Raw genomic sequence first — 57,671 nt, 5'->3', positions numbered from 1 at the left:
ACGGGATGTCGGAAGGCGGGCTCTGACCCCTCGGTGCCCGGCCGGTCAGTCCACCGGCCGGGCCACGACGAGGCCCTGTTCGCCGGCCGGCTCCGTGCCGTCGTGGAGCGAGGTGTCCAGGCCGCAGACCGTGAGGCCCGCCGCCCCCGCTCACCCGTCGCTCACCCCTTCCTGATCCCTCCCCGATCCTCCCTGCTCGCGCGCCCCGTCCTCACCCGCCCGGCCCCGCGCCGCAGGACAGCCCGGGGTGGTCATGGTCGGGTGGAGGCGTGTCGCTCCTGCCCGATCCCGTTCGCCGGTTCGCCGCCTGGTGTGCCGTGCTGCTGCTCGCCGCCGGAGTGGGCTGGGTCGGCGTCCAGCTGTGCGGGGAGCTGCGTACGGCCGTCATCCCGGTGCTGCTCGCCCTGCTCGGGACCGCGCTGCTCGGCCCGCTGTACCGCAGGCTGGTGGGGGCCGGGATGCAGCGGTCGCTGGCCGCCGGGCTCACCTGCATCGCCGTGGTCGCCGTCGTCGGTGGTGCCGTCTACATCATCGTGGCCGCCCTCATCGACACCGGCGACCAGATCGTCGTCTCGCTGCGGGAGGCCGCCAAGGCGGTCTCCCGGCACTTCGGGTCCGCCGGGACCGGACTCGACGACCTCGCCGCCAACTCCCGTGAGCTGCTGCGCAGATTCGGCGGGACGGCCGCCTCCAACGTGATCAGCGGGGTCAGCGTCGTCGCCGAGAGCATCGCGATGGCCGTGCTCGCGCTGCTGCTCGTCTTCTTCTTCCTGCGCGACTCTCACCGGGCCGTCGACGCCCTGCGCTCCCTCGCGCCCGGCGGCACCGCCGACACACTGGAGGCCGTCTGCCGGCGCGCCTTCGCGGCGGTGGAAGGGTTCATGCGCGGTACGACCTTCATCGCGCTCATCGACGCCCTGTGCATCACCGTCGGCCTGCTGATCCTGCGGGTGCCGGGCGCGGTCGGGCTCGGCGCGCTCGTCTTCGTCGGCGCCTACATTCCCTACCTCGGGGCCTTCATCTCAGGCGCGGTGGCCGTCCTGGTCGCCCTCGCCGACCGGGGCTTCGTCATCGCGCTGTGGGCGCTCGGGGTGGTGCTGGCCGTGCAGGTGCTGGAGGGGCATGTGCTGCAGCCGGCGATCCAGAGCCGGACCGTGCAGATGCATCCGGCCGTGGTGATGGTGACGATCACCGGGGGCGCCTCCGTCGCCGGCGTCCTCGGCATGCTCCTCGCGGTACCGCTGACCGCGGCGGCCTTCGGGGTCGGGGAGGAGCTGAGGGGCCGTTACGCCACTTCCTCCTCGTCCTCCGGCGAACCAGGGACTTCCGGCGAACGGGGGTCCTCCGGCGGACCGGGGTCCTCCGGCGGACCGGGGACCTCCGATGAACCAGGGACCTCCGATGCGCCCGGCTCCGACCCCGGCTCACCGGACTCGTAGAGCTCGAACCAGATGCTCTTGCCCTCGCCCCGCGGTTCCACCCCCCACGTGTCCGCGAGGAGTTCGATCAGCATCAGCCCGCGGCCGGAGGAGGCCAGTTCGCCGGGCCGGCGCCGGTGCGGCAGGTCGTCACCGGTGTCGAAGACCTCCACCCGCAGCCGCCGGCCGCCGCCCTCGCCCATGACCTCGGCGAGCAGCAGCGCGTCGGTGTCGGTGTGCACGAGCACGTTGGTGACCATCTCCGAGACCAGCAGCACCGCCGAGTCCAGCTGGTCGGCCGACGCCCAGTCGTGCAGCAGTTCCCGCAGGTGCTGGCGGGCCTCGGCGATCCGGTCCGGCTCGTCCTGCGCCACCGACAGCAGGGTGCGCCGCACCGTGGGCCGCACGTTCAGGGTGGCGCCGCAGCCGCAGCCCTGTCCGGGCCGGCACAGCAGAAGCAGTGCGAGGTCGTCCTCGCGGCGGTCCGCCAGCGGGCCGCGGGTATGGTGCGAGGACGGGCCGTGCACGCCCTGGACCAGTGCGTCGGCGAGCGTCTCCAGGTCGTCCCGGTGGTCCTCGAGGATCGCGCGCAGCCGCTGCCGGCCGCTCTCCATGTCGTGGCCGCCGGTCTCGATCAGGCCGTCGGTGCACAGCATCAGTGTCTCGCCGGGTTCGAGGGCGAACCGGGTCGTCGGGTAGTCGGCGTCCGGGTCGAGGCCCAGCGGCAGGCCGCCCGCGGTCGGCCGCGTCATCACCGTGCCGTCGGCCATCCGGATCATCGGGTGCGGGTGCCCGGCGCGGGCGATCTCCAGCATTCCCGAGGCCGGGTCGGTCTCGGCGTACAGGCAGGTCGCGAAGCGCAGGTCCGTCGTGTCCTCGTCGTACGACATGCCGTGCAGGAAGCGGGAGGCGCGGGAGAGGACGGCGTCCGGGCGGTGTCCCTCGGAGGCGTAGGCACGCAGCGCGATCCGCAGCTGGCCCATGAGGCCGGCCGCGCGCACGTCATGGCCCTGGACGTCGCCGATGACGAGCGCGAAGCGGCCGGAGGGCAGCGGGATCATGTCGTACCAGTCGCCGCCGACCTGGAGGCCGCCGCCGGTCGGGATGTACCGGGCGGCGATCTGCATGCCGGGGATCTCGGGGCCCAGCGACGGCAGCATGGAGCGCTGCAGGCCGTCGGTCAGCTCCCGCTGGGTCTCGGCGGCGCCGGCCCGGGACAGTGCCTGGGCGAGCATCCGGGCGACCGTGGTGAGCACCGCCCGCTCGTCCGGCGTGAACGCGACCGGGTAGGTGAAGGCCGCCATCCAGGCGCCCATCGTGCGTCCGGCCACGGTCAGCGGCAGGAACGCCCACGAGCGGCGCCCGAAGACCCGGGCGAGCGGCCAGGTGACCGGGTAGCGCTCCTTGTACTCCTCGGGGGAGGAGAGGTAGACGGCCCGGCCGGTGCGGACGACTTCGGCGGCGGGGTAGTCGGTGTCCACCGGCATGTGGGAGAAGGGGTTCATGGAGCCGGGCTGGTGCCCGTGCTGGCCGGTGATCGTCAGCCGGTCGCCCTTCACCCCGAACACCACGAGCCCGTCCGGCGAGAACCCCGGCATGGACAGGGCGCCCGCCACCCGCAGCACCTCGGCCGTGGACCGTGCCTCCGCCAGCGCCCGGCCCGCGTCCAGCAGGAACGCCTCCCGGGAGCGCCGCCAGTCCCCGGTGACCGCGCTGCGGCCGGCCGCCGTGCCCGGCGTCGGCTCGGTCACCTCCTGGAGGGTGCCGATCAGCTCGTACGCCTGCCGCCCGGGGTCGTAGGAGGGCTTGGAGCGGCTGCGGACGACGCGCAGGATCTGCCCGTCGCCGTCCATGATCCGGATGCGCACCTCGGCGAGGGTGCCCTCGGCGACCGCCAGCCGGACCACGCCGGTGATCTCGATCCAGTCGACCGGATGCAGCCGGGCCCGGGCCTGGGCCTCCGTGAGGGTGGCCGGCTGCGCGGGCAGCCCGAGCAGCCGTGCGGCCTCCGCGTCCACGGTGACCAGCCCGGCGGCGGTGTCCCAGTGCCACAGCCCGGTTGCGAGGGCGCCGAGGACGTCCCCTACGGACGGCAGCGGCTCACCTGTGCGCATTGCCCCACTTTAAGAAGATCTTATAGATAAGTGCCACTGTAAGAAGGTCTGACGGTGAAGGGCCGCGGTTGTAGCTGCCGCCGAGTGCGGGGCGCCGGTGCCGGGCCCGCGGGGGGGAAATGGTGGGGAGGCGATCTTGGCGTGCCCGGTACCCTTGATGGGTCCGGGCCCCGTGCCCGTTCCCGCCGGTCCGCAGAGCCGGCAGGAGAAACCCCACCACGAAGGACGATGAACGACGATGCATCGGTACAGGTCCCACACCTGCGGCCAGCTCCGCGCCTCTGACGTCGGCACCGACGTCCGGCTGAGTGGCTGGCTGCACAATCGGCGCGACCTGGGCGGCATCCTCTTCATCGATCTGCGCGACCACTACGGCATCACGCAGCTGGTCGCGCGCCCCGGCACCCCCGCGTACGAGGCGCTGGACAAGATCTCCAAGGAGTCCACGGTCCGCGTCGACGGCCGCGTCGTTTCACGTGGAACCGAGAACGTGAACCTTGACCTGCCCACGGGCGAGATCGAGGTCGAGGTCTCCGACGTCGAGCTGCTCGGCTCGGCCCAGCCGCTGCCCTTCACCATCAACGCCGAGGACGGCGTCAACGAGGAGCGGCGCCTGGAGTACCGCTTCCTGGACCTGCGCCGCGAGCGCATGCACCGCAACATCATGCTGCGTACGGCGGTCATCTCGGCGATCCGCCACAAGATGACGGCGCTGGGCTTCAACGAGATGGCGACGCCCATCCTGTCCGCCACCTCCCCCGAGGGCGCCCGCGACTTCGTCGTGCCGTCCCGCCTGAACCCCGGCAAGTTCTACGCGCTGCCGCAGGCCCCGCAGCAGTTCAAGCAGCTGCTGATGATCTCCGGCTTCGACCGCTACTTCCAGATCGCGCCCTGCTTCCGCGACGAGGACGCCCGCGCCGACCGCTCGCCCGGCGAGTTCTACCAGCTCGACGTCGAGATGAGCTTCGTCGAGCAGGAGGACGTCTTCCAGCCGATCGAGCAGCTGATGACCGAGCTGTTCGAGGAGTTCGGCAACGGCCGGCACGTCACCTCCCCGTTCCCGCGGATCCCGTTCCGCGAGGCGATGCTCAAGTACGGCTCCGACAAGCCGGACCTGCGCGCCAAGCTGGAACTGGTGGACATCACCGACGTCTTCGAGGGCTCGGAGTTCAAGGCGTTCGCAGGCAAGCACGTGCGTGCCCTGGCGGTCCCGGCCGTTCAGGACCAGCCGCGCAAGTTCTTCGACCAGCTGGGTGAGTTCGCGATCTCGCTGGGCGCGAAGGGCCTGGCCTGGGTCCGCGTCGGCGAGGACGGCGCGCTGTCCGGCCCGATCGCCAAGTTCCTCACCGAGGAGAACGTCGCCGAGCTGACCAAGCGGCTCTCGCTGGCCCCCGGACACGCCGTGTTCTTCGGCGCGGGCGAGTTCGACGAGGTCTCGAAGATCATGGGCGCCGTGCGCGTCGAGGCGGCCAAGCGCGCCGGCCAGTTCGAGGAGAACGTCTTCCGCTTCTGCTGGATCGTCGACTTCCCGATGTACGAGAAGGACGAGGAGACCGGCGCGATCGACTTCTCGCACAACCCCTTCTCGATGCCGCAGGGCGGCCTGGAGGCCCTGGAGACCCAGGACCCGCTGGACATCCTGGGCTGGCAGTACGACATCGTCTGCAACGGCGTCGAGCTGTCCTCGGGCGCGATCCGGAACCACGAGCCGGACATCATGCTCAAGGCCTTCGAGATCGCGGGCTACGACCGTGAGACCGTCGAGGAGAAGTTCGCCGGCATGCTCCGCGCGTTCCGCTTCGGTGCCCCGCCGCACGGCGGCATCGCCCCGGGTGTGGACCGCATCGTCATGCTCCTCGCGGACGAGCCCAACATCCGCGAGACGATCGCCTTCCCGCTCAACGGCAACGCCCAGGACCTGATGATGGGCGCCCCGACCGAGCTGGACGAGTCCCGCCTGCGCGAGCTGCACCTGAGTGTCAGGAAGCCGCAGCCGAAGTAGCAAGCCCCGCCGTGCGCGCCGATCTGTCCTGACTCGCTCTTGACGGCCGGCGCGCACAGCCGTTTCCGGGCCCGGTGACAGTGTGTGTCCCCACGGTCCCGTCGACGGCACCTGGACGGCCGACGGGCGACGGGCGGCGGGCAAGCGGGCGGGCTCAGTCCGCGGCGCCGGGATCGGGCTCCTCGTCCGGGGACGCGCCGTCCTCCAGCAGCCGCTCGGCGATGTCGTCGGACCAGTGCTGGGCCCAGGCGCGCAGGGCGGCCACCCCGCCCTCGTCCAGGCCGTACCGGAGGAAGTCACGGTCGGAGTAGAAGTCCGTGCCGGTCAGCCGGGACTGGAGGGTGGGCAGGTCGAAGAGGTCATGGGCGTGCCGGCGGCCCAGCTCCTCCAGGGCGGGCAGGGCGAACCGGGCCGCGCAGGCCTGCGCGTCGATCAGGTCGACGGCGGCGCCCCGGTCGTACAGCGCGCGGATCTTCGTGCCGACGGCGTCCTCCAGGGACAGCGCCGGGCCGTACTCGGTGAGGTCCGGGGACTGCCAGAACGCCTCCCTGTGCAGGGTGAGCGCGCACGGATCACCGGTCGGCGGGTCCGTGACCGTCAGCTGTGCGGTCCGCGCGGTCACGGCACCCGCCCGCACCTGCCGCCCCCGCGCCTCCAGGGCCGCCCCGACGGCAGCCGCGATGTCCGCCATGGCGGCGGGACTCTCCGTGGCGAGGTCGAGGTCGGCGTGCGGGCGCCGGAGCAGTCCGTGGGCCTGCAGGGCGTAGCCGCCGGCCAGGACCAGACGGTGCGGGCCGCCCGCCGGGACGACGTCCGCCAGCAGCCGGCGGTGGGGTTCGGGGATGTCCACGGGAAGATTTTTCCGGCTTCCTGTCACACATGCGCGACGACGGGGTTCACAGAGGTGTCCGAAGACCTCAGACCACTCGCCGGGAGCCTCTCATGCGTACCGCCCAGATCGTCGTCACCCTGCTCGCCGCGCTCATGGCCGGTTTCTCCGGCGCCGTGCTGCTGCTGCGGGCGCAGTGGATCGTGCAGGCGCTCACCGAGTACCGGGTGCCGCGCTCGTGGTGGACCTGGCTGGGACTGGCCAAGGCCGCCGGCGCGGCCGGTCTGGTGGCCGGGCTGTTCGTGCCGGTGATCGGGGTGCTGGCCGGGACCGGGCTGGTGCTCTACTTCCTCGGCGCCGCCGTCACGGTGGCGCGGGCGCGCCAGTACACGCACATCCCGTTCCCGCTCGTCTACGCCGCACCGGTCGTCGGCGCCCTGGCCCTCGGTGCGGCGGCCTGACCGGGCCGGCCGGACGGGATCGGCCGCATCGACCTGGTCGGCCGGACCCGTACGCGCGAGGGCGCCGAGCCCGTCCGGCTCGGCGCCCTCGCGCGCGGATCAGTCCTCGGTCAGCCTTCCTCGCCGCCGAAGCGCTCCTTGTACGCAGCCAGGTCCTCGTCCGTCAGCTTGGCGAACAGGACCGGCGGGACCGTGAAGGGCGTGCCGGACGGGACGAAGACCAGGGCCTTCGCCTCCTCGGCGGTGACCCAGACGGCGGTGTCGTCCGCCAGGGCGAACGCCTCCCGCATGACCTTCGCCGTCGCCGGGATGAACGGCTCGGAGACCACCGCGTACAGGTGGATCAGGTTCATGGCCGTACGCAGCGTGAGGGCCGCGCCGTCCTTGTCGGTCTTGATCTCCAGCCAGGGGGCCTTCTCCTCCAGGTAGGAGTTGCCGGCCGACCACAGCGCGCGGAGGGCCGCCGCGGCCTTGCGGAACTGGAGGGCCTCCATGTGCTCCTCGTACTCCGCGAGCAGACGGGCGATCTCCTCGCCCAGCCTGGCCTCCGCCGCGCCGGGCTCACCGCCGGCCGGCACCTCCTCGCCGAAGCGCTTCTTGGAGAAGGACAGCACGCGGTTGACGAAGTTGCCGAGGGTGTCGGCGAGGTCCTTGTTGACGGTGGCCGTGAAGTGCTCCCAGGTGAAGGACGAGTCGTCCGACTCCGGGGCGTTGGCGATCAGGAAGTAGCGCCAGTAGTCCGCCGGGAGGATCTCCAGGGCCTGGTCGGTGAAGACGCCCCGCTTCTGCGAGGTGGAGAACTTGCCGCCGTAGTACGTCAGCCAGTTGAAGGCCTTGACGTAGTCGACCTTCTTCCACGGCTCGCGCACGCCCAGCTCGGTGGCCGGGAACATCACCGTGTGGAACGGGACGTTGTCCTTGGCCATGAACTCGGTGTAGCGGACGGTCTCGTCGGCGTCGTACCACCAGGCCTTCCAGTCCCGGTTCTCCGGGTCCTGGTCGGCCCACTCCTTCGTCGCGCCGATGTACTCGATCGGGGCGTCGAACCAGACGTAGAAGACCTTGCCCTCGGCCGCCAGCTCCGGCCAGGTGTCCGCCGGGACCGGGACGCCCCAGTCCAGGTCACGCGTGATCGCGCGGTCGTGCAGGCCCTCGTTCAGCCACTTGCGGGCGATGGAGGAGGCCAGCTGCGGCCAGTCGTCCTCGTGCCGGGCGACCCAGGCCTCCACCTCGTGCTGCAGCTTGGACTGGAGCAGGAAGAGGTGCTTGGTCTCGCGGACCTCCAGGTCCGTGGAACCGGAGATCGCCGAGCGCGGGTCGATCAGGTCGGTCGGGTCCAGCACGCGGGTGCAGTTCTCGCACTGGTCGCCGCGGGCCTTGTCGTAACCGCAGTGCGGGCAGGTGCCCTCGACGTAGCGGTCGGGCAGGAAGCGCCCGTCGGCCGGGGAGTAGACCTGGCGGATCGCCCGCTCCTCGATGAAGCCGTTCTCGTTCAGCTTGCGGGCGAAGTGCTGGGTGATGTCGCGGTTCTCCGGGGAGGAACTGCGGCCGAAGTAGTCGAACGCGAGCGCGAAGCCGTCGTAGACCGCCTTCTGGGCGTCGTGGGCCTGGGCGCAGAACTCGTCCACCGCGAGGCCCTGTTCCTTGGCGGCCAGCTCGGCGGGGGTGCCGTGCTCGTCCGTCGCGCAGATGTAGAGGACGTCGTGGCCGCGCTGGCGGAGGTACCGGGAGTACACGTCCGCCGGGAGCATGGACCCCACCATGTTGCCCAGGTGCTTGATCCCGTTGATGTACGGAAGGGCGCTGGTGATGAGGTGTCGAGCCATCGCGGGCTGCTCCCAGGTCGCTACGTGTACGAACCTTGAAATCGTAGCCGACGTGTGTATGCCGCCCGCCTCCCGTTTTACGGGGTGAGAAGCGGGCGGCACGGGTGTGGCGGAGAGTGACGGGGGATTACGGGCGCCAGTTCGCCAGAACGCCCTCGTACAGCTCGGTGTCCGTCAGCTCGCGGGGGGTGGGGCCCGCGTGGAAGAAGGACGTGTTGTCGGTCTTCAGTTTGCGGAGGTAGTCGAAGGCCTTGTTGTCGTGCTCGCCGAAGGCGACGAAGGAGAAGAACACGGAGGGGTGGTTCTTCGCGGCCTCGGTGAGGGACGCGGTGGCGGGGGTCTTCGCGTCGGGGGCGCCGTCGGTCTGGAAGATCACCAGGGCCGGGGTGCCGGGGCCGGTGCTCTTTCCTGCGTCCGTCCCGGTGTCCGTCCCGGTGGCGGTCTCGGTATTCGGCCCGGTGTGCTTCTCGTGGTGGGCGAGTACGGCTTCCACGGCGGCGTGGTAGCTGGTACGCCCCATGCGGCCGAGGGTGGCGTGGGTGTCGTCGATGTGGGTCTCGTGCCCGGGGGCGAGGGTGAGGTCGGTGGTGCCGTCGACCTCCGTCGAGAAGAAGACGACGTGGACCGTGGCCTCGGGGTCCAGGTGGGCGGCGAGGGCGAGGGTCTGGTCGGCGAGGGCCTGCGCGGAGCCGTCCTTGTAGTACGGGCGCATGCTCGCGGAGCGGTCCAGCACGAGGTAGAGCTTCGCTCGGGTGCCGGTGAGGTCGGTCTTCTTGAGGGCGGCTGTGGCGGCCTTGTAGGCGGTGGTGAGGGAGGGGGTGCGGGACTTGACCTTGGTGAGGGGGGTGGCGGGTTTGGCCGACACCGTCGGGGGGGCCGTGTGCTCGACGGCGCCGGTCTGCTGGGGGTCGGGTTCGGCCTCGGCTTCGCCTTCGGCGTTCGTGTTCCCACCGGTCTCAGTCGCCTGCGGGTCCGCCTCGGCTTCGCCTTCGGCGTCCGTGTTCCCACCCGCACCACCCGTGCGGGTCTCGTCGTCGGGTGCGGGTGCCGCCTGCGGGGCGTCCTCGCCGTCGGCGGCCTGCGGGTCGGTGGTCTGCGGTGCGGTGGCCCGCGTGTCGGCGGGCTCTGGCTCGGTGGGCTGCGTGGCCTGCACTTCGGCGGTCTGGGTGGCTGAGGGCGCGGCGGATGCGTCGTCTTGTGCCGTCCCACCCTCGGCCGCCGTCTCTGCCTCCGGCGCCGACTCGACCGTGGCCTCTGCCTTCGGTGTCGGCTCGACTGCGGCCTCTGCCGCCGGCTCGACCGTCGCCTCTGCCGCCGGCTCGGCCTCTGCCTCTGCCTCTGCCTTCGGCTCGGGTTCGACCGTCGTCTCTGCCTCTGCCGCCGGCGTCGGCTCGGCTGTCGCCTCTGCCGTCGGCGCGGCCTCTGCCTCTGCCTCTGTCTTCGGCTCGGGTTCCACCGTCGCCTCTGCCGCCGGTTCGGCCTCTGTCTCTGCCTTCGGCTTTGGTTCGGTTGCCGGCTTCGGCTCGGCCTCTGTCTCTGCCTTCGGGGTCGGCTCAGGGGTCGCTTCGGGCTGCGGCTCTTCCTGGACGTCCGCCTCGGCTTGTGGCGCCGGCTCGGGTGTCGGCTCTGTTTTCGGCTCGGGGGTCTTCGTGGGCTCCGGCTCCGGGTGTTCCGGGGTGGCCTCGGGCCGGGTGCCTTCCCCGGTGTCGGGGTCGGTCGTCTGGGCCGGGACCTTCACGTTGTCGAAGGCCGCGGAGACCAGGTCGTGTTCTGCGGAGTCCGACTGGCGGGGCTCCGGGAGTGCGGGCGCCGGCTCGGGGGTCGCGGACTGCGCCGGGAGGCGTTCCGCACCCTCCGCCTCGGTGGCTCGTGCTTTGCGTGAGCGGCCGAATGCGTTCCGCAGGAGAGTGAGAATGCCCATGTGCGCAACCCTTCGCGTGAGTTGTACCGTCAATCGCTGGCCAGGACGGACACGTAAGGTTAGCGGCCCCGTGTGGCGGGACTGCGTCGGTGCGGGGAGGCGATCGCGCGGGCCGCGGCGACCTCCTGGCGGAGGGGTTCGAGGACGCTGTCCGAGGGGCCGGTGAGGTCGGTGCGTACGGCGGTCAGGGTCTCCGCGCTGCGCACGCCGGCGGACAGCTCGCGAAGTTGCAGCGCCACCTGCGCGATCTCGGACGTGGACGGCGGCGGCGCCCCGTGGCGGACGCGGACGCGTGCCGCCGTCGTGGCGTCCACGATGCGCTCCACGGCCACCACGAGCGGCCACCACGCGGCGGCGCGCCGGCCGGTGGGCGGCGGCTCGGTCAGGGCCCGCTGGAACTCGGTGCGGATCACGGAGAGGTCCCGGTAGAGGCGGCGGCGCATGCGGGCGCGGCCCGACGGGTCGGGTGTCGGGGTGAAGGCCGCCTCCACGTAGGCCGCCGTGTCCGCCACCGCGTCGGCCAGCCGGTCGCCCACGCGGGTGTGCCAGCTCTCCGGCCAGAAGAGGTAGCCCGCGGTCAGGGCGATCGCACAGCCGAGGAGTGAGTCGTTCAGCCGGGGCAGCAGCAGTGCCGTCCCCTGGTGGTTGAGGATGTCGGAGAGGAGCAGGATCACCGGTGTGATGGCGGCCGTCTGGTAGCCGTAGCCGCGCGGGGTGAGCGCCGGGATCAACGGGGCCAGGAGGAAGAGGACGAGCACGTCCCACCGGCCCAGCGGGACCTCGGCCAGGACCACCGCCGCCAGCACCAGGCCGGCTACCGTGCCCAGGGCGCGCAGCAGGGCGCGGGAGAAGACCGAGCCGAAGTCCGGTTTGAGGACGAAGGTGATGGTCAGGGCGACCCAGTAGGAGCGGGGGACGAGGATCAGGGAGACCAGGGCCTGGGCGATGCCGATGCAGAGCGCCAGCCGTACGCCGTAGCGCCAGGAGTTGGCGGACAGCACGACGGTGCGTGCCGCGCGTGCCGTACGGATGCCGAGGGCCGCCGGCCGGCCCAGTCGGTCGTCGATGCCCCGGGGATCCACGTCGGGAGCGGTGACGACCTCGGCGGCGTGCCGCAGGGCGTGGTCCACGGCGCGGCCCGTCTCGGTGGTGGGGAGGGGCAGGTGCAGGGCTGGGAGGGGCGTGTCGTCCGATTCCACGGCCCTCGCCAGGTGGTGGACCGCCTCGGGGATCTGCGGGGGGAGCGGGCGGGCCGCCAGGTGGGCCGCGGGGGCCGCCTCGATCACGGGGGTGATCGCGTTCAGCCGGGCCAGCATCCGGGTGAGGTCGGGGCTGCGGCCGTGGTGGCGGGCGCGCCGGGCCAGGATCAGGTCGTACGACTGGTTCAGGGACTGGGTGACGGTGCGGCGGGCCTCCTCGTACTCCTCGGTGCGGTCGGTGCCGGCGGTGGCGAGGAGGGCGGCGACCGTGCGGTAGGTGGCCGCGACCGCCGCGCGTTCGGGGACGCCGGCGCGCAGCGGCCAGGCCAGTAGGGCGAGGAGGAGGACCAGCAGGCCGCCGCCCGTCATCAGGGCGGGGGCGAGCCACCAGGGGGAGGGCAGCGGGAGGCCCGCGCCGACCACGCAGTTCAGCAGGAGCAGCAGGCCGGAGACCGAGGCCACCGCGCCGATCGTGGAGATCATGCCGGAGACCAGGGCGACCCCGGTGACGGCGGCCACCGCGTACCAGCCGTGGCCGTACGCCAGGGTGCCCAGGGTCACGCCGACCGCGCCGAAGAGCTGCGGTACGGCGATGTTGAGGATGCGCATGCGGTAGGCGTCGGCGGTGTCGCCGATGACGCCGGACAGGGCGCCCATGGAGGCGAGGGCACCGTAGTCGGGGCGGCCGGCGGCGAGGCCGAGGGCCAGCGGGAGGGCCATGCCGACGCCGGCGCGGGCCATGGCGGCCCAGCTGAGTGGTGCCTGCTGGGGCTTGAGGTTCCGGACCAGCCAGTCGGGAGGGGTGAGGCCGGTCGGGAACTCTCGGGACATGCGCCCATTATGGACGGATTACGACATCGGTCCGGCGGCGGGGGCATGCCACCACCGGCCCCTGTCCTGCCACCGGCCCCTGTCCTGCCACCGGCCCCTGTCCTGCCGTCGGCTCCTGTCTTGCCACCGGCCCCTGTCCTGCCACCGGCTCCTGTCCTGCCACCGGCTCCTGTCTTTCCGCTGGCCCCTGTCCTGCCGTCGGCCTGCTGCCCGCTGCCCTGCCCCTGCTGCCCGCTGCCCTCCTCCCCGCTCGCGGCCGCTCCGCTCCCGTCGTCCTCAGCGCCGTTGGTGCAGTGTCACGTCGACCACCAGCGCGCGGTGGTCGGTGCCGCGTACGCGCAGGAAGTGGGCGTCGGCCGCGGTGAAGTCCGGGGAGAGCAGGACGTGGTCGATCTGGGCGCCGATGACGGAGGCGGTGCGGGAGGGCCAGCTGGGGGCGCGGTCGTGGCCCGCGAGGCGGGCCGCGTCGGTCAGGCCGGCGTCGAGGATGCGGCGGAAGGCAGCGTGGTCCTGGGAGGCGTTGAAGTCGCCGGCGAGGATGGTGGGGGTGCGGGTGTCGGCCGCGGCGAAGTCGCGGAGCCGGCCGAGTTCGCGGCGCCACAGTGCGAGCTGCTCCGGCAGCGGTGGCATGGGGTGGGCGAGCTGCAGGCGTACGCGGTGGCCGCGGACGTCGGCGACGGCACCGGGCATGCCCATGGTGCCGGCAACGCCCGCGGCCGGTGTGAGCGGGAAGCGGCTGAGGACGAGGGAGCCCTTGGAGCCGTCCGCCTCGACGGCCCGGCGGTGCGGGTAGACGGCGGCGAAGTCGCGTTCCAGTGTGGCCCGGCAGCCGGTTTCGCACTCCTGCACGAAGACCACGTCCGGCCGCCGGTCGCGCAGGACCGGCACCAGGGCGGGGGTGCCGCGGCCGAACTCGACGTTCGCCGTCAGGACGCGGACCGTGGCGAGGGGCGGACCGCCGGGTTCGCCGGCCTTGCCGTACGGCTCCAGGTACCAGGCGAGCAGCCCGAGGACCGCCACGCCCCACACCAGCCCCGGCCACCAGCGGGCGAGCAGCGCGCACAGCAGGGCGAAGCCGGCCGGCGCGAACAGCCAGGGCAGGAAGGCGAGCAGCTGGGGTACGGGGGTGATGCCGTCGGTGTCGGCGACCCGGCAGCCGACGACCACGCTCACCCCGGCGAGCAGCAGGCCGGCACACCAGGCGCCGAGCCTGCGTCCGGGGCGCTGGGTCACACGGGTGAGCCTACGGTCCGCTCGTCCAGCCGCGCCAGGAATTCACCGAGTGCCCGGTTGAACTCCTCGGGCCGTTCCAGGTTGGGCAGATGGGCGGCGCCTTCGACGACGTGCAGGACGGAGTCGGGGAGGGCGGCGTGCATGGCCTCGGCGTCGGCCGCGGGGGTGTAGGTGTCGTCGGCGCCCACCACGACCAGGGCGGGCACGGTCAGCCCGCTCAGCAGGTCCCGGTAGTCGGGGCGTTCGGCCCGGCCGCGCAGGGCGGCCGCGGCACCCTGCGGCGAGGTGGCGGTCATCATGCGGTGCACGTGGGCCTTGACCTCGGGGCGGGCGTACGGGGCGACCATCTTCTCCAGCACCTCGTCGGCGTAGCCCCGCATGCCCTCGGCGAGCAGCCGGTCGGCCATGGCGTTGCGGCTCTGCCGGCCCTCGGGTGTCTCCGCGGCGGGGAAGGTGTCGGCGAGGACGAGGCCCCGGATCCGGTCGCCGAAGCGGGCCGCGCACTCCATGACGATCTGGCCGCCCATGGACAGGCCGGCGAGGACGAAGGTCTCCACGCCCAGGTGGTCGAGGAGGGCGGCGATGTCCTGGGCGTGGCGGGAGAGCGGGACCGTGCCGGGGGTGACGGGGGAGGCGCCGTAGCCGCGCAGGTCGGGCGCGATCACCCGGCGGGTGGGGGCGAACTCCGTCAGCTGCGGGTGCCACATCGTGTGGTCGAAGGGGTGGCCGTGGACGAGGACGAGGGGAACCCGGGAGGCGACTCCGGGGTCTTTGTCCTCGAATGAGAGGAACGTGGGCATGCCAACGACCCTAGGGCGCCCGCTCTGCTCGGGGCAATAAAATCTTTGCCCTCGGTGCAATTCGAGGGCCGGGTCAATGGGTTGTTTCGATGGGCCGCTTCGACGGTCGCTTCGACGGCTCGATCAGACGGGCCGTTCAGACGGGCCGTTCAGGCGGGCCGTTCAGTGGGCAGGCCGGTGGTCCGCAACCGGCCCGGGGACAGGGGGACTTGTGCACGACTACCGGCGCATCGCCGACAGGATCGCGGCCGACATCACGGGCGGACGGCTGCTGCCCGGCCAACGGCTGCCACCCCAGCGGGCCTTCGCCCGGCGGCACGGCATCGCCCCGTCCACCGCGGGCCGGGTCTACGCCGAACTCGTCCGGCGCGGGCTGGTGGTGGGCGAGGTCGGGCGCGGCACGTTCGTACGGGCCGGCGCCCCGGACGGGCAGCCGGGGCACGCCCTGACCGAGGCGGCCGGGACCGCGGTCGTGAACCTGGAACTCAACTACCCGGCCGCTCCAGGCCAGTCGGAGCTGCTCGCCCCGGCCCTCGCGCCCCTGCTCCGGCCCGACGCGCTCGGCCAGGCACTGCGGCCGGCCGCCGCCGCGGGCACCCCGGCGGCCCGGCAGGCGATCGCCGCACTGCTCGGGCAGAGCGGGCTGCGGCCGGCACCGGAACGCATCCTGTTCACCGGCAACACCCGCCAGGCCATCGCCGCCACCCTCGCCTCCCTGGTCCGCCCCGGCGGCCGGGTCGGCGTGGAGCCGCTGACGTATCCGCTGGTCAAGGAGATAGCGGCCCGCCTCGGCCTGATCCTCGTACCCCTGGCCACGGACCAGGAAGGGCCGGTGCCGGGGTCCATCGACGCCGCACACCGCAGCGCACCCCTGTCCGCGCTCTACCTCCAGCCGACCCTGCACAACCCGACCTCGCGGACCACGAGCGCCGGGCGGCTGCGGGAACTGGCCGACACCGTCCACAGGCTGGGGACACCGGTCGTCGAGGACCGGACCTGGTCCTTCCTGCACCCCGGCGGCACACCCCCGCTCGCCGCACTCGCACCGGGGCTGGTCCACCTGGTCGACGGGCTGTCCAAGCGGGTGGCGCCCGGGCTCACCGTCGGCTTCGCCGTCGTCCCGGACGGGCGCGCCGAGGCGGTGGCGCGGGCCGTCCGCTCCGGCGGGTGGAGCGCGGGGTCCTTCGCGCTGGAGGCGGCCGTACGGTGGCTCGGCGACGGGACCGTGGACCGGCTGGTGACCGCCAAGCGGCAGGACGCGCGGCGGCGGCAGCGGCTGGTCGCCGAGAAGCTCGCCGGGTTTGCCGTACGGTCCGACCCGTCCGCCCTGTTCGCCTGGTGGGAGCTGCCCGCGCCGTGGCGCGCGGACACCTTCACGGCCGCCGCGCTCGCGCACGGCATCGCGGTCACCCCGGGCACGGCCTTCTCCGTCGACCCTGGCCGGACGCCGGACGCGGTCAGACTCGGGCTCGCGTCGGTGCCGGAGCCGGAGCTGGCGCGGGCGCTGGTGACCCTCGCCGGCGTGGCGCGGGACGGAGCAGCCGCAGGTACCGGGTGAGCCAGGTGACGAGGGCCACCGCCAGGCCGAGCCCGAGCAGCAGCCAGGCGACCGTGCGCAGGGTGCCGGTGAGGGCGTCGTAGACGGCGCCCGCGGCCGGGTGGGAGACACCGGCGGGCAGGTCGGCCAGGGTCAGGCTGCGGCCGACGGCCAGGGCGAGGGCGAGCAGCGCGCCGCCCAGGGCCGTGCCCAGCGCGGTCGCGGCGACGGCCCGGCGGCGGTGGACGGCGAGGGCGATGCCCGTGACGGCGAACGCGGCGGCCGCCACCGGAAGCCAGAACCCGGCGACTTCGAGCACGTGGAACCCCCTCCGGAGTCCGGTCAGTTCGCCCGCGTGGAGCACGGCGACCGCGGTGTGCTCCACCGGGATGCGCGCGGCGAGCGGCACATGGTCGTGGGTGAGCTGGCGCTTGACCTGCGCGGTGACGGGTGCCAGGTCGACGGTGACGGTGTCCTCGTCCTCCGCGCGCAGGGCGCGCAGCAGGGCGTCGTGGGTGACCCGGTTGCCGGTGTCCCAGGCCAGCCGGAACGCCCGGGTCTGGGTGAACGAGCGCACCGCGTCGTGCACGAACGGGCGGACCGAGCCGCGCACCGGGCGGACGTCCAGGTGCTGGTCCACTTCGCGCCAGATGCCGTCACCGACCGTGTTCACGACGGCCTCCCGCACGTCCGGATCGGCGGCGAGCGGGGCCATCGTGGTGACGTACCGGCCCGTGTCGGCGAGCCCGTACGCCGTCCAGGCCGCCAGCGCGCCGAACGGCACGAGCAGGCAGGACAGGACGATCAGTACGGCCGACAGGGCGCTCCTGAGGCGTGAGGGCACGCTTCCAGGCAAGGGCCCCCGAGCCGGGGGCGCGAGCGGGGGCACTGCATTCGGGCGGTGGGACGACCCCGTTGGCGGAACCGGAGTCCGCGCCCTCCGGTGGAGGGTTCACCCGAACGGGTGTTTCCTGGTGCTGGGGAGAAAGAGGTGACACCAGCGACACCTGTGCACAGCCGTCAACGGCACTCGGGCCGCCAGCGGTTCCGGCGCGTCCGGCTGATCTGGGTCGTGGAGCCGGACGGATGCCGGGAGTTCACGCTGGTGCGGAGGGGGACACAGGGGAGTGCGCCGGCCCCGGCCGTCCGGCCGGGGCCGACGCACAGGCAGTCGTCGTGCGGGGCGCCGTCCGCTCAGCGGATCCGGCGGCCGAACGCGTCCTCCCGCGTGTAGTAGCGGTAGAAGAACACGGCGAAGGTGACTGCCGACACCGCCAGGGACATCAGGACGGACCTGAGGATCGAGGCGCCGGTCTGGCTGTAGAGGAAGCCGAACGCACAGCCGACGAACCCCGTCCACAGCAGCGCGTGCACCTCCCGGGGCATGCGTGGGGCCACTGCCAGCAGTGCCATGCACACCACCGCGAACACCAGCGCGCTGACGAAGCCGAGCAGCAGGTTCCAGCCGGTGATCGGACCGCCGGAGCGGCTGTTGGCCGCCACCCAGTAGCCGTAGACCAGACCCAGTGCGACCGGGACGGCCAGCCGGGCCATGGCGTGGGTGCGCGCGTCGAAGACATCGGGCGGCCGGCTGCGTGCATCCGATGGCCGGCCCTCCACCGCCGGTGTGCGGCCTGGCCGGGACATTCCGCCGGGCGCGGGTGCCGCTTGAGCCATGAGAGCACTCCTCTCTCTCCTCGCCCCCGAGCTGCCCCCGCCTTCCAGGGCACACCGGGGTGCACGGCCTGGCAAGTCGGCCAGGAGGGTGACGAGTGCCCGGATGCGCACTGGTCTCCCCCGTGTTTCCGTGGGGAACATGGAGCGCCCGCCGTGACGGAGATCGAGTACGGCCGGCGGCGCCCGCTGCTGTGGGTCCACGGGCGGAGCATCGCGTGGCTGCCGCCGCTGCTGCTGCTCGCCGGCATCGTCCTGCTGGACCTCGCGACCAGTGAAGACTTCCGCATCGTCTCCTGGATCGTCCTGGTCCCGGGCATCGCCGCCGCGATCTGCGGGGTGTGGACCACGGCCGCCTACAGTGTGCTGGCCGTGGTGACGTACGTCGCCGTCGACAGCGCCTGGTCCGACGCGTACAGGGCCGGACTCGGCGACTTCCTCCTGGTCGCCCTCGGCGGCGCCCTGGCCACCCTGGCCGCCGCCGTGCGCGTGCGGCACGAGCGGCAGATCCTGCACATCCGGGACATCGCCGAGACCACCCGGCGCACGGTGCTGCGCCCGCTGCCGCCGTGCTGGGGCGGCCTGGAGCACGCGGGGGTGTACCTGGCCGCCGATGTCGAAGCCCGGGTCGGCGGCGACTTCTACGACATCCAGCCCGGCCCGCAGGGCACCCGGCTCCTCGTCGGTGACGTGCAGGGCAAGGGTCTCGGTGCGGTGGAGGCCGCCGCCGCGCTGCTCGGCACCTTTCGCGAGGCCGGCTACCACGAGCGGGCGCTCACCACCGTCGCCGAACGCCTGGAGACCCGGATGCTGCGGCACCGCCGCCACACCACCGCGCTCGGCCGGGACGACGGGGACCGGTTCGCCACCGCGGTGCTCATCGCCTTCCCCGCGGACGCCCCGGACGTGATGGACCTCGTCAACTTCGGCCACGAACCCCCGCTCGTCGTCGGCCCGCGCGGAGTGCGCGAGCTGCCCAGCGGCGACGGGGTGCCGCTCGGACTCGCCGACCTCGCGCACGGCCTCCCGCCCGTGCACCGGGTGCCGCTGGCCGCCGACGAGACGCTGCTGCTGGTCACCGACGGAGTGACCGAGGCCCGCGACGGGGCCGGTGACTTCTACCAGCTCGCCCGGGAGGTGGCCCGGGCGGTCGGCGCAGATCCGGGCAGCACCGAGCCCCGGAGCCTGGTACGCCGGGTCCGCGACGGTGTCCTGCGGTACAGCGGTGGCCGGCTGCAGGACGACACCACGATCTTCGCGGTGCGGCGGGCGGGGACGGTGCCGGGGCCGGAGACGGAGATGGGGCCTGGGCGGGGGCCGGGGCCGGATACGGGGCCGGGGCCGGGGTCGGAGACGGAGACGGGGGCGCGGGCTGGGGCGCACCGGGGAACGGAGCCGGGCGAAGACCCCGAACGGGGACGTTTGCGCTCCTGAAGCGCCGGTGCGCGGCGGCAGAGGTTACGGTGCTGGCTGGGAAGCGGGATCCACAGGGTGACAGGGGGAGGCACGATGCCCGGAACCGTGCTGCTGCTCGCGGCCTCGCCGCTGGGCCGGGGACGCCTGGTGGACGCGGCCGGTGTGCTGCCGGTGCTGGCCGCCGTTGCCCCCGCCGTGCTGTCCGGCACCGACACGGCGAACGTGGTCGAACTCGCCGACCCGCTGGAACCGCAGGCCGTCCTCACCCGGCTGCGCGCCGCCGCGGCCGCGCCCGGGCCGCTCACCGTGTACGTCACCGGCCAGCTGAACCTGGACCGCCGCCAGCACCGGCCGCATCTGGCCCTGGCCCGCACCACCCCGGCCACGGTCCGCTACACCGCGCTGCCCTGGCACTGGATCCGCGAGGAACTGCGGCTGCGCTCGGCCGCGGACACCGCGCTCGTCGTCGACCTGCACGCGGACGCGGAGGCCTTCCGGTACGTCACCGAGCGCGGCCTCGACTCCGGCCGCAACACCTCCGTCCACGGTCGCATCGCCCCGGCCGCGGGACGGCGGGGCCCGGCCGGTCCGGCGTACATGAAGACGGTGGCCACCCTGCTCAGGAGCGGGCAGCGTCCCCCGCTGCACGTCCTGCACCAGCAGGCAGTGGCCCGCATCCCGGAGGAGACGACGGGCAACCTGCTGCTGGCGAGCACCGGTGGCGCGCCCGCGGCCTTCCCGGGCCCGGTCGTGTCCCCGGGACCCGCCCTGTCCCCGGGATCCCCGGGACCCAACCCGCCCGCCTTCGCACCCGGAACCGTTGCCTCGGTGCCCGTACCCGTGCCCGTGTCCGTGCCCATGCCCGTACCGGCACCGCTGCCGGGGGCGGAGGTGGTACCGGGGGCGGTCGGGCCCGGCTCCGCCCCCCGTCCCGAGGACCCGCACGCCGCCATCAGCGCCGCCGTGCAGGGCGGGCGGCACGGGGAGGCCGACGGTCTGGCCGCCCGGTACGAGGAGGCGGCCGTGCGGGCGCACGGTGCGGGGTCGGAGGAGGCGCTGCACTGGAGCGAGGTGCGGGCCGATCTCGCGATGTTCGCGGGGGATCCGGCACGCAGCTGCCGGGCCTGGCTGGGGGTCGCCGGGGCGCGGCTGGCCGCGGGGCAGCCGGTGGACGCGCCCGCCGTGGAGGCGGCCGTGGACCGGGCCCACCACCAGTGGGCCCGTATCAAGGACCTGGCGCGGGCCCGAGAGCTGGGGCCCGCGCTCGCGGAGTTGCGGCTCCGGGTGCCGGGACGCCGGCGCGGCGCGCTGGAGAACGTCCAGCGGCAGCTCGGCCGGCTCCAGGCCACCCGCTAGCCCTCGCACGGTGACGGCGGAGCACTACCCCCGCCGCCCCCTCACCTGGTGTAGGTGAAGTACTTCCAGGCACCGTGCGTCGTGGAGTTCACCGTGTCACCGGAGGTGCTGTTGATGTACGACGAGCGGACCCGGAAGCGCCAGCCGACGTCCTCGCCGTGGTCACCGGTGATGCGGACCTTGGAGACGCCGTCGGAGCCCAGCTTGAAGTACGCGGGGTCACCCGGGTACCAGCGGCCCTGGTAGTAGACCTCGAACTCGAACTTCTGCGCCCGGCCCGGGAAGTACGACATCTTCGTCGTGATCATCGGGTCCTTGGTCTTGTGGAAGAAGTAGTACGTGTGGCCCCACGCCGACTTCGACTTGTAGTGGTTGGAGACCGAGGTGGACACGCTCACCAGGGCACCGACCGTGCTGGAGGCGGACGCCGACGAGTAGCGGGAGTCGCCCTTGAACTTCGCGGTGACCTTGGTGTCCCGCTTCAGGTCCAGCGTGACCGACAGGTAGCCGTCGGAGTTGACCTTCCCGGTCTTCACCAGCTTGTTCGGCTTGTCGGAGCCGAACGGGTCGGCCCAGATCTCCACCGTGCGGTTCGAGTAGGTCTTGCCGAGGCGGGCCGTGAACTTCACGTCCTTGCCGTACGAGTAGACCTTGCCGTTGTTGTTGAGGGTGAGCGCCGGCTTGGCGCGGGACACCTCGACGGAGTCGGCGCCCGTGTCCGGCGTGTGCGCGGCGTCGCCCTCGTACGTCACCGTGTACGTGACCCGGCCGCCGGACTGGGGCTTGTCCGTGAAGCTGAACTTGCCTCCGGTGCCGAGGGGCCTGGTACCGAGGGACTTCCCGTTCGGCGACTCCATGTCGGTGCGGGTCACCTTCAGCGGGGTGCCCGCGGGCAGGGCCAGACCCGAGGTGAGCTTGCCGGTGACCGTGAGGGACTTGTCGCGGGCCGCCGTCGTCGGGGCGTTGACCGTCAGGGTCGTCTCGTACTTGCGGGGCTCGTTGATCCGGTGCAGTTTCATGGACGAGCCCGGGTCCGTCTGCACGAACAGCTTCGCGCCGTCCGCGGACCAGCTGATCGCGTGGGCGCCCCACGGCATCCAGCTGTGGGAGACGTTGCGGACGCTCGGTTTGCCGGGGCCGCCCGTGAAGACGTAGGTGTCACCGATGTCGTCGGTGTCCAGGACCGTGGCCGCGACGGTGCCGTCCGGGGCGATGCCGACCGTCTCCGGCTGGTCCTTGACCGGGTACGTGCGCACCTGGGCCAGGTCCGAGAGCCGGTACTCGGTGAGGGCACGGGTGCCGGGACCGGCGACCACGACGTTCTGGCCGTCCGGTGTGAGCGCCGCGTCCTTGTAGAAGCCGCCCTTGTCCTCGGAGACGCGGATGACCGGCGTGCCGGACGAGACGTCGTACACGATGATCGGGCCCGAGCTGACGCCCGCGTCCAGCGCGAGCAGCGTGCCCGGGTTGTCCGCGTCGGCGTACAGCTTGGGCGGGCTGGCGAAGTCGTGCCCGGCGGCTAGGTCGAGGGTGACCTTCGGCGTCTCGGCGGTCAGGTCGACCACGCCCAGGCCGGACTCCCACTGGTCGCCGTACCCGAACCAGAGCTTTCCGTCCGCGTAGACGACGCTGGAGGGGATGGTGCCCGCGCCGGTCGGGTACTCGGCGGTCTGCTCGAGCGTCGCGGTGTCGATCGCGACGATCTTGTCGGCGCCGTAGAGAGCCGCGTACAGCGTGTTGCCGTCCGGGCTCAGTTCGAGGTCCCGGACCTGCGGCAGGCCGGTGATCGTGGTGCCGGTGTAGTTCCCGGCGGCGTCGGTGACGACGATCCGGTTGTTGTACCGGTCGGCGAGGAAGATGTGCTGGTGGACGCCGTCCACCACGGTGTCGCCGGCGTCCGAGAGCGGGATGGGCCGGTCGGTGTCGGCGAACGACGGCACGGCGAGCGCCGTCGAGCCGATGAGGGCCGCCAGGGTGGTGGCGGCGATGAGAGAGCGCTTGCGCACGCTGATTCGAACCCCCCGGAACGAATGAAGAAGATGGGTGGCCACCCCGGCGCGGCGAGAACGTGAGCCCCCGGCGGGCACGGCGGAATGTGTGCCCCCGGTGCATGAGCCGTGTGCCTGGTGTGGCGAGTGGCGCAAGACTAGGTCATGCCACCGACAACAACGCCAGGGCCCCCGAGACGAGGGTGCGGACACCCGGGGCAACCGTGGACAGGTCGGGCGCGAAGTGGGGGCTGTGGTTGCTCGGGACGGCCGAGAACTTCTCCGGGAGCGTGTCGCCGGGCGCCTGTTCCCACACCTCGGCGGGGGTCGTGGTGACGAACCAGTACGCGTACGGGATCGTGCCGAGCGCCAGTTCGGGGAAGTCCTCGCTGCCCATCGCCGGGCCCGGGTCGAAGACCGTGCCCGTACCGAACACCTCTGCGTGCACGGCGGCCACCGTGGCGTCGGTGCCGGCGTCGTTCACGGTCATCGGGAAGGTGTTCCCCACGGTCACCTCCGGCTCCCGCGGACAGCCGGCGGCCAGGCACTCGCCCTGCGCGATGCGCCGGATCGCGGCCAGCATCCGCTGCCGGACCGCCTCCGACTGGGTGCGCAGGTTCAGCGAGATGCGCGCCTCGGCGGGAATGATGTTGTGCCGGCTGCCGGCCTCGATCCGTCCCACGGTCAGCACCGCGGACTCGCCCGCGGCGATCTCCCGGGAGACCACCGTCTGCAGCCGGGTGACGAGGTAGGCGGCCGTCACCACCGGGTCCACGGTCGCCTCGGGGCGCGAGCCGTGCCCGCCCCGGCCGTGCACGACGACGTCCACGTCCGTCGAGGCGGACATGATCAGCCCCGGTGCGTGCGGGTACAGCCCCGCCGGGCCCGGCGCCGCGTGCTGCCCGAGCAGCACGTCCGGGCGCCCGAACCGCTCGTACAGTCCGTCGGCGACCATCCGGGCCGCGCCCTGCCCGGTCTCCTCGGCGGGCTGCCCCACCACCAGCAGCGTCCCGTTCCAGGTCTCCCGCCCGGCCGCCAGCGCCGCCGCGGCCCCGGCCAGCCAGGTGACGTGCAGATCGTGCCCGCAGGCGTGCATCACGCCGTCCCGCTCGGAGGCGTACGGCAGCCCGGTCTCCTCCGCGACCGGCAGCGCGTCCATGTCGGCCCGCAGCAGCACGGCCGGGCCGTCCCCGTTGCGCAGCACCCCGACGACTCCGGTGCCGCCGACACCCTCGGCGGTGTCGTACCCCGCCTTCCTGAGCCCCTCGGCCAGCTTCCCGGCGGTCCGGTGCTCGCGCAGCGACAGCTCGGGGTGCCGGTGCAGGTCGCGGTAGAGGTCCTCCAGGCCGGTGACCGGGAGTTCGGAGGTGAGGTCCAGGGCGGTACGGGCGGCGGCTGACGTCACGGTCGCAGGGTAGGCCGGTTTCCCGGTTTCCGGCACCCCGGAGTGTCCGATCGATTACGCTCAGCTACGACTCGATCGCAGGGGGTGCCTCACGCCATGGTCAACATCCGCGCACTCGACCCCAGCGCCTCTCCGCTGGACTACTTCGGCTCGGAACTGCGGAGGAAGAGGGAGGCGGCGGGGCTGACCCAGAAGGAACTGGGCGCGATCATCTTCTGCACGGGCTCCCTGGTCGGCCAGATCGAGACCACGCTGAAGGTGCCGACACGGGAGTTCGCCGAGCGGGCCGACGCGGCGCTGATGACGGACGGCTTCTTCTCACGGCTGGTGGGGTTGGTCCTGCGGAGCCAGTTGCCGACGTGGTTCCAGCCGTATGCGGAGTTGGAGGCGAGGGCGACGTATGTTTCCACCTATCAGGCGCAGATGGTCTACGGCCTCCTCCAGACCGAGGCGTATGCCCGTGCCGTGCTGGCGACGGGTATGCCGGACCAGCTCGACGAACTGGTGGCGGCGCGCATGGAGCGCCAACGCATCCTGACACGTGAGCAGCCACCGCTGACCTGGGTCGTCCTGGACGAGGCGGCTCTGCACAGGCCCATCGGCAGCCGCGAAATCATGCGGGCCCAACTCGCCCACCTATTGACCTTCCAGCTCAACAGATCGGTGCGCGTCCAAGTGTTGCCCTTTGAAGCAGGTGAACACGCCAGTCTCGTAGGGTCGTTCAATGCACTGCGCTTCGATGACCACCCGGAGATCGTGTACACCGAGGACCTGATCTCCGGTCACATGTCGGCCAGCCCGGACACTGCCAGGGAGGCGGCCCTTCGTTACGCTCACTTGCAGGCCTCCGCCCTCTCCGTGGAGGATTCGGCGGCACTGATCACCCGCGTGATGGAGGAACGCTATGCGCATACATCAGCCCCTGACGAACGCGCGGTGGCGTAAGTCTTCGTACAGCGGCAACACCGGTGGAGACTGCGTCGAATGCACCGCACTCGGCCCCGCCGCATGGCGTAAGTCCAGCTACAGCGGCAGCAACGGCGGCGAGTGCATCGAGGTCGCCGATCTCCCCGCCCTCGTCGCCGTCCGTGATTCCAAGAACCCCGACGCCGCTCACCTCGCCGTGGCCCCGCAGACCTGGGCCGCCTTCGTCGGTGCCCTGAAGTAGCCGTCTCTTCGCCGGGCCGGGTGCCTCCCGTCAGTGGTGAGGGGTCCGGTCCGGCGTCATGACGTGCGCGGTCGGGGTGGGGGCCGCTGCCCGGGCCGGACCGGCGTTCGCGGCGAGGACCAGCGCCGCCGCGGCGATCACGGCGGCCGTTACGGCCCTCCGTGCGGTGGAGCGTGCGTAGGGTGCGGATGTACGTCCGGACACGGCGACCTCGCAACACGACAGCGGTGTATTAAGCAGGCTTAATCCGCCGTTTAACCTAGGGGCTGCCGGAGCCGAACGGCAAGGGGTACCAGGGGAGTTGGGGGCGGTAGGGGTCATGCGGGAACGGGACGACCCGGAGGTCATCGGGCGGCGCGTGCAGCGGCTGCGCACACAACGCGGACTCACCCAGCGCCAGCTGGCGGAACCTGCGTACACGCCGGCCTACATCTCCACCCTGGAGGCCGGCCGGGCCCGGGCCTCCGACGAGGCGCTGCGGCACATCGCGGACCGGCTCGGCGTGGCCTTCGAGGAGCTGGCCGTCGGCCGCCCGGCCCACCTCGCCACCGGCCTGCGGCTGCGGCTCACCGAGGCCCAGCGCGTCCTCGCCGACGGACGGGCCGAGGAGGCCGCCACGCAGTACGCCGTGCTGCGCGCCGAGGCGGAGGCCCACGGGCTCGGCTGCGAACAGGCCGCCGCCCTGCTCGGGCTCGGCGAATGCGCCCTGGAGACCGGCCGGCTGGGCGAGGCGCGCGAGTTCTTCGAGCAGGCCGAGGAACGGCTGGCCGGCAAGACGCTGCCGGAGCGGGTGCCCGCGCTGCGCGGCCGGGCCGTCGCCCACTACCTCGCCGGGGAACTCCGCTACGCCGTCTACCTCCTGGAGTCCGCACTCGACGAGCTGAACCGCGGCGGACTGCACGACCCGGACGCCCTGCTGCTGCTCTACGCCAGCGTCATCGGTCCGTACATGGACATGGGCGCCCACGCCCGCGCCGCCCAGGCCGCCGAGTTCGCCCTCGCGCTCGCCCCGCAGGCCGGCGACCCCGCGCTCATCGCCCGCATGCACCGCTCGGTCGCCCGCACCCTGCTCGCCGAGGGCCGGGTCGCCGAGGCCGACGCCTCCCTGGCCAAGGCGGCCGAGCTGTACCGGCAGCTGCAACTGCGCACCGAGCTGGCCAACTGCCACTGGATGCGCGGCTACGTCTGCGCCCAGAACGGCGAACTCGACCGCGCCGAAGCGGAGTTGCGCCAGGCCCACAGCATGCTCTCGGAGACCCGCGCCGCCCTGTACCGCAGCCAGGCCGCGGTCGAACTGGCCGACGTGCTGCACCGCCGGGGCAAGTCGCAGGAGGCCGCCGGACTGCTGGAGGGCGTACTCGGTGACTTCTCCTCCGAGCGCGGAGCCGTCCACGCCGCCGCCGCCCACCGCCTCCTCGGCATCATCGCCGAGGACGCCCGGGACACCGAGGCCGCCGAGGAGCACTACGTCCGCGCCCTCAGCATCCTGGAACGCGCCGGTGCCGCCGGTGACCTCGCGGACCTGTGCCGCCTCCTCGGCGACCTGCTACGCCGCACGGGCCGCACCGAGGCCGCCCTGGACGCCTACCGCACCGGTCTCGGCCACCGCACCGCCCCCGGCACCACCACCCTCGGCCCCGCCCCGGCGCAGCCGCCGCTGTGACCCTCAGACCTGGGCCCGGCCCTGCTTGCGGATGTCCGCCAGCCGCAGGGCACCGATCTGGACCGCGGCCTGCGTGGCGTCATTGGGCACGTCACCCAGGCCGCCGTTGGTGAGCGCGAAGGCGTCCTCACCGACCCGGACCGCTGCCACGTCCATGCTGAGCAGGTAGTTCTGCCCGTCCGGCGTCGTGCTGGCGAAGGTGATGTGCAGTCCCTGGCGCGCGTCCCCGACCTCCGGCAGCGGGGCGTCCACCACCTGGACGTCCTCGACCAGCCCGAGTTCCGTGGTCGCCGTGAACCGCGCGCACTGCACCGGCAACGTCCGCAGCCAGGACAGCACGGCGTCGACGTCCGCCGGGCGGCGCGCCCCGATCTGGTAGCGGAGCTGGGCGTCGGTGTCGCCGTCGTCCAGGCCGACGGCGACCCGGGCCGGGGCCCCCAGAAGCTCGTCGGAGTAGAGGGCGTCCAGCAGCTGCTGGCACTCCCCGGCCTCGGTGGACGCCTTCAGCAGCCCGTCCCGCCAGGTCGCCGCGCCGTCGGTGAGGGTCCAGGGCTCGCCGAGGTCGGTCTCGGTGAGGAGGGCGGCCTCGGCCTGCTCGTCGGAGAGCGTCGATCCGTCGGGCCGCGCGGTCGCCTTCGGTGTCGTGGCCGACCGGTCGACGGTGGGCAGGGGGTGCGGCGCGGACGCCGGCTGCCGCAGACCGAGGGCCGCACATCCACCGGCGGCCAGGAGACCGCCGGTGAGGAGGGAGAGCAGGACGGCACGGGGGACGTGAAGGCGTATCGCGGGGGTCATCGGGGCCTCCTGGGCTGCGTCGGCCGGCGGGGTGCCTGTTCTCACGGCACCACCGGCCCGACCGGCTCACCAGCGCTCCGGGCCGTACGGGTGAGGGCGTGCGGGTGACGGCGCACGCCGTGCGAGGGGCGGCGGGAAAATCCGTGGAGCGGGCCGGGCCGCCCCTGTTACCGTCCCGGCATGCAGCGCGCCCAGCAGTGCCCGTCGAGCACGACGACGCCGGAGACCGTCCCGGCGCGCTGACACCTGACCAGCACCGAAGCCCCGGGGCGCACGCCCCGGGGCTTCGGCGTGCCCCGGGGTGTCCACCTCTTCGCCGAACCCACCGAGGAGACACCATGGACGACCAGACCCGGTTCCCCGACCACCGCCGCCTCGGCCGCGAACTCGGCCTCTTCGACACCGACCCGCTGATGGGCGCCGGCCTGCCGTACTGGCTGCCCGACGGAGCGGTCGTCCGGCACACCCTGGAGGAGTACGTCCGCGACGCCGAACGCCGGGCCGGCTACCGGCACGTGTACTCACCCGCGCTCGGCAAGCGGGAGCTGTACGAGATCTCCGGGCACTGGGACCACTACAGCGACGACATGTACCCGCCGATGAAGCTCGGCGCCGAGGAGGTCGTGCTGCGGCCGAGCCTCTGCCCCCACCACGCCCTCGTCTACCGCTCCCGCTCCCACAGCTACCGCGAACTGCCCCTGCGCATCGCCGAACTGGGCACCATGTACCGGGCCGAGCTGTCCGGCGTACTCGGCGGCCTGACCCGGGTCCGCGCCATCCAGCTCAACGACGCGCACATCTTCTGCACCCTGGACCAGGCTGTCGAGGAGGCCCGTGCCGCACTGGAGCTGATCTCCCGCGCCTACGCCGACCTCGGCATCGAGGCCGTACGCCACCGGCTGTCGCTGCCCGGCGCGGGCGGCAAGTACGTCGCCGGCCCCGAGCTGTGGCAGCGGGCCACCGCACTGCTCCGGGAGGTGCTGGACGCCTCCGGGGTGGCGTACGAGGAGGCCGAGGGCGAGGCCGCGTTCTACGGGCCGAAGATCGACGTGCAGGTCGCCGACCCGGCGGGCCGTGAGTCCACCCTGTCCACCGTGCAGATCGACTTCCACCAGCCCGCCCGCTTCGACCTGCACTACATCGGCGCCGACGGTGCGAAGCACCGGCCGGTGATGGTGCACCGCAGCGTCATCGGCAGCGTGGAGCGGGCCGTCGCCCACCTCGTCGAGGCGCACCGCGGCGCGTTCCCGGCCTGGCTGGCACCCGTGCAGCTGGTCGTGCTGCCGGTGGCCGAGGAGCAGGTCGGGCCGGCGGCGGCGATGGTCCGGGAGGCGGTCGCGCTCGGCCTGCGCGCCGAACTCGCGGGCCCCGGGGACGGCACCCTGGGCGCCCGGATCCGTGCGGCGTGCCTGGTGCCGTACCAGGCGGTGATCGGCGCCCGGGAGGCGGAGGCCGGGCTGGCCGCCGTGCGGCTGCGGGACGGCCGGCGCCCCGGCGCGCTGCCGGTGCCCGACCTGCTGGGGCGGATCACCGAACGGGTGGCGGCACGCGGCACCGCGCTCTGGGACTGATCTAAGGTCGGCACGACGGAAGGAGTCCGCCGTGACCGGTCAGCCCATCCCCGTGATCATCGACTGCGACACCGGCGTCGACGACGCCCTGGCCCTGCTGCTCGCCGTACGCCATCCGGGCCTGGATCTGCGGGCGGTGACCTGCGTGGCCGGGAACACCGACGTCGACGGGGTGGTCCGCAACACCCTGACCGTGCTGGAGCAGGCGGGCGCCCCCGACATCCCGGTGGCGCGGGGAGCGGAACGCCCGCTGCTGGAGCCGGCCCGCCCGGCCCGGCACGTGCACGGCACGGACGGGATGGGCGACCTGGGCCTGCCGGCGCCCACCCGGGCCCCGGCGGCCGTCGACGCCGTCACCCTCCTGCACCGCGAGATCCTCGCCTCCCCGCGCCCGGTCACCCTGATCCCGACCGCGCCCCTGACGAACATCGCCCTGCTGTTGCGCAGCCACCCCGAGGTGACCCGGAACATCGAGCGGATCGTGTTCATGGGCGGGGCGGTGGCCACCGGGAACGCCACACCGGTGGCGGAGTTCAACGTGTGGCACGACCCGGAGGCCGCGGCGATCCTGCTCACGGCCGGGGTGCCGATCACGATGTACGGCCTGGACGTCTTCCAGCAGGTCGTCGTCCCGGGTCCGGAGGTGCACCGGCTGCGCGCGAGCGCCGAGCCCGGCACCCGCCTGGCCGGCGAACTCCTCGCCCACCGGCCGACCTCGCAGGGCGGCCCGCCGGAGGCGGAGGAGGCGGGCGGCCTCGGCGACGCGGGCGCGGTCTGCGCGGTCGCCGACCCGCAGGGCATCACCACCCGGCTGCTGCCGGTCGAGGTCTCGCTGGCCCCCGGCCCGTCCCGCGGCCAGACCGTCGTCGACCGCCGCCCCCGCCCCGGCGAGTCCGAGATCCACGAGGGCCGGCGCGAACACGCACTGGTGGACGTCGCGTTGGAGGTCGACGTGGACCGCTACGTGAAGCTGTACCTGGAGACGGTGGACCGGGCCGCGCCGTGAGGTGACGCGTCCCGCGAGGGCGGAGCCTCCGGCGGGAGCCGCCGCTCACCGGGAGCCGCCGCTCACCGGGCGCCGGCGCGGCGTCCGTCCCGCGTTCCGGCGTTCCCGCGCTCCGGCGTTTCCCGCGTTTCCGTGCTCCGGCGCGGCACTGCGCCGCCCGACCACCCGCGAAAAGGTTCCCTATCCGGGCAAGGTGGACAGATTCTGTACTGTCGTCCCCACGGCACAGCGACCGTCGTACCGCCCGAACGGAGCCCGTATGGCAGACCTCACGCCGGACCTCTCGTCCAGGAACCCCGACTGGTGGCGGCAGGCCGTCATCTACCAGGTCTATCCCCGCAGCTTCGCCGACGCCGACGGTGACGGACTCGGCGACCTCAGGGGCGTCACCGAGCGGCTGAACCACCTCGCCGCACTCGGCGTGGACGCCCTGTGGCTCAGCCCGTTCTACCCCTCCGAACTCGCCGACGGCGGCTACGACGTCATCGACCCGCGCGGGGTCGACGAGCGCCTCGGTACCCTGGACGACTTCGACGCCCTGGTCACCGAGGCGCACCGGCTCGGTCTGAAGGTCGTCGTGGACATCGTCCCCAACCACACCTCGCACCTGCACCCCTGGTTCCAGGAGGCGCTGCGCGCCGGCCCCGGCTCCCCCGCCCGGGACCGGTACGTCTTCCGGCCGGGCCGCGGAGCGCACGGCGAACTCCCGCCCAGTGACTGGCAGTCGGTGTTCGGCGGCAGCGCCTGGCGGCGGGTCCCCGACGGCGACTGGTACCTGCACCTCTTCGCTCCCGAACAGCCCGACCTCGACTGGGGCAACGAGGAGGTCCGCGCCGACTTCCGCACCACCCTGCGCTTCTGGTCCGACCGGGGCGTCGACGGCTTCCGCGTCGACGTCGCCCACGGCCTCGCCAAGGACCTCACCGAGCCGCTGCGGGACATCGGCGACATCGGCGCCACCGGCGAGGACGCCCTGCCGAAGGTGGTGCCGGGCAGCCACCCGTACTGGGACCGCGACGAGGTCCACGAGATCTACCGCGACTGGCGCAAGATCTTCGACGCCTACAGCCCGCCGCGCACCGCCGTCGCCGAGGCCTGGGTCCCGGGCGCCCGCCGCGCCCTGTACGCCCGCCCCGACGAACTCGGCCAGGCCTTCAACTTCGAGTACCTGGAGGCCCACTGGGACGCGGCGGAGCTGCGCGAGGTCATCACCGGCTCACTGGGCACGGCCCACGCCGTCGGCGCCTCCGCGACCTGGGTGCTGTCCAACCACGACGTCGTCCGGCACGCCTCCCGGCTCGTGCTGCCGCCCGGCACCGACCCCGCCGCCTGGCTGCTGTCCGGCGGCACCGCGCCCGCGCTCGACCCGTCGGCCGGCCTGCGCCGGGCCCGGGCCGCGACCCTGCTGATGCTGGCGCTGCCCGGCTCGGCGTACCTCTACCAGGGCGAGGAACTCGGCCTGCCCGAGGTCGCCGACCTGCCCTTCGAAGTGCTGCAGGACCCGATCTGGGAACAGACCGGCCATGTCCGCAAGGGCCGCGACGGCTGCCGGGTGCCGCTGCCGTGGACGGTGACCGGCCCCTCGTACGGCTTCGGGCCGGGTGCCGCCTGGCTGCCGCAGCCGGCGTCCTTCGCCCGGTACGCCGTGGAGGCACAGGCCGGCACCGAGGGCTCCACGCTGGAGCTGTACCGCACGGCACTGCGGCTGCGCCGCAAGCTGCTGGAGGGCGAGACGCTGACCTGGACGCCGGACACGCCCGCCGGCGTGCTCGACTTCCGCCGCACCGAGGCCTGGCGCAGCGTCACCAACGCAGGCGACGCACCGGTGCCGCTGCCGCCGGGTGAGGTGCTGCTGGCCAGCACCCCGCTGGCCGACGGGAAGACGCTCCCGCCGGACACGACCGTCTGGCTGGCCTAGCCGGCCGGCGGGGCCGGGCTGGGGGCGGTGCCGCCCGTGCCGCCGCCGGTGGCGCCGCTGAGGTCCAGCGGGGTGGAGGTGGCGGTCGGCGGCGGCGTGAGCACCACCTCCGGCTGACCGGCGGCGGGTGGCGGCGGGGTCAGGTCGGAGTTGGGCAGCTTCGGCGGTGTGGTCTGCTGGAAGAGGGTCTGGTCGAAGTCGACCAGACCGGTCTTCTCCATCACGGTGATGTGGTCCAGCACGGTGTCGTTGGCCTGGTCGGCGAGGGCACGCACCAGCGAGTTCTTGGTGGTGGAGCGGATCTTCGCGATCGTGTTGAAGATCGAGCCGTGGGTCATCCGCAGGATGTTGGCGAAGTCGGTGTCGAACTGCTTGCCGCTCTCGCCCTTGAGCTGGGCGACGAAGCCCTCCTGCTGCGGACTGGCCACGTTGGGCAGCGTGATGTTCAGCATCGGGGCGATCTTGCGGCAGGAGGCGTCCAGCGCGGCGTGCCCGTCGACCAGGTGCGCGCTGGCCGTCTTCACGCCCTTGCTGCTGCCCTTCTGCAGCCCGATCTGGCCGAGCGGGTACTCCCACAGCCCGGCCGCCCGCACCTTCACCACGAAGTCCCGGTCCTGCTCGGTGAGCGGACCCCACTGGGTGTTGGCGATGATGCGGTCCTGGGCCGTGGCGACCTTGTCCAGGCCGAGCATGCCGGGGTAGGCGAGGGCCGCGAGAGTCAGGGCCATCGCACCGCCCACGAAAAGCGTTCCCGTCGCGTTCCGCGAAAACCGCACCGTTCCTCCTGCTGGGGTCCAGCCCATGGTTCGGACGCACAGCAGTACGGATACGGAGGCGATTCGTATCAGCGGCCGCGAGTAAAGAATCTTCCAGCGCCCTTGGCCGAACGATGACTGCTCCCCGGTGCAAGGTTGACCCCTTCCCGGGCGAAGGCAGACCGGGGGCCCGCCTAGATTCGCCGCATGCCCCCACCGCCCGCGCGCCGCACGCCCGCCGCGCTGCCCGTCCTGCCCTACCGCAAGCCCACCTCGGGCCGTGACTACTGGGTGCTGGACGACGTCCTGCCGGACGTTGACGCCGTACGGCAGCGGTGCCTGGCCAAGGACGACTGGGTCGAGGGGTACCCCTTCACCTCCGAGTCGTGGCCCGGCCTGCGCGCCATGCCCGGCCTCGAACCGCCCGAACTCGCCCGCGTCGAGAAGCTGGTGAAGAAGGCGACCGGGGCGAAGGAGCTATGGGTGCAGCGGACGCCCGGCGGCGGCACCCTCAACCACAACTGCGTCCAGGTGGTCGGCGAGGGCGAGAGCGAGCCCCGCCCGCACACCGACTCCCGTGCCCTGTGCCGGTACGCGGCCGTCCTCTACCTCAACCCGGACGTCCCCAAGGACTGCGGCACCAGTTTCTACCGCCAGCGGCTCCCCGGCGGACGGCTCGGCGGCAACGTCGTCCAGGCCCCGCACACCAACCTGGTCGAGGCACTCGGCACCCGTTTCGTCAGCCCGGACGCCTTCGAGGAGGACGTCCGCGTCCCGCACCGGTACAACCGCCTGCTGCTCTACCACGCCAACCTCGTGCACAGTGCGACCGCGTACCACGGCCGGACACCGGCGCAGAAGCGCATGACGGCGGTGTTCTTCTGGATGGCATGAGGCCGGATGGCACGAGGCACGCCTGACGACGCTGTCCCTCCGTGCGGCGTGCACGGCGACGTGATCCCCGTCCCACCTGTCTGGCGCCGCATCACCGCACCCGCCAGGATGAGCCGGTGATCGAACAGACGGACCGGGCCGTGGGCCCTACGCCTTCCTGCGGGCCCGTGCAGGTGACAGGGCGGCTCGCCGCCGGCGGGCTCCTGCTCGCCGGGCTCGCCTGGATCGTGCGAGCGGTGTGGGAGCTGCGGCTGGCGCTGGCGGGCGAGCCGGCGTCGGGTCCGCCGGACCAGGGCGGTGGCGTGCACCGGCCGCTCGACGCCCTGGAGAACTCGTACCACTTGGTCACCTCCGTCGGAGGCGCCGCCGTCGTCCTGTGCGTGCTGCTGTTCCTCTCCTGGCTGCTGCGGCTGCGGGACAACGCGGACGCGCTGTCGGGGCAGGCGCCCAAGTACGCCGGGATCTGGGTGTACCTCGGCTGGATCATGCCGGTCGTCAACCTGTGGTTCCCGCGGGGGATCGTCGCCGATGCGTTCCGGCGCACCGCACCGGGACGGAAGCTGCCCGTCTCCGTCGAGGTGTGGTGGGTGCTGTGGCTGATCGGCATGCTCAGCGGGGTGGGGATCGTGTACCGCGACTCCACCGACGAGATCATCGGCCGCGCCTACACGGACGTGTGGCAGCTGCTCGCCAGTGACGCGGCCGTCGTCGGTGCCGCCGTGGCGGGGGCCTTCGCCGTGCGGGCCGTCACGGCCGTACAGGTGGAGCGGCTGCGGCGAGGACCGCAGCCGCAGGAGGAGCATGCACCCGCACAGCCGGCCGGGACGCCTGCGGGCGCGTGACCGGCGGCGCCGGCCCCGGACCGGCCCGGTGCGGGCGGGGTTCGGCACAGGCGGTGCGGCCGGGTCTGCACTAGCGGTGTGGGGTGGCGGCTCGTGCGGTGCGGCCGGGTCTGCACAGGCGGTGTGGGGTGGCGGCTCGTGCGGTACGGATGCCTGGCATGACCAGTATCGCCATCGTGGGAGCCGGACCGGGGCTCGGGGCCGCCGTCGCCCGGCGGTTCGGCCGGGAAGGATTCGGCGTCGGGCTCGTCGCCCGGGACCGGGCGCGGCTGGGACTGATCACCGACGGGCTCGCCGGAGAGGGGATCACCGCGCGCGGGTTCTCCGCCGACGTGCGCCGCCCCGAGGAACTGGCCGCGGCCCTGCGCGACCTCGCCGACGCGCTCGGGACGGTCGAGGTGCTCCAGTACAGCCCGGTGCCGCACCGGGACTTCATGCAGCCCGTGCTGGACACCGGGCACCGGGACCTGGTGGGGCCGATCGAGTTCTCCGTGTACGGGCCGGTGGCCGCCGTGCAGCAGGTGCTGCCGGGGATGCGGCGGCTCGGGCGCGGCACGATCCTGTTCGTCAACGGCGGGTCCGCCGCCGTACCGCATCCCGAGCGGGCCGGGACGTCGATCGCCTTCGCCGCGGAGAGCGCCTACGGGCACCTGCTGCACGAGCGGCTCGCCGGGGAGGGCATCCATGTCGCCCAGCTGGTGATCCCGGGGGCGATCACCGTCGGTCACGCCCGCAAGGACCCGGACGCGCTCGCCGACACCCTGTGGCGCGTGCACCGGGAGCGGCACGGGTTCCGGCACTACGCCGACGACCTCGACAGCTGACCCGCCGGCCGGCTGCCGCGCACGGTCATCCTGCGGGGAGTGACTTTGTGAGCCAATATGGTGATGTTGGCCGCATTGCTCTCTTCAAAGGGGGCCTTCATGGCTGTGGAAATACCTCCGCTCGTCAAGACGTCCCGGCTCAGGAGCCGGGGCGGGCTGCTGGGCGAGTGCCTGGCGGAGTTCCTCGGAACCCTCGTCCTCATCGCCTTCGGCTGCGGCGTGGTCGCGATGGCGGTCGCGGCGCTGCCGGGCTCGGGCCGGGCAGCCACCCCGACGACGATCTTCCTCGCGGCCGGCGACTGGCTGCTGATCACCTTCGGCTGGGCCTTCGCCGTCGTCTTCGGTGTCTACGTCGCCGGCGGCGTCAGCGGCGCCCACCTGAACCCGGCGGTGACGCTGGCCATGGCCCTGCGCCGGGGATTCTCCTGGACCAAGGTCCTGCCGTACATGTTCTCGCAGGTCGTCGGTGCCCTGACCGGCGCGGCCCTGGTGTACCTCGTCTACCACCAGGCGATCAACGCCTACGACAAGGTCGCGGTCGGGCCGAAGGTGAACGGGCACACGAACGCCACGTTCTCGATCTTCGCCACCTTCCCGGCGCCCTACTACCACGGCGGCATCTGGGGCCCGCTGATCGACCAGATCGTCGGCACGGCCTTCCTGCTGATGCTGATCGCGGCGGTCATCGACCTGCGCAACCAGGCCGTGAAGGCCAACCTCGGCCCCCTGGTCATCGGCTTCGTCGTCGCCGCCATCGGCATGTCCTACGGTGCCAACGCCGGCTACGCCATCAACCCCGCACGCGACTTCGGGCCACGGCTGTTCACCTACGCGGCCGGCTGGGACGGCCTCGCCTTCCCCGGGAGCGTGGCCGGCTCGTTCAGCGACTACTGGTGGATCCCGATCGTCGGCCCGCTGGTCGGCGGCGTCATCGGCATCCTGGTCTACGACCTGTTCATCGGCGACGTGCTGCTCGTCCGCGCCGAACAGGCGGAACTGCCGGAACCGGGACGGTCCACGCCGGTACGGACCAGCGACGAGGAGTAGGACGCGAGGAGGGGCAGGCCGGAAGCCCGTCCCGCCCACCCCCTCGTCCTCCTTCGTCCGTTCCGACCACGTTCGGAAACTTCCTTTGCGATAATCGCCCTCCGTGCCATGACGGGACGTCAACTCGTCGATGACCAGGGGGGTTCGTGAGCACGATGGGTGCCGGGCGACGGCGGGCACTGCTGATCGCGGTGCCCGCGTATCCGCAGCTGGCGCAGGTGCCGGAGCTGAAGGACACCTTTCCGGCCCTGCAGTTCACCGCCAGGGACGCCGCGAACCTGCGCACCACCCTGTTGCGCAGCGGCTACCTGCCGGAGAACGTGACCGTACTGGACGACGAGGACGCGACCAGTGAGGGCAACATCCGGGAGGAACTGGGCCGGTTCCTGAACGCGAGCCAGGACGGCGACGCGGCCCTCGTCTACTTCGCGGGTCACGGCGTCCGGATCGACGGCACCGACTGCTTCGTCCCCAGCGACGTCCGCGCCCGGTACGGCGAGAACGGGGAGCGCACCCTGGACCCGCACGGTCTGATCGGGATCGTGCCCGACGACCTGCTGCTGCCGCTGCGGTCCAGCGCCACGGTGATGCTCTGCTTCGACGCCTGCCGGAGCGGCGGCGGCATCCCCCCGGCCACCTTCGAGAAGGTCACGCCGACCCGCCGCCGCGACAACGTGGTCATCCTGAGCGCCTGCGCCCCCGGTGAGGAGGCACTGGGACACCCCACCGCCGGCAGCGTCCTGGCCAAGGCGCTGAACGAGGCGCTGGCCCGGGAGTCGGAGGCCCGCACCTTCGGTCAGGTGATCCGGCGAGTGATACAGCGCACCCCGGAGATCGCGGCCAACTACACCTACCGCAGACCACCCACCGTCATCGCCTGCTGGCTGAGCCTGGACGGGACGGGCGGCACCCACGCCGACGTGGAGCTGTGCGAGGCGATGCTGTCCGGCGGGTTCTGGGCGGACGCCATCATCCGCTCGGACCTGTGGGAGCGGACCGAGGGCACGGCCGCCCAGCACGCCAAGGCCAGGGAGCAGTTGGCGGACGTCGTCACGAGGGTCGTGTCCATCTGCGAGAAGCGGCCCGACGACGCCGATCCGTGGGCCGACGAAGGCGCCCCGGTACGTCTGTTCAAGCGGCTCCACGATCTCGTCGACGCCGCCGGAGCCCGACTGAGCCTGATCGAGACCGTGGTGCTCCTCGGCGCACCGTTCCTGCGCGAGGCGGCGCTGGCCTGCGGCCTGCTGGCGCTGCACAACCTCGACGGGGACGGCCCGGGCGACACCACGCCCGCCAGGACGCTGCCGGAGGGCAGCTTCACGGCTCATCTCGACCGTGACATGGGCGATGTGCGGCGCGCCCACCGGCAGATCGAGGCGACCCGCCGGACGCTGCTGCGCCGCGGACGCAAGAGCGACGCCCGCAGCGCCGAGTACTGGCTGCGGCACCGCTTCCTGGCCGACTGGGACCTGTTGTGGGAGGACCACCGGGTCGCGGAGCTGGAGAGTCTCGGCCGTGCGGTCGACCTGCTGGTGCAGGCGGCGGAGAGCGCCGTCGAGCTGACGCTGGGCCCCGACGCGCGGGACGAGCTGCGCAGGGCCATCGTCCAGGTGGTCTCACAACTCGGCACGGGGACCCCCGCCGACGCCGTCGCGCCCGACGGCCGGGAGTGGGTGACCGACCTGTGCGCGTCGCTGTGCGGAGAGGCGGACCGGTGGAGCTGGCGCCCCGCCGAACTGGCCACACTGCTGCACCTCGCCGGGCTGCTGGCCATCGACCCGCGCATGCTCGACGGTGTGCTCATCGACCACCTGGGCGAGCGTGAGCCCACCCAGGTCCGGCCGGAGAGCATCATCGAGGAGATCGCCGCGAACGACGGCTTCGGCCGGGGCCAGGACAAGTTCAGGAAGGCGGGCGTGCCGAGCCACGCCGTGGCCACCCGCTGGCTGCTGGTGTTCAAGTGCAGCAGCGCGGCCCTGTTCACGGCGCTGGACCGGCTCGCCGCCCGGATCACCGCCGAGTCGGAGGCGATCCGGCGCAGCCACCGCGCCCTGCGGCCCGGCGACCTGCTGTCGGGCCTGCCACAGGTGGTCAAGACCGAGGGCCTGATGCCGAGGAACCGCGGCTTCGACAATCCGCCGCCCCGGTTCCGGCTGGCCGAGGACGAGGTCAAGCCGCTCATCATGGGCACGCAGTTGTACGGGGACCGGATGCTGGCGGTGCGCGAGCTGTACCAGAACGCCCTCGACGCCTGCCGGGTGCGCCAGGCCCGGCGCCGGTACGCGCAGCACGCGCGGCACACCGAGTCCGAGCGGGAGCGGCTCGCCGGGCGCCACGTCGTCTTCACCCAGGACATCGACCGGGACACCGGACGCATGTACATCGAGTGCGAGGACAACGGCGTCGGGATGACCGCCGAGGAGCTGCGGGACCTCTTCGCCCAGGCCGGGCGCCGTTCCGAACAGTCCTCCGGCCGTATGCGCGAGATGCGCCGGTGGCGCCGGCGCGGCATCACCACCGAACTCAACAGCCGGTTCGGCATCGGTGTCTTCAGCTACTTCATGCTGGCCGAGGAGGTGGAGGTGACCACCCGGCCGGTCGACCTGGCCGGGCACATCGCCCTCCCCGACGGCCACCGGGCCAGCGTCACCGCCGGCTCGGGGCTGATGCACCTGAGCAAGGAGCAGAAGGAACTGGAGAGCGGGGGCACCAGGGTCCGGCTGTACCTGCACGACGATCCCGAGGGGACGGCCGGACAACGCCCGTCCCTCATCCAGACGCTGCGTGAGTTCCTGTGGTGCAGCCCGGTGCTGGTGACGGCCCAGGAGTTCGACGGTGAGCCGGTGACCTGGCGGCCCGGTGACCTGTACGGCGACTCCACCCTGCCGAACGCGCGCATCGAGGCCACCGACGGAGTGTGGTGGGTGCAGGGGCCCGGCATGCTGCTGGCGGACGGGCTGTTCGTCTCGGAGGCCGACACCCCGCACGGGTACGTCGTGAATCTGCGGGGCAGGCACCGGCCGGAGCTGAGCGTCGATCGCAACCGCTTCCTCGGATACGACGAGCGAGCCGTCGAGGAGGACCTCAAGGCGGCCGTCCCGGCGCTGATCCGCTCGGCGTGGCGGCCGTTCCCGCTGCAGTGGCTGTGGAGCCTCGCCGAGTCCCGGCCCGGACTCGCGCAGGAGGTCATCGGTGAACTGATGGCGCACGACATGTCCGTCTCGGTCCCGGTGCGGGCGCGGCGCCCCAACTGGGTCCAGAGCAAGCGTGCCATCGGGCTGCGCGAAGTCGGTTGTCTTCCCGTCGACGACGCGATCCTCAAGGACGAGATCGGCCAGGCCGACACCTGGGTGCGCTTCTTCGTGGCCTGGCGCCTCCATGCCCTGGGCGTGAAACGGGAGGTGGAGGCGGTCGTCGCGGACGCAGTGCTCCCCCGGCCGGAACCCCTGGACGCGGTTCTGTTCCGGCGTCTGCCGGCGGGGGCCTGGAGGGAACCGCTGCGCGCCGCGGCGGACACCGGGCGCTCGCTGCGGGAGGCGATCCGGCAACTTCGCCGGTATGCCGTGACGGGAGTGCGCGTTCCGGAGGCGGCCGACATCCGGGCCCTGGACGAGATCGTCCCGACCGGTCTGACGGCCTCGCTCTACGAAGCGGTCCAGGGAACGAACAGGCCGGAGTCCGACGAGGCGGAAGAAGTCCGGCACCATGCCGTGCGGCGGGCGATGGTGCGCGTGTCGGAGAGCCACAAGGTGAGCCTGGGCACTCTCGCGCAGCTGTTCGAACAGCTGTCGGCCCTCGACCGGTCGATTCCGGCGCCACCGGACCTCAAAGGTCTCGCGTCCCACCGCGTGGACGCCCGGGAACGACGGGTCCTGCTGAACGACCGGGCCGAGGGGCGGTTCAACATGACTGCTTCCGGACCGTTCTCCGCCCTCGTGCGGCCGATGGACGTCGCCTGCCGGGCACACGAGACGGGAATCGCGCCGGGGGAGATCGAGGCGGTCGTGCGCCGCTTCGAGCCCCTCGGATACCGGCTCGCCGGACCGGATCTGCCGGGCCGGCTGGACGAGTCGCAGCTCGGGGCGCTCAGCCGCGGCCTGACCGTGGAGCCGCCCTTCCTCCCGCTGGGCCCGATCGGTCTGCGGCACCTGGTCCGGCTGGCGGCGAAACGCGCGGAAACCGTGGGGGAGACGGCGAGCTGGCTGGACGGATGGGTGGGGCCGCTGGGCTACGAGGTCGTGGATCCGGGCGGACTCGCCCCGTTCCTGCCGCCCGACTGGTGCGCGGGCCTTCCGGCGGAGGTGCCCGCCGCGTACGGGGACGCGCCCGCGGCCGCACCGGTCTCCGCCTGGGCTGTGCTGGGGCGGCTCGACGGTCTGGGGGACCCTGAGTCACAGCAGAGGGACATCGCCGCGGTGGAAGCGCTGGCAGACGCCGGCCTGGTCGAGCGCACCGCCGTCGAGGCGGCCCGCGCCTGGCTGTCACAGCCCTGGGCCGCTCGGCCCCGGAGCCTGTGGAAGGGCTTCCTGACGGGGCAGTCCCGGCGCATCGGATTCATGAACTACGGGGTGGTGAGCGTCGGGCCGAACGCCCGGCTGGAGGCTTCTTCCCTCCTGGGTTTCGCCGCGGACTCCGGCTTGAGCCTGGCCGAGACCGCGAAGGAGGTGCGCAGCCAGGTGGCCGTCTACGGCTTCGACGTGTGCGAGATCCCCGAGGACGCCGCCGCACTGAAACCGGACGTCATTCTGTTGAACGCCCTGTGCAACCGGAGCGGGAGGTGGCGGAAGCGCATTTCGCTGAGCGACCTCACCGGCTTCGCGGACCGCAGCGGCGTCGACCTCGCCACCGCCGCAGCCGACCTGAACGCCTACCGGTCCCTGGGCGCCCCCACCGTGCCCGTGCCTCCCGGTTTCGTCCGGCCGTCGAAACCGGTGACGCGTGACGTGGCCGCCGAACACGCGCTGCTCCAGCCCAGCCTGGACAGCTCCTGGACGCTCACGCCGTTCGCCCTGGTCGTGGCGGCCGCACGGCTGGGCAGCGGTCTGCAGCAGACGTACCGGCGGCTCCAGTGTTTCGCCCTGGTCGGGCTCGGCATCCCGTTCCCGGAGCCGAGCTGTACCCGCACCCCGGACTGGCGGGACGTCGTCCTCCTCACCGGCCGGCTCACCGGCGGGGAGCCGGCCCTGACCGGTGACGTGAGCGAGGACCATCTCGGGCTGGCCGCCGAGGAGACCGGGCTGACCGCCGACGAGGTCCGCACCCGGCTCCAGGACTACGCGCCGCTGTTCGGTCTCCGCCTGCCGCCCTCCCCAAGCTCTCAACTCCGTTCGAGCTGGGGAGACCCCGACGAGAGGAACTGAGGTGCCGCACGAGAACAAGGCCTACGAGGTCAAAGACCTGCCGGACCAGCCGGCCGGGTTCGTCTGGGACCTCTCCGGCACCCGGCTCGTCATCTCCGGCAGCTGCCCGGAGTGCGGCCACGCGGTCGACCATCCCGTACCGGACGTGATGCCAGGCGCGGTGACGATGGGCTGGCGGTGGCGCCGGGAACGCGCCCGGGAAGAGGTGCCGCGAGAGGTGTACATGCGGTGCCGGTGCCTCCAGCCGCACGCCGGGGACGAAGAGGAAGCCGGTGGCTGTGGGGCCGCATGGGTGGCGATCCGTCCCGCCGGTGCCGGCTCATGACGGCACCGAGGCGTTACGCGTCGCCGGAGCTCCGGCGTGCCCAGAAGCGGCTGGAGGCGATGACCGAGGCCCAGTTGCAGATCGCGCGGGCGCAGGCGGAGGGCTGGCGGAACTTCCTGACCATCGCCACCGGCCTGCTGGCCGCCGTGCTGGTCCTCAAGGGCCGTGAGAACGTGGCGGAACTCCCCGGGGGTTACCGGACGGCGGTCGTGGTGTCGGTGGCAGCCGGCCTGGTGCTGCTGCTGGCCGCCGCCTTCCTCGCCGTGGCGGCCGCCCACGGCCGGCCCGGCGGCGGGCTGAAGTACGCCGATGCCATCGCGCTGCTGGACTGGGAGCGCGACGAGCGGGAGCGGATCGTGTCGCGGGTCTCGCTCGCACGCTGGGCGACCCTGCTCGGCGTGCCGGTCACCGCTGCCGGGATCCTGGTCACCTGGGTGGCACCGGCACCGGACGAGCCGGCGCAGAAGGTCGTGGTGCACACGCGGGGCGAGAAGGTGTGCGGGGAACTCCTGGCGGCCGATGGCACCGGCGTGACGATCAAGGTGGAGCCCGCGTCCGGCAAGGGGGCCGCGACGGTCCGCCACGTCGCCTGGCAGGGCGACGCGATGAGCGCGGCCCCCGCCGGCAGGTGCTGAGCCGGCGTCCGAGGAGCCGCGGCCGGCAGCCGGGTCAGGTGCCGTCGCCGGTGATCGTGATCTTGGTGCCGACGGTGGTGTGCGCGTAGAGCCAGCGGGCGTCGGCGGTGCGCAGCCCGATCAGGCCCAGCGTGGACGGGCGGCGGCCCGGGACGTCCGTCATGCCGTCGGCGCCGTAGACGAAGTGCGGATCGTCCCGCGATCCGGCGAAGGACAGCACCCAGTCGTGCTGCTCCACCACGCCCGTCGGCGACGCGCTGAACCTCGCGTGCCGGTGGCGGCCGGTGACGCGGGCGACCGAGTCACCGCGGAACGGGTGGTTCATGCCGGGCGCCGAGACGGGGAACGTCCGTCCGCCCGCGTGCAGTTCCAGGGTGTTCAGGTCGACGCTGATGTCGCGGACCGCGGTGTCCTCGTCGGACGGGAGCGGGGCCGGAGCGGTGGTGGAGGCGGTCGCCGCGGGCGGGGGAGCCGGCCGGTCGGCGGGGTCCAGCAGGGCCGTACCGGCGAGGACGGCGGTGGCCGCCACGGCGAGGCCGGCCGAGACCAGTCCGCCCCGGCGGACACGGCGGCGCAGCACGGCCCGCCGCCGTACGACGGAACCGGGGCCGGGTGCGGAGCGCCGGCCCTGAACCGCCACCTCGCGCAGCGCGTCGGTGAGCCGGTCGGCGGACTGCCCGGGCACGGCCGGGCCCGACGGGTCATGAGGCATGCGTGGCCTCCTTCGTCCCGGTCATGGTCTCAGTCTCCTCGGGCGACAGATGGCGGGCGAGGGCGGCGCGGCCACGGGCCAGTCGCGCCTTGACCGTCCCGACCGGCGAGCCGGTCTCCGCGGCGACCTGGTCCACGCTCAGGTCGCACACGTGGTAGAGGACCACGGCCAGCCGTTGCGCGGGGGGCAGTTCGCGCAGCGCGGCGACCAGCGCGACGTGTTCGGGCCCCGGCCCCGCGATCTGCTCCGGCGGTGTGTCCTTGCGGACCAGCTCCAGCCAGCGCCGGGCGCGCCGGAAACGGCTGACCGCGAGCCGGGTGGCGACCGTGCGGATCCACGCCTCCGGTGCCTCGGCCGCGTCGAACGACGTACGCCGGTCCCAGGCCCGTACGAAGGCTTCCTGCACCACGTCCTGGGCCTCGGCGTGGTCGCCGGTGAAGGCGTACAGCTGTCCCACCAGGCGGGGGAAGGCGGCCGCGTAGAAGGCGTCGAACTCCTCCTCGGTCATCGGCCCCCCGCCGCATCTCGCGCCACACCGGTGCGTGTCCCCGCGCGCATCACCCTCAGGATCCCCTGCGGATCTCCGTCCGGAACCCCCTCCGGCGAGGCGATCCTACGGGTCGGCAGGGCCGCCACCCGCCAGGATCCCCTCCCGGAAATTCCCCGGGCGGGATGCAACCCGCCTCCCGTGCCGTGCGTACAGACCATGTCCGCACGCATCTCAGGGGGAACTCCGTGTCCACGCACGACTCGACCAGCCGCCGCCCGTACGACGGGCCCGGCCACCGTCCGTACGACTCCACCGGCCGTCACCCGTACGTCTCCACCGGCCGTGCGCGCGGCCGGCGCCGTGTCGCCGGTGTCCTCGCCGCGGCCGGTGCGCTCGTCCTCGCCGCGACCGGATGCGCGGCCACCACCTCGTCCGCCGCGGCCGGGTCTTCCGCCCCGGCCGGTGCGGGCACCCGCACGCCCGCCCACGCACCCACCCGGACCGCGCCCGCCGTTCCCGAGCCGGCCGTGCTCGCCGAGGCCAAGGTCAACGTCGGCGAGGGGGCCACCGTCGGGGTCGGCATGCCGATATCCGTCACCTTCCCGCGGCCCGTGCCCCGGGCCCAGCGGGCCGAGGTCGAGCGCCGGCTCACCGTCGGCACCGACCCCGCCGTCGGGGGCGCCTGGAGCTGGGTCAAGGACCGCAACCTCCTCGACGGACAGCGCGTCGACTACCGCCCGCCCGCCTACTGGAAGCCCGGCACCCGCGTCACGCTGCACGTCGGCACCAAGGCCGTACGGCACTTCACCATCGGACGCGCCCTGACCGCGACCGTCGACGTGCGCAGCCACACCATGACCGTCACCGAGGACGGCAAGCCCACCACCCGCATCCCGGTCACCGCCGGCCGTCCCGGCCTGGACACCTGGAACGGGACCATGGTGGTGCTGGACAAGCAGCCCAAGGTCTTCATGGACTCCCGGACCGTCAACCTCGGCGACGCCTACCACGACTACTACTTCTGGGCCGTGCACGTCACCACGTCCGGTACGTACCTCCACCAGAACCCGAACGCCGACACCTACGCGGGCCGGTCCAACGTCACCCACGGCTGCGTCGGCCTCTCCACCGACGGCACCGCCGAGCGTTTCTACCGGCGGGTCATCCCCGGTGACGTCATCCGTGTCACCGGCTCCAAGGAGACGGTCGCCACCGGCAACGGCTACGGCGACTGGAACCTCAGCTGGTCCGAGTGGCTGGCCAACAGCGCGGTCCGGCACGGGAAGAGCGGCTCACCGGAGCGGTCGCAGTAACCCGCGACGCGCAGGCTCACCCCTCACGGCAAGTCAACTCCCGCACAGCTCTTGCCGATCCGGCACGGCACTCCTAGGTTAAGCGCGACATTAAGTCCGTTTAACTTGATACTTGAGCGAGGTTGCCGTGCCGCACCGCGCAAGACCGCGTACGCGCTGGATCACCGCGGCCGGGGCCGCCTTCGTCGCCGTGGCGGCACTGGCCGGCGCCGCGCACGCAGGGCCGGCCCGGGCGGCAGCTCCCACGCCCCGCGCCCAGCACGTCGAGTACTTCCCGGGACCGGACGCCGAGCCCCGCCAGGTGACCGTCCCGGCGGGCGCCCCGGCCCGGTCCGCCCGCCCGGGGAGCCCCGGCACGGGCAAGCCGCCGTACACCGAACCGGCGGTACGGGCGTTGCAGCGGACCGGGCCGGTGTCCGGACGGCTCGACCTGGTGGTGATGGGCGACGGCTACACCGCCGACGAACAGGACGAGTTCGCCGCGGACGCGGAGGAGAAGCTGGACGCGATCTTCGAGGTCGAGCCGTACCGCAGCTACCGCGGCCTGTTCAACGTCTGGCTCGTCGACACCGTCTCCCCCGACTCCGGCGTCTCCGGCGACCCGACGGCCGACGTGGTGAAGGACACCGCGCTGCACTCGGCCTTCTTCTGCGACGACATCGAGCGCCTCCTGTGCGTCGACACGGACGCGGTCGCGCGCTACGCCCGCCTCGCCCCGGACGCCGACATCGTCTTCGTCGTCGCCAACTCGGCCAAGTACGGCGGTGCCGGCTACTCCACCGCGGACCTGCCGCCCGCCTCGCCGTTCCACGGAGTGGCGACGATGTCGTCCGACAACGACAGGTCGTACCTCATAGGGGCCCACGAACTGGGCCATTCCATCGGCGGGCTGGCCGACGAGTACCAGTACGCGGGCCAGGGCGCCTATCCCGGCACCGAGGAACCGGCCGCGGCCAACCTCACCCTCCACCGCGACCCGGACGCCGCGAAGTGGTCCCGCTGGGCCGGGGCCCAGGACCCGACCGGCTCGGTCGTGGGCACGTACGAGGGCGGGGGCTACTACGAGACGGGCGTCTACCGCCCGACCGACACGTCCCTCATGCGCACCCTGGCCTCGACCGAATTCAACGTCGTCGGACGGGAGGCGATGATCGCCGGCTTCTACGCCGACGCGGACGCACTGACCTCCCGTGTCCCCACGACCGAGCCGGTCCGCGGGAACCGGCTGATCACCGTACGCCTCGCCCCCGTGACCGGCCTCGCCGATCTCCGCCTCACCTGGTCCGTGGACGGCCGGGAGGTCCCCTGGGCGGCCGGCCTGCGGACGGTGACACCGCACGTCCTGGGCGTCCGCGGGCACGGCCGGGAGCACCGGATCACGGCGACCGTGACCGACCGCACGGCGGCTGTCCGGGAGCCCGCGGTGCGGGCCCGGACGGTCAACTCCCTGACGTGGACGGTGCGCTGAGTCAGACGCTGCTCTCCGGCGATATCGCCAGGTGCCACACCACGAAGTCCACGAGGGTGGCGATGGACTCCAGGCAGTCCAGGCTCAGGTCCTGGGCGGCCACGTCGACGCCGTAGCGCTCGGTGATCGCGGCCAGCAGCGTGACGCCGGCCAGGGACGACAGCGAGATCTCGGAGCCGAACAGCTTGGTCTCCGCGGGCAGTTCCCCGATGCGGGACAGGTCCGCGCGGGTGGCCTCGGCCAGCATCGCGCGGATCTCCCGCTCCACGTGGGCCCGCTGTTCGTGCAGGGGTTCTTCGGTCATGGGGTCGGTCCAATCGGCAGCGGACACACCTGCAGCCAGCCGGGCCAGGAAGGCAGGTCGCCGTGGAGGGTGCGGGTCAGCGTCACCGTCGACTGCGCCGGGTCGCCGCCTTCGCCGGCGATGCGCAGGCCGGCCTGGCGGAACAGCAGCCGCAGTTCGGTGTTGGCCCCGGTGGGCCTGAGGTCCGTCGTGAACTCGTCCGCTCCGGCCGTCCGGGCCTCCTCCATCAGCCAGCGCAGGAAGGCGACGGAGGCACCACGGCCGGCGATGCGGCAGGACAGGGCGAGCAGGGGCACCGACCACGCCGTGGGGCCGGGCCGCACCAGCGCCATGCCGATGATCCCGTAGTCCCCGAACCGGTCGGTCATCCGCGCCGTGAACAGCCGGTGTCCCCCCTGCTCGTTCATCAGCCGGACCTGCTCGCGGTCCAGCCCGGACGAGTTCAACCGGTGGGTGCGCTCGGCGAGTTCGAGCGCACGGGGAATCTCCTCGCGCCCCGCCGCGCCGATCTCGATGCGCATCTCGCACCACCGCAGGAACTCCTCCCTGCTGCCCTCGAAGCGCTCGCCCGCCCGGCGGCGGACCTCCTCGGTCCGGTACCGGTCGACCCGCGCGCGGGCCTCCGCGGTGACCGGCCGTCCGTCGAAAGAGGCGAGCAGCGCGGGCACGTCCCGCGGATCCGCCGTACGCACCCCGGGCAGCAGGGCTTCCACCTCGGCCCGCTCGTACGGCGAGTCATCGACCAGGAGGAGCGACTCGACCGCCACCCCCAGCTCCGCGGCGATCCTGCGCAGGGCGGTGCTCTTGTCCTGCCAGGACACCTGCGGGGCCAGGAAGCGGGCGGCGAGCCCGGTGTCACGGGTGAGGCGCTCCAGCACCTCGGGGGCGCTGCGGCTGGCGATGCTGCTCAGCACACCGCGCCCGGCGAGCGCGTCGACCGCGGCCAGCATCTCCGGACGGACCTCGGGCAGCCCGCTGTCGGCGCGCTCCACCGCCACGCCGTCCCACAGGGTGCCGTCGAGGTCCCACACGACGCACTTGACGCCGTCAGTGTCCAGCATGGCTCGGGTCCTGTCGCTCGGACGCACTGTCGTCGGCGCCCGCCGGAAGCCGCAGCTTCATCACGAGGTTGGTCGGGGTGAAACCGAACTTCCGGTACAGGGTGCGCATCGGGACGTTGCCGACGTGCACCCGGCCCACGACCTCGGTGAGCCCGTGCCGCACGGCGAACTCCAGCCCCGAGGAGATGAGCAGTTCCGCCACCTCGGCCCGGCGCTCCACGGGGGCCACCGCCAGCGAACGGAAGTTCGCGTACCGGTCACCGGTCATCGTGTTCTGGTTGACGCTGACCCAGAGCCAGCCGATCGCCGGGTCGCCCGGCCGGTGGGCGACGATCATCCCGTCCTTGGACTTCTCCATCGCGCGCGCCATCCGCGTCCGGTGCCGCACCGGGTCGTCCACGGCGTCACCGCCGAAGGAGACACGGGCGATGTCGACCTCGAAGTCCCCGATCGCCTCCAGGTCCCCCTCGTCGGCCTGCCGGGTGACGTAGGGCGCTGCCCGCTCCTCGAGCACGTCGCGCTCGTCGGCGGTCGGCGGGTGCCAGCCCGGGCGGGCCGGCACGGGAGGGGCCGTCTCCCCGGCCCGCTCCTGCGCGCCGGCCTGTGCCGTGCCGGGCGCGGGTGTGCCGGACTGTGCCGTGGCGGGTTCCGGTGTGTCGGACCGTGCCGTCGCGGGTTCCGGCGCTGCCGCCGTCACCTGCGGGCGGCCGCCGGTGTGCCGGGCCGCCGAGGCGGGCTGCCGGGTCTGCTGCTCGGGTCCGGCCGGCACCAGCGGGCCGGGGCGGAAGGGCCCCTTGCCGCAGTTCGGGCAGCCTTCCGCGCGCAGCACGCCCACCGAGGCCCACTTGGCGCCGGGGCCGACCCGGACCAGTTCCCCGCAGGCCACGCATTCGTACATACGCTGCCGCGAGCGTTTGTCACCCGTGTAGAGCGGGCCCTTGTAATCGCCTTCCTGGGAAGGCGCGGTCGCGCTCGTGGTGAGGAGATGCTGGAAGAATCCGACCCCGCCCAGGATTCCGCTGCCCTCGTACTCGTTGAAGTTACGGATATACCCGTTGGTGACGAGACCGAGTTCCATGATTTCGCGCTGCACCTGGAGCATTTCGTCCGGGCTCTTCCCGCCGAATGACAGGAAAATGCTGTGGGCCGGGCCCGGACGCAGTCCTTCCACCGCGCGCGACAAGAACAGCCGGGCGCCCTCGGGGGTGTACGGCGGGTCGGTCATCGCCACGTCGAACTGGCGGTGCAGCTTTTCCGGGAGCGGATTGCGCAGGTCGTGCTGGACCGTCTCTATCCGCGTGCCGAGGTCCGCCGACACCCGCTGGATGTAGCCGAGGATGTCGGGGGAGATGTCGACCACCGTGACCTGGTCGACGAGGGGGCTGCCCAGCACGTCGCCGACCACGGCGACCGCGAGCGAGATCAGGTCGTCGTCGCCGATCAGCAGCAGCGAACCGCCGGGGAGCGTGCCGGACGACAGCAGGGCCAGGATGCGCCGCACCTTGGTCTCGGGGGTGCACTTGGACTGGTCGATCGTCATGTCGACGGCCGGACCGTCCTCCATGATCGCGGACAGGCGGGCGACCGCCTCGTCCAGCACCTCCGGGATCACCAGTTCGCGCCCGTCACAGGTGCGGCAGGTGGCGTCCAGCGTGAGGTCCATGCCCAGCTCGGTGACGACGGCCCGGCCGGCCTCGGTGAGCCGCGACGGGCGTTCCCTGGTGATCAGCCCGCGCTGGCGCAGTTCGTTGCCCACGGCAGCCACGATCGGTACCGGCAGGCCGACGGCGCGGCTGATGTCCTTGGTCGAGGCCGGAGCCAGCCGGCGGATGGCACGCAGGATCGACCGCACCCCCGGAGGCCCTTCCTGGAGCCTGACGGCGTCCGCGACATCATTGAGCACTCGGTCGGCGCTGAGACTGCGGCGTCGTCGACGGGCGTTCGTCACAATGTTGCTCCACGTGGGGTGAGAATGTTCGTGCCAGTATACGGGGCCGCAGAACCCCGACGCCAGGCGTCTAAGGGCGGTCCGGAAATTACGGTCGGCTGCTGTTCCGCCGCCATTCCCGTCCGGTAATTCTGTCGTGCGCGCCGGCTATCCGGACGCAGGTGCGGCAGCTTTTCCGTATCCACCGGAACATGTAAAGGAACGCGGGCCGGAACGAATAGCCGTGAATGGTCTCCCCGTCGCCGTGCGCGGGTCCGGGTCCTCGTCCGGCGGCGTCGGCGGGGGAATGCGCCTCCTGTGCCGGCGGGCCGACAGGGCTTCGGCGGACGCCGCGGCGGGCGGATCCGCAGGCCCCTGGCGGCGCGCTGCGGTACGTTACCCTGGGTGCTAGCCTGGGGTGGCTAAGTGTCGGCAGTCGGGATGTCAAGGCCCCGATCCGGTCACCGTGATGGTTGTGAAACCACGATGTGAACCCCGTTGTGAACCCCTGGAGAGGAGTTGCGGGAAGCGGCTTCCGCACCTGCTTCCCGGCGCGCCATGAGTAATCCCGCCGAACTCGCCACCGAAGGTATACACGTCGACGACCTGTGCTCGTACGCCGTCGACGTGTGGGTGAGCGACCACAGCATCCTGACTGATGAGCAGCGCCTTCTGAAGGTGCTGCGCGATGCGGCGGAGAAGGGCAACGCGAAGGTTCTCGGCGAGGCCTCGCACGTCTTTCCCAACGGCGCCGTCACCGCGATTCTCCTGCTTTCCGCGTCGCATCTGAGCATTCACACCTGGCCGGAATTCTCGCTGGCCAACGTCGATTTGCTCGCCTACGGCCGACTGAACGGCGAGCGCATGATGCAGAGCGTCGAACTGGGTCTTTCGCCCACCAAGATCAACGTGACCCGGAACCTCCGCGCCGTTCACTGAGCCTCTCCCCGCACCGGATCCGGACCCCGGTCCGGGGCTTCGGCCTGTCTGCTGGTAACAGGTCGGCTGAGCTAGCATGGGGTGTGGTCTAGGGAGAGTATCGGTCGCGGGGAGGACGAACGGGCCCCCGCGTCCGGGCATCTGTGAGGAGATGGATCATGGGACGCGGTCGCGCACGTGCGAAGCAGGCCAAAATCGCTCGCGAGCTCAAGTATCACGCCCCCAGTACCGACCTCAGGGCCCTTCAGCAGGAACTCGCCACGGGCGAGGACGAGGACCATCCCGCGGACATCCTGGTCGACGGGGAAGGGACCGACGACCGGGAACGTCCGCTCGACCCCCGGTGATCTCCTCCCGTTCACTCCCCACCGGACGACCGGCCCCTCCTCATCACAGCCAGCCCCTCCGACGACCGCAGGCGAATCCCGGAATGGTCCCGGTGGAGGGCATCACGCACGTCCCGGAGCGTGCACACCTGGAAACCCCGCCGCCGTAGCGGGCCGACGGCGAGAGCCGCCCCGCCCCGGCCCCAAGGTGCTGATCGGGGAAGGCTTGTGGACGACGCGCAGCACGCCGGATCCGACGACCCGTCAGGGCGTCGGTCCGGGACGCGTCCCGTGCAGGTGTGGTGGGCCCGGCTGTCCGGTGCGTACCCGGGCCTGCCCGGGCTGCTCGACCCGGTGGAGCGGGCCCGGTACGAGGCCACCGCCGACCCCCTCAACCGGCAGCAGTTCCTGGTCGGTTGTGCGCTGAGCCGGCTGGTGCTCGGCCGGCTGCTCGGCCTGCCGCCCGCCCGGGTGCCACTGCGCCGCGTGTGCCCGCGCTGCGGCGGCCCGCACGGCAAGGCCGCCCTTGATCCGGCGGCGGACCTCGGCTTCTCGATCAGTCACAGCGGTCCGACCGTGGGCCTGGCCGTGTGCCGGGGCGCGGAGGTCGGACTGGACGTGGAGCGGCTCGAGGAGGCGCCCGCCGTCGGCCTGGTGGCGCCGCGCATCCTGTCCCCGGCCGAACTCGCCGTACTGCACACGCTCGTTCCGGCCGACCGCCCGGCCGCCCTGCTGCGCTACTGGACCCGCAAGGAAGCGGTGCTGAAGGCCCTGGGAATCGGACTTGGGCTGCCACCGAGCCGCCTGGAGGTGTCGGCACCCGGGGCTCCCGCCCGGGTCCTCCGCTGGGAAGACCGGCCCGACGTGGCCGGGGAGTTGCGGCTGACCGACCTCGAGGCGGAGGGGCGGCACCCCGCGGCCGTCTGCGTGACCGGCGGCACGGAACCGGCCGTCGTCGAGCAGGACGCGCACGCCCTGCTGACGGACGCGGACTAGCGACCGCCCTCCACTGCCGCCGAGCACGGACCGCCGACCGCCCTCCACTGCCGCCGGGCACGGACCGCCGACCGCCCTCCACTGCCGCCGGGCACGGGCCGCCGACCGCCCTCCACTGCCGCCGGACACCGGCTGCCGCCCGGGGCGTGAAGAGGCCGGCGCGCTCAACCCCGTGTCGGACAGCGGGGGTTCCGCGGCCGGCGTCAGCGCAGCAGCGACAGCGCGGCCACCGCGACCGCACCGGCGCACACGGCGAGCACCGTGGCCAGACAGCGCCGCCGCAGTTCCCGGTAGCGCTGCTCGTACTCGCCCCGCAGGGACACGCACCGGCCCGCGACGCGTTCGAGATCCGCCCGGGCCCGGCACAGACTGTCGGCGACGTACCGCCGCTCGATGTCCTCGCGCTGCGCCGTCGTCAGCCACTCCACGGGGGCGGTGAACTCATGTGCCCGCCGCTCCGCCTCCGCGATCCGGGCCTGCCAGAGCAGGTACCCCTCCACCTCGTTGCCGAGGCCGGGACCGGCACCCTGTTGCGGCAGACCGCTCACCCGCGTCCCCGGTCGGTCGTGGCCGGGAACCCGCCCGCCTCCTGCTCCGCCATCGCGATGTCGGGATGGTGCAGGTCGAACGCCGGGCCCTCGCTGCGGATCCGCGGCAGGGTGACGAAGTTGTGCCGCGGCGGCGGGCAGGAGGTGGCCCACTCCAGCGAGCGGCCGTAGCCCCACGGGTCGTCGACACCGACGGGCGTGCCGTACTTGGCCGTCTTCCAGACGTTGTAGAGGAACGGCAGCATCGACAGGCCGAGCAGGAACGAGCCGATCGTGGAGACCGTGTTCAGGGCGGTGAAGCCGTCGGTGGCCAGGTAGTCGGCGTACCGGCGGGGCATGCCCTCGGCGCCCAGCCAGTGCTGCACCAGGAAGGTCCCGTGGAAGCCGACGAACAGCGTCCAGAAGGTGATCTTGCCCAGGCGTTCGTCCAGCATCTTGCCCGTGAACTTCGGCCACCAGAAGTGGAATCCCGCGAACATCGCGAAGACGACCGTGCCGAACACCACGTAGTGGAAGTGCGCCACCACGAAGTACGAGTCGGAGACGTGGAAGTCCATCGGCGGCGAGGCCAGGATGACCCCGGTCAGACCACCGAAGAGGAACGTCACGAGGAAGCCCGTGGCCCAGAGCATGGGCGTCTCGAAGGACAGTGAGCCCTTCCACATCGTGCCGATCCAGTTGAAGAACTTCACCCCGGTCGGGACCGCGATCAGGAACGTCATGAAGGAGAAGAACGGCAGCAGCACATTGCCGGTGACGTACATGTGGTGCGCCCACACCGTGAGGGACAGGCCGGCGATCGCGATGGTGGCGGCGACGAGGCCCATGTAGCCGAAGATCGGCTTGCGCGAGAAGACCGGGATGATCTCGGTGACGATGCCGAAGAACGGCAGCGCGATGATGTACACCTCCGGGTGGCCGAAGAACCAGAAGAGGTGCTGCCACAGGAGTGGGCCTCCGTTGGCCGGGTCGTACACGTGGGCGCCGAACTTGCGGTCCGCCTCCAGGGCGAACAGCGCGGCGGCCAGCACCGGGAAGGCCAGCAGGACCAGCACGGCCGTCAGCAGCACGTTCCACACGAAGACCGGCATCCGGAACATGGTCATGCCGGGCGCGCGCATGCAGATGATCGTGGTGATGAAGTTGACCGCACCGAGGATCGTGCCGAAGCCGGAGAAGGCCAGACCCATGATCCACAGGTCCGCCCCGAGCCCTGGTGTGCGGATCGCGTCCGACAGCGGGGTGTAGGCGAACCAGCCGAAGTCCGCGGCGCCCTGCGGGGTGAGGAAACCGCCCACCGCGATGCTCGAGCCGAACAGGTAGAGCCAGTAGGCGAACATGTTCAGCCGCGGGAACGCCACGTCCGGGGCGCCGATCTGCAGCGGCATGATCCAGTTCGTGAAACCGGCGAACAGCGGGGTGGCGAACATCAGCAGCATCACCGTGCCGTGCATCGTGAACGCCTGGTTGAACTGCTCGTTCGAGATGATCTGCAGACCCGGCCGGGCCAGCTCGGCGCGCATCAGCAGCGCCATCACGCCACCGATCAGGAAGAACGCGAACGACGTCGCAAGATACAGCGTGCCGATGGTCTTGTGGTCGGTGGTCGTCAGCCACTTCACCACGACATTGCCGGGCTGCTTGCGCCGGACCGGCAGCTCGTTCTCGTACGAGTCCTCAGCCGGCTCGGCACCACCCTGGGGTTCGTTCAGGATGCTCACAGGTCGTCCGTCTCCCGATGCTCGCCGTCCGCCCACGCCAGGCCGGTCCCCCCATCCTCACCGCGCCCGTGCGGCCCCGGCGCCCTGAGCGGCCGACGCGCGGCCGGACGGCTGACGGATGCACCCGGACGGCGCAGCGGACGCGGGCGCGGTCACCGGGACTCCCGGGCTCCGGTACCGGCCCGGGTCCGACTGCGCACGCTCCGGGCGGTGCCGGCGTGTCCCGCGACGCCGGACCCATGTGACCCAGGCCACACTGATGTCCCGGAACTCGGTCACCGTCCGCTCCGACTCCTGAAGCGGTACGGCTCATCCGGCCATGCCGTACGACGTGATCGGGAGACGCGGTTGATGGACGAGTCCCGGCGCTCCGGCTCAGCCTCCGGATCCCGCGTGGGTGCGGGCGCCGGCGCGGTGCTGCGCGGGGTGGCGCCTCCGCCCGCCCTGTGCGGGTTCCTCCTGCTGCTGGCCCTGCTGTTCGCGGTGTCGTACGCCGTCGGCGCCGCCGCCGGGCCGGTCGCCCCCGGCATGCACGGCACCGGCACGAGCAGCGGGGGAGACGGCACCGGCGGCGACGGGAGCGGCGACGGGAGCGGCGACGGCATGAACGGCATGGACGGCATGGACGGCATGGGGGACGGGCACGGGGGCGGGCACTGATGGCGGCGGACGCCGTGACCGCCCTGGTGACGACCGATCTGACCGTCGGCGGGATGACCTGCGCGGCCTGCGTGAACCGGGTCGAGAAGAAGCTCGGCAAGCTGGAGGGGGTGACCGCCACCGTCAACCTGGCCACCGGCCGGGCACGCGTGAGCCATCCCGCGGGGATCACCCCGGAGGAACTCGTCGCCACCGTCGAGCGGGCCGGGTACACGGCGGCACTGCCCGAACCGCCCGGCGAGCAGCGGCACACGGGCGGCGAGGACGACGGGCAGGCCCGGCAGCAAGGGGACGGTCAGGACCGCGACCGGCAGGAAGGGGACCGGCAGGAGCGGGACCGGCTCCTGGTCACGGCGCTGCTCGCGCTACCGGTGCTCGTGCTGTCGATGGTGCCCGGCCTGCAGTTCCGGAACTGGCAGTGGCTGTGCTTCGTGCTGGCCGCGCCGGTCGCCGTGTGGAGCACCTGGCCGTTCCACGCCCGGGCCGTACGGGGCCTGCGGCACGCGGCGGCGACCATGGACACCCTGGTGTCGCTCGGTGTCGTGGCCGCCTTCTCCTGGTCCGCGTACGCCCTGTTCCTCGGGGGCGCCGGCGAGCCCGGGATGCGGATGCCGTTCAGCTGGGTGCTGTCGGCGGAGGACGGCACCGCCGCCCACCTCTACCTCGAAGCGGCGGTCGGCGTACCGCTGTTCGTGCTGGCGGGACGGTTCCTGGAGGCACGGGCCCGGCGCGGCACCGGGGCGGCACTGCGCTCCCTCGCCCGGCTCGCCGTCAAGGACGTCACGGTGCGCGAGGGCGGCTCCGAACGCCTGGTGCCGCTCGGGCAGCTGACCGTCGGCCAGGTCTTCGTCGTACGGCCCGGGGAACGCGTCGCCACGGACGGCGAGGTGGTGGAGGGCGGCTCCGCGGTGGACCTGTCCCTGGTCACCGGGGAGAGCGAGCCGGTCGAGGTGGGGCCCGGCTCCGCCGTGGTCGGCGGTGCCGTCAACGCCGGCGGACTGCTGCTGGTGCGCGCCACCGCCGTCGGGGACGGCACCCGGCTCGCCCGCATCACCCGGCTGGTGACCGAGGCACAGGCGGGCAAGGCGCGGGCGCAACGGCTGGCCGACGCGGTGGCCGGCGTCTTCGTGCCGGTCGTGCTGACGCTGGCCGTGACCGTGCTCGGCTTCTGGCTCGGCGCGGGGGCCGGACCGCAGGCCGCCGTCACCGCGTGCGTCGCCGTCCTGGTGGTGGCCTGTCCCTGCGCGCTGGGCCTGGCGACCCCTACCGCGCTCACGGCCGCGACCGGGCGGGGGGCCCAGCTGGGGGTACTCGTCGGCGGCCCGCAGGCGTTGGAGGGGCTGCGGCACGTCGACGTGGTCGTGCTGGACAAGACGGGCACGCTCACCTCCGGCCACATGACCGTCGCGCGTGTCACGGCGGTGCCGGACGGTCTGGGCGAGGAGGCGGTGCTGCGGCTGGCCGGCGCCGTCGAGTGCGGTTCGGAGCACCCGCTGGGCCGGGCCGTCGTGGCCCGGGCCCGACTGGCCGCGGGGCAAGGGCGACTGCCGGAGCCGAGCGGGTTCCGTGCCGAACCCGGGCGGGGCGTGCGCGGCCGGGCCGAGGGACGGCTGGTCGAAGTCGTCGCCCCGGACGGCGCGTTGCCCGCTGTCCTCGCGGACGCGCTGGCCGGGGCCGAGGCCGCCGGTCACACGCCGGTGCTGGTCCGCGTCGACGGCGTGCCCGAGGCGCTGATCGAGGTCGGGGACGTCGTACGCGCCGGAAGCTACCGTGCCGTGGACCGGCTGCGGCGCCTCGGCGTCCGGCCGGTGCTCGCCACGGGTGACCGGGAGGCGCCCGCGCGGGCGGTGGCCTCGGCCCTGGGCATCGACGAGGTGCACGCCCGCTGCACTCCGGAGGACAAGGCCGCCCTCGTCCGGGACCTGCAGCGGCAGGGACACCGGGTCGCGGTCGTCGGCGACGGCGTCAACGACGCCGCCGCGCTGGCCGGGGCCGACCTCGGCATCGCCATGGGCGGCGGCACCGACGTGGCCGTCGGCGCGGCCGACGTGACGCTGGTGCGCGGCGACATCGAGGCCCTCGCGGACGCGGTCCGGCTCGCCCGGCGCACGCTCGGCACCATCCGCACCAACCTCGTCTGGGCGTTCGGGTACAACGCCGTCACCGTCCCGCTCGCCATGGTCGGCCTGCTCACCCCGATGCCGGCCGCGGCCGCCATGTCGGCCAGCTCCCTGCTGGTGGTCGGCAACAGCCTGCGGCTGCGCACGTGGCAGCCGTCACCGACGGGCAGGCCCGGCCGATGAGCGGGCGGAGGCGGACGTGATGAGCGGGCGGTCGTGGGCCGAGGACCGTTGCGGAGGCGCGCGTGCCGACCATGCGGAGGCGGACGTGAT

General features: G+C 72.7%; 46 protein-coding genes and 1 pseudogene (1 of these 47 only partly in view). 27 read left to right on the top strand and 20 right to left on the bottom strand.

The window, feature by feature from the left end:
• A protein-coding gene (locus JK359_RS14380) for a pirin family protein (protein WP_201835606.1) crosses the window boundary here: on the top strand, positions 1–26 show its 3' portion. The gene continues 946 nt to the left of window position 1, outside the view; the window shows 26 of its 972 coding nt (coding positions 947–972); its start codon lies off the left edge, out of view; the stop codon is at positions 24–26.
• Positions 27–269: 243 nt separating this feature from the next.
• Complete coding sequence (locus JK359_RS38990) at positions 270–1,439, top strand: AI-2E family transporter (protein ID WP_307788108.1); 1,170 nt, start codon at positions 270–272, stop codon at positions 1,437–1,439.
• On the opposite strand, the pseudogene JK359_RS14375 reads toward JK359_RS38990, so the two are convergent.
• Positions 1,397–3,532, bottom strand: a pseudogene (locus JK359_RS14375) (SpoIIE family protein phosphatase); the annotation flags it as partial. The gene JK359_RS38990 and the pseudogene JK359_RS14375 overlap by 43 nt on opposite strands.
• A 238-nt stretch (positions 3,533–3,770) precedes the next feature.
• On the opposite strand from JK359_RS14375, the gene aspS reads away from it, so the two are divergent.
• A complete protein-coding gene (gene aspS, locus JK359_RS14370; RefSeq protein ID WP_201835604.1) occupies positions 3,771–5,534 on the top strand; it encodes an aspartate--tRNA ligase in 1,764 nt (587 codons plus the stop codon).
• Positions 5,535–5,688: 154 nt separating this feature from the next.
• Here the strand turns inward: aspS and JK359_RS14365 are convergent, their stop codons facing one another.
• Positions 5,689–6,384, bottom strand: coding sequence for a hypothetical protein (locus JK359_RS14365; RefSeq protein ID WP_201835603.1), 696 nt, complete (start codon positions 6,382–6,384; stop codon positions 5,689–5,691).
• Positions 6,385–6,476: 92 nt separating this feature from the next.
• Between JK359_RS14365 and JK359_RS14360 the strand changes: the two genes are divergently transcribed.
• On the top strand, positions 6,477–6,824 hold the full coding sequence (locus JK359_RS14360; RefSeq protein ID WP_201835602.1) for a DoxX family protein: 348 nt from the start codon (positions 6,477–6,479) through the stop codon (positions 6,822–6,824).
• A 110-nt stretch (positions 6,825–6,934) separates the two neighbouring features.
• On the opposite strand, the gene metG is transcribed toward JK359_RS14360, so the two are convergent.
• The 5 genes from metG to JK359_RS14335 form a co-directional block, all read right to left on the bottom strand.
• Complete coding sequence (metG, locus tag JK359_RS14355) at positions 6,935–8,650, bottom strand: methionine--tRNA ligase (protein ID WP_201835601.1); 1,716 nt, start codon at positions 8,648–8,650, stop codon at positions 6,935–6,937.
• Positions 8,651–8,777: 127 nt separating this feature from the next.
• Positions 8,778–10,571, bottom strand: a complete 1,794-nt coding sequence (locus JK359_RS14350) for a VWA domain-containing protein (protein WP_201835599.1) — start codon at positions 10,569–10,571, stop codon at positions 8,778–8,780.
• A 59-nt stretch (positions 10,572–10,630) separates the two neighbouring features.
• Complete coding sequence (locus tag JK359_RS14345) at positions 10,631–12,601, bottom strand: FUSC family protein (RefSeq protein WP_201835598.1); 1,971 nt, start codon at positions 12,599–12,601, stop codon at positions 10,631–10,633.
• Between the two features lie 276 nt (positions 12,602–12,877).
• Positions 12,878–13,834, bottom strand: a complete 957-nt coding sequence (locus JK359_RS14340; protein ID WP_201835596.1) for an endonuclease/exonuclease/phosphatase family protein — start codon at positions 13,832–13,834, stop codon at positions 12,878–12,880.
• A complete protein-coding gene (locus tag JK359_RS14335) occupies positions 13,831–14,634 on the bottom strand; it encodes an alpha/beta fold hydrolase (RefSeq protein WP_201835595.1) in 804 nt (267 codons plus the stop codon). The genes JK359_RS14340 and JK359_RS14335 overlap by 4 nt, the downstream gene beginning before the upstream one ends.
• Before the next feature lie 211 nt (positions 14,635–14,845).
• Here JK359_RS14335 and JK359_RS14330 point away from each other — a divergent pair, with 211 nt between their 5' ends.
• Positions 14,846–16,192, top strand: coding sequence for an aminotransferase-like domain-containing protein (locus JK359_RS14330; RefSeq protein ID WP_201835594.1), 1,347 nt, complete (start codon positions 14,846–14,848; stop codon positions 16,190–16,192).
• On the opposite strand, the gene JK359_RS14325 is transcribed toward JK359_RS14330, so the two are convergent.
• Positions 16,092–17,015, bottom strand: coding sequence for a hypothetical protein (locus JK359_RS14325; RefSeq protein WP_201835593.1), 924 nt, complete (start codon positions 17,013–17,015; stop codon positions 16,092–16,094). The two genes, JK359_RS14330 and JK359_RS14325, sit on opposite strands and share 101 nt — an antisense overlap.
• 350 nt (positions 17,016–17,365) lie before the next feature.
• The gene (locus JK359_RS14320) at positions 17,366–17,848 is read right to left on the bottom strand and encodes a hypothetical protein (RefSeq protein WP_201835592.1); all 483 of its coding nucleotides are present in this window, start codon (positions 17,846–17,848) and stop codon (positions 17,366–17,368) included.
• 153 nt (positions 17,849–18,001) lie between these two features.
• On the opposite strand from JK359_RS14320, the gene JK359_RS14315 reads away from it, so the two are divergent.
• Together JK359_RS14315 and JK359_RS14310 are read left to right on the top strand one after the other, a co-directional pair.
• Positions 18,002–19,279 carry a PP2C family protein-serine/threonine phosphatase gene (locus tag JK359_RS14315; protein ID WP_201835591.1) on the top strand — a complete coding sequence of 426 codons (1,278 nt, stop codon included), beginning with the start codon at positions 18,002–18,004 and terminating at the stop codon, positions 19,277–19,279.
• A gap of 75 nt (positions 19,280–19,354) precedes the next feature.
• Complete coding sequence (locus JK359_RS14310; protein WP_201835590.1) at positions 19,355–20,617, top strand: hypothetical protein; 1,263 nt, start codon at positions 19,355–19,357, stop codon at positions 20,615–20,617.
• 41 nt (positions 20,618–20,658) lie between these two features.
• On the opposite strand, the gene JK359_RS14305 is transcribed toward JK359_RS14310, so the two are convergent.
• Entirely contained in the window at positions 20,659–22,623 is a 1,965-nt protein-coding gene (locus JK359_RS14305; RefSeq protein WP_201835587.1) for a YncE family protein, read from the bottom strand.
• 145 nt (positions 22,624–22,768) lie between these two features.
• Positions 22,769–24,010 (bottom strand): amidohydrolase, encoded by a 1,242-nt coding sequence (locus JK359_RS14300; RefSeq protein WP_201835585.1) that lies wholly within the window; start codon positions 24,008–24,010, stop codon positions 22,769–22,771.
• Between the two features lie 96 nt (positions 24,011–24,106).
• Here JK359_RS14300 and JK359_RS14295 point away from each other — a divergent pair, with 96 nt between their 5' ends.
• The 3 genes from JK359_RS14295 to JK359_RS14285 all read left to right on the top strand — a co-directional run bounded on the left by JK359_RS14295 (position 24,107) and on the right by JK359_RS14285 (position 26,841).
• Positions 24,107–24,955: a helix-turn-helix domain-containing protein gene (locus JK359_RS14295; RefSeq protein WP_201835584.1), complete on the top strand. Its 849-nt coding sequence runs from the start codon at positions 24,107–24,109 to the stop codon at positions 24,953–24,955.
• The gene (locus JK359_RS14290) at positions 24,915–25,178 is read left to right on the top strand and encodes a DUF397 domain-containing protein (RefSeq protein ID WP_201835583.1); all 264 of its coding nucleotides are present in this window, start codon (positions 24,915–24,917) and stop codon (positions 25,176–25,178) included. Before JK359_RS14295 ends, JK359_RS14290 begins: the two co-directional genes overlap by 41 nt.
• A gap of 319 nt (positions 25,179–25,497) precedes the next feature.
• Positions 25,498–26,841: a helix-turn-helix domain-containing protein gene (locus tag JK359_RS14285; protein WP_201835582.1), complete on the top strand. Its 1,344-nt coding sequence runs from the start codon at positions 25,498–25,500 to the stop codon at positions 26,839–26,841.
• Between the two features lie 3 nt (positions 26,842–26,844).
• Here the strand turns inward: JK359_RS14285 and JK359_RS14280 are convergent, their stop codons facing one another.
• A complete protein-coding gene (locus JK359_RS14280; protein WP_201835580.1) occupies positions 26,845–27,636 on the bottom strand; it encodes a hypothetical protein in 792 nt (263 codons plus the stop codon).
• Between the two features lie 338 nt (positions 27,637–27,974).
• On the opposite strand from JK359_RS14280, the gene thrS reads away from it, so the two are divergent.
• From thrS to JK359_RS14265, 3 genes are all read left to right on the top strand, one after another.
• Positions 27,975–29,207 carry a threonine--tRNA ligase gene (gene thrS / locus JK359_RS14275; protein WP_201835578.1) on the top strand — a complete coding sequence of 411 codons (1,233 nt, stop codon included), beginning with the start codon at positions 27,975–27,977 and terminating at the stop codon, positions 29,205–29,207.
• Between the two features lie 31 nt (positions 29,208–29,238).
• A complete protein-coding gene (locus tag JK359_RS14270; protein WP_201835576.1) occupies positions 29,239–30,213 on the top strand; it encodes a nucleoside hydrolase in 975 nt (324 codons plus the stop codon).
• Positions 30,214–30,472: 259 nt separating this feature from the next.
• Positions 30,473–32,131, top strand: coding sequence for a glycoside hydrolase family 13 protein (locus JK359_RS14265; RefSeq protein ID WP_201835573.1), 1,659 nt, complete (start codon positions 30,473–30,475; stop codon positions 32,129–32,131).
• Here JK359_RS14265 and JK359_RS14260 read toward each other — a convergent pair.
• Positions 32,128–32,859: a DUF4142 domain-containing protein gene (locus JK359_RS14260; protein ID WP_236677838.1), complete on the bottom strand. Its 732-nt coding sequence runs from the start codon at positions 32,857–32,859 to the stop codon at positions 32,128–32,130. The two genes, JK359_RS14265 and JK359_RS14260, sit on opposite strands and share 4 nt — an antisense overlap.
• A 234-nt stretch (positions 32,860–33,093) precedes the next feature.
• Here JK359_RS14260 and JK359_RS14255 point away from each other — a divergent pair, with 234 nt between their 5' ends.
• From JK359_RS14255 to JK359_RS14225, 7 genes are all read left to right on the top strand, one after another.
• Complete coding sequence (locus tag JK359_RS14255; protein ID WP_201835571.1) at positions 33,094–33,780, top strand: DUF6445 family protein; 687 nt, start codon at positions 33,094–33,096, stop codon at positions 33,778–33,780.
• Positions 33,781–33,899: 119 nt separating this feature from the next.
• On the top strand, positions 33,900–34,622 hold the full coding sequence (locus JK359_RS14250; RefSeq protein WP_372445410.1) for a DUF4328 domain-containing protein: 723 nt from the start codon (positions 33,900–33,902) through the stop codon (positions 34,620–34,622).
• A 158-nt stretch (positions 34,623–34,780) separates the two neighbouring features.
• Positions 34,781–35,446 carry an SDR family NAD(P)-dependent oxidoreductase gene (locus JK359_RS14245; protein ID WP_201835567.1) on the top strand — a complete coding sequence of 222 codons (666 nt, stop codon included), beginning with the start codon at positions 34,781–34,783 and terminating at the stop codon, positions 35,444–35,446.
• Between the two features lie 99 nt (positions 35,447–35,545).
• Positions 35,546–36,493: an MIP/aquaporin family protein gene (locus JK359_RS14240; RefSeq protein ID WP_201835565.1), complete on the top strand. Its 948-nt coding sequence runs from the start codon at positions 35,546–35,548 to the stop codon at positions 36,491–36,493.
• 155 nt (positions 36,494–36,648) lie between these two features.
• Complete coding sequence (locus JK359_RS14235) at positions 36,649–41,853, top strand: caspase family protein (protein WP_201836031.1); 5,205 nt, start codon at positions 36,649–36,651, stop codon at positions 41,851–41,853.
• A gap of 1 nt (position 41,854) precedes the next feature.
• Entirely contained in the window at positions 41,855–42,178 is a 324-nt protein-coding gene (locus JK359_RS14230) for a hypothetical protein (protein ID WP_201835563.1), read from the top strand.
• Entirely contained in the window at positions 42,175–42,813 is a 639-nt protein-coding gene (locus JK359_RS14225) for a hypothetical protein (protein ID WP_201835561.1), read from the top strand. Before JK359_RS14230 ends, JK359_RS14225 begins: the two co-directional genes overlap by 4 nt.
• Positions 42,814–42,847: 34 nt before the next feature.
• Here the strand turns inward: JK359_RS14225 and JK359_RS14220 are convergent, their stop codons facing one another.
• Both JK359_RS14220 and JK359_RS14215 read right to left on the bottom strand, forming a co-directional pair.
• Positions 42,848–43,525 (bottom strand): L,D-transpeptidase family protein, encoded by a 678-nt coding sequence (locus JK359_RS14220; protein WP_201835559.1) that lies wholly within the window; start codon positions 43,523–43,525, stop codon positions 42,848–42,850.
• Positions 43,515–44,033 (bottom strand): SigE family RNA polymerase sigma factor, encoded by a 519-nt coding sequence (locus JK359_RS14215; RefSeq protein WP_201835557.1) that lies wholly within the window; start codon positions 44,031–44,033, stop codon positions 43,515–43,517. The genes JK359_RS14220 and JK359_RS14215 overlap by 11 nt, the downstream gene beginning before the upstream one ends.
• 227 nt (positions 44,034–44,260) lie before the next feature.
• On the opposite strand from JK359_RS14215, the gene JK359_RS14210 reads away from it, so the two are divergent.
• A complete protein-coding gene (locus JK359_RS14210; protein WP_307788106.1) occupies positions 44,261–45,328 on the top strand; it encodes a L,D-transpeptidase in 1,068 nt (355 codons plus the stop codon).
• Between the two features lie 112 nt (positions 45,329–45,440).
• Positions 45,441–46,796 carry a M64 family metallopeptidase gene (locus JK359_RS14205; protein ID WP_236677837.1) on the top strand — a complete coding sequence of 452 codons (1,356 nt, stop codon included), beginning with the start codon at positions 45,441–45,443 and terminating at the stop codon, positions 46,794–46,796.
• A 1-nt stretch (position 46,797) separates the two neighbouring features.
• On the opposite strand, the gene JK359_RS14200 is transcribed toward JK359_RS14205, so the two are convergent.
• Genes JK359_RS14200 through JK359_RS14190 form a run of 3 tightly spaced genes read right to left on the bottom strand, consistent with a single transcriptional unit; the run spans position 46,798 to position 50,013 of the window.
• Positions 46,798–47,100 carry an acyl carrier protein gene (locus tag JK359_RS14200; RefSeq protein WP_201835553.1) on the bottom strand — a complete coding sequence of 101 codons (303 nt, stop codon included), beginning with the start codon at positions 47,098–47,100 and terminating at the stop codon, positions 46,798–46,800.
• Positions 47,097–48,161 (bottom strand): HAD-IIIC family phosphatase, encoded by a 1,065-nt coding sequence (locus JK359_RS14195; protein WP_201835552.1) that lies wholly within the window; start codon positions 48,159–48,161, stop codon positions 47,097–47,099. The genes JK359_RS14200 and JK359_RS14195 overlap by 4 nt, the downstream gene beginning before the upstream one ends.
• Positions 48,148–50,013, bottom strand: a complete 1,866-nt coding sequence (locus JK359_RS14190; RefSeq protein WP_307788104.1) for a GNAT family N-acetyltransferase — start codon at positions 50,011–50,013, stop codon at positions 48,148–48,150. Before JK359_RS14190 ends, JK359_RS14195 begins: the two co-directional genes overlap by 14 nt.
• A 633-nt stretch (positions 50,014–50,646) precedes the next feature.
• Here JK359_RS14190 and speD point away from each other — a divergent pair.
• From speD to JK359_RS14175, 3 genes are all read left to right on the top strand, one after another.
• Positions 50,647–51,027 (top strand): S-adenosylmethionine decarboxylase, encoded by a 381-nt coding sequence (speD, locus tag JK359_RS14185; RefSeq protein ID WP_201835550.1) that lies wholly within the window; start codon positions 50,647–50,649, stop codon positions 51,025–51,027.
• A gap of 158 nt (positions 51,028–51,185) precedes the next feature.
• On the top strand, positions 51,186–51,374 hold the full coding sequence (locus JK359_RS14180; RefSeq protein WP_201835549.1) for a DUF3073 domain-containing protein: 189 nt from the start codon (positions 51,186–51,188) through the stop codon (positions 51,372–51,374).
• 207 nt (positions 51,375–51,581) lie between these two features.
• The gene (locus JK359_RS14175) at positions 51,582–52,349 is read left to right on the top strand and encodes a 4'-phosphopantetheinyl transferase family protein (protein WP_201835547.1); all 768 of its coding nucleotides are present in this window, start codon (positions 51,582–51,584) and stop codon (positions 52,347–52,349) included.
• Positions 52,350–52,552: 203 nt separating this feature from the next.
• Here JK359_RS14175 and JK359_RS14170 read toward each other — a convergent pair whose 3' ends face one another.
• Entirely contained in the window at positions 52,553–52,897 is a 345-nt protein-coding gene (locus tag JK359_RS14170) for a cytochrome C oxidase subunit I (RefSeq protein ID WP_201835546.1), read from the bottom strand.
• Positions 52,894–54,618, bottom strand: coding sequence for an aa3-type cytochrome oxidase subunit I (gene ctaD, locus JK359_RS14165; RefSeq protein ID WP_201835544.1), 1,725 nt, complete (start codon positions 54,616–54,618; stop codon positions 52,894–52,896). The genes JK359_RS14170 and ctaD overlap by 4 nt, the downstream gene beginning before the upstream one ends.
• Before the next feature lie 351 nt (positions 54,619–54,969).
• Between ctaD and JK359_RS14160 the strand changes: the two genes are divergently transcribed.
• Together JK359_RS14160 and JK359_RS14155 are read left to right on the top strand one after the other, a co-directional pair.
• Positions 54,970–55,278 (top strand): hypothetical protein, encoded by a 309-nt coding sequence (locus JK359_RS14160; protein ID WP_236677836.1) that lies wholly within the window; start codon positions 54,970–54,972, stop codon positions 55,276–55,278.
• Entirely contained in the window at positions 55,278–57,581 is a 2,304-nt protein-coding gene (locus JK359_RS14155) for a heavy metal translocating P-type ATPase (protein WP_201835542.1), read from the top strand. Before JK359_RS14160 ends, JK359_RS14155 begins: the two co-directional genes overlap by 1 nt.
• Positions 57,582–57,671: the final 90 nt, after the last annotated feature.

Origin of the sequence: Streptomyces actinomycinicus (genome assembly GCF_016741775.1) — a bacterium.
Lineage (GTDB): Bacteria > Actinomycetota > Actinomycetes > Streptomycetales > Streptomycetaceae > Streptomyces > Streptomyces actinomycinicus.
This window is presented reverse-complemented; position numbering and strand designations above follow the sequence as displayed.

Coding starts and splice junctions, on each gene's coding strand:
- JK359_RS14255 (WP_201835571.1), top strand. CDS start 33,094: ATGCCCCCACCGCCCGCGCGCCGCACGCCCGCCGCGCTGCCCGTCCTG.
- metG (WP_201835601.1), bottom strand. CDS start 8,650: ATGGCTCGACACCTCATCACCAGCGCCCTTCCGTACATCAACGGGATC.
- JK359_RS14295 (WP_201835584.1), top strand. CDS start 24,107: ATGGTCAACATCCGCGCACTCGACCCCAGCGCCTCTCCGCTGGACTAC.
- JK359_RS14200 (WP_201835553.1), bottom strand. CDS start 47,100: ATGACCGAAGAACCCCTGCACGAACAGCGGGCCCACGTGGAGCGGGAG.
- JK359_RS14335 (WP_201835595.1), bottom strand. CDS start 14,634: ATGCCCACGTTCCTCTCATTCGAGGACAAAGACCCCGGAGTCGCCTCC.
- JK359_RS14240 (WP_201835565.1), top strand. CDS start 35,546: ATGGCTGTGGAAATACCTCCGCTCGTCAAGACGTCCCGGCTCAGGAGC.
- thrS (WP_201835578.1), top strand. CDS start 27,975: ATGGACGACCAGACCCGGTTCCCCGACCACCGCCGCCTCGGCCGCGAA.
- JK359_RS14180 (WP_201835549.1), top strand. CDS start 51,186: ATGGGACGCGGTCGCGCACGTGCGAAGCAGGCCAAAATCGCTCGCGAG.
- JK359_RS14290 (WP_201835583.1), top strand. CDS start 24,915: ATGCGCATACATCAGCCCCTGACGAACGCGCGGTGGCGTAAGTCTTCG.
- JK359_RS14260 (WP_236677838.1), bottom strand. CDS start 32,859: ATGGCCCTGACTCTCGCGGCCCTCGCCTACCCCGGCATGCTCGGCCTG.
- JK359_RS14215 (WP_201835557.1), bottom strand. CDS start 44,033: ATGACCGAGGAGGAGTTCGACGCCTTCTACGCGGCCGCCTTCCCCCGC.
- JK359_RS14245 (WP_201835567.1), top strand. CDS start 34,781: ATGACCAGTATCGCCATCGTGGGAGCCGGACCGGGGCTCGGGGCCGCC.
- JK359_RS14235 (WP_201836031.1), top strand. CDS start 36,649: ATGGGTGCCGGGCGACGGCGGGCACTGCTGATCGCGGTGCCCGCGTAT.
- JK359_RS14225 (WP_201835561.1), top strand. CDS start 42,175: ATGACGGCACCGAGGCGTTACGCGTCGCCGGAGCTCCGGCGTGCCCAG.
- JK359_RS14195 (WP_201835552.1), bottom strand. CDS start 48,161: ATGCTGGACACTGACGGCGTCAAGTGCGTCGTGTGGGACCTCGACGGC.
- aspS (WP_201835604.1), top strand. CDS start 3,771: ATGCATCGGTACAGGTCCCACACCTGCGGCCAGCTCCGCGCCTCTGAC.
- JK359_RS14360 (WP_201835602.1), top strand. CDS start 6,477: ATGCGTACCGCCCAGATCGTCGTCACCCTGCTCGCCGCGCTCATGGCC.
- JK359_RS14160 (WP_236677836.1), top strand. CDS start 54,970: ATGGACGAGTCCCGGCGCTCCGGCTCAGCCTCCGGATCCCGCGTGGGT.
- JK359_RS14310 (WP_201835590.1), top strand. CDS start 19,355: ATGCCCGGAACCGTGCTGCTGCTCGCGGCCTCGCCGCTGGGCCGGGGA.
- JK359_RS14320 (WP_201835592.1), bottom strand. CDS start 17,848: ATGGCTCAAGCGGCACCCGCGCCCGGCGGAATGTCCCGGCCAGGCCGC.
- JK359_RS14345 (WP_201835598.1), bottom strand. CDS start 12,601: ATGTCCCGAGAGTTCCCGACCGGCCTCACCCCTCCCGACTGGCTGGTC.
- JK359_RS14350 (WP_201835599.1), bottom strand. CDS start 10,571: ATGGGCATTCTCACTCTCCTGCGGAACGCATTCGGCCGCTCACGCAAA.
- speD (WP_201835550.1), top strand. CDS start 50,647: ATGAGTAATCCCGCCGAACTCGCCACCGAAGGTATACACGTCGACGAC.
- JK359_RS14220 (WP_201835559.1), bottom strand. CDS start 43,525: ATGCCTCATGACCCGTCGGGCCCGGCCGTGCCCGGGCAGTCCGCCGAC.
- JK359_RS14285 (WP_201835582.1), top strand. CDS start 25,498: ATGCGGGAACGGGACGACCCGGAGGTCATCGGGCGGCGCGTGCAGCGG.
- JK359_RS14155 (WP_201835542.1), top strand. CDS start 55,278: ATGGCGGCGGACGCCGTGACCGCCCTGGTGACGACCGATCTGACCGTC.
- JK359_RS14265 (WP_201835573.1), top strand. CDS start 30,473: ATGGCAGACCTCACGCCGGACCTCTCGTCCAGGAACCCCGACTGGTGG.
- JK359_RS14280 (WP_201835580.1), bottom strand. CDS start 27,636: ATGACCCCCGCGATACGCCTTCACGTCCCCCGTGCCGTCCTGCTCTCC.